Origin of the sequence: Amycolatopsis sp. ATCC 39116, assembly GCF_000231075.2 — a bacterium.
Classification (GTDB): Bacteria; Actinomycetota; Actinomycetes; order Mycobacteriales; family Pseudonocardiaceae; genus Amycolatopsis_E; species Amycolatopsis_E tucumanensis.
Window position 1 is genome coordinate 1 of the sequence record NZ_AFWY03000052.1, and the last position, 55,746, is coordinate 55,746.

Consider the following 55,746-nt stretch of genomic DNA (forward strand, 5'->3'; position numbering starts at 1 on the left):
CGGCGGCGGCGGTGGCGGCGGCGGTTTCCGCCCCGGTGGCGGCGGTGGCGCCCCCGCCGGTGGTGGCTTCCGCGGTGGCGGCGGCGGTCGTGGCGGCGGCGGTGGCCGCGGCGGCACGGCCGGTGCCTTCGGCCGTCCGGGTGGACCCTCGCGCAAGGGCCGCAAGTCGAAGCGGCAGAAGCGCCAGGAGTACATGGAGAACATGCAGGCGCCGTCGGTCGGTGGCATCCGGCTGCCCAAGGGCAGCGGCGAGACCATCCGGCTGCCGCGCGGCGCCTCGCTGACCGACTTCGCGGAGAAGATCGACGCGAACCCGGCCTCGCTGGTGCAGGTGCTGTTCCACCTGGGTGAGATGGTCACCGCGACGCAGTCCGTCTCGGACGAGGTGCTGGAGCTCCTCGGCTCGGAGATGAACTACAACGTCCAGGTCGTCTCCCCCGAGGAGGAGGACCGCGAGCTGCTGGAGACCTTCGACATCACCTACGGTGAGGACGAGGGCGGCGAGGAGGACCTGCAGGTCCGCCCGCCGGTGGTGACCGTCATGGGTCACGTCGACCACGGTAAGACCCGCCTGCTCGACACCATCCGCAAGACGCGGGTGCACGAGCGGGAGGCCGGCGGCATCACCCAGCACATCGGCGCCTACCAGGTCGAGACCGAGCTCGAGGGCAACCCGCGCCTGATCACCTTCATCGACACCCCGGGTCACGAGGCGTTCACCGCCATGCGTGCCCGTGGTGCGAACTCCACCGACATCGCGGTGATCGTGGTCGCCGCGGACGACGGCGTCATGCCGCAGACGGTGGAGGCGATCAACCACGCCCAGGCGGCCAAGGCGCCGATCGTGGTCGCGGTCAACAAGATCGACAAGGAAGGCGCGAACCCGGACAAGATCCGGCAGCAGCTCACCGAGTACAACCTCGTGGCCGAGGAGTACGGCGGCGACACCATGTTCGTCGACATCTCCGCCCGCGAGAACATCAACATCGACGGGCTGCTCGAGGCGATCCTGCTGACCGCGGACGCCACCCTGGACCTCCGGGCCAACCCGGACATGCCGGCCCAGGGTGTCGCGATCGAGGCGCACCTCGACCGCGGCCGCGGCCCGGTGGCCACCGTGCTGGTCCAGCGCGGCACCCTGCGGGTCGGCGACTCGGTCGTCGCCGGCGACGCGTACGGCCGCGTGCGGCGGATGGTCGACGAGTACAACGAGGACGTCACCGAGGCGCTGCCCTCGCGTCCGGTCCAGGTCATCGGCTTCACGTCGGTGCCTGGCGCGGGCGACACGTTCCTCGTCGTCGAGGAGGACCGGGTGGCCCGGCAGATCGCCGAGCGCCGCCAGGCGCGCATCCGCAACGCGCAGAACGCCGCGAAGCGCAAGCGCGTCAGCCTGGAGGACCTGGACTCCGCGCTGAAGGAGACCAACAGCCTCAACCTGATCATCAAGGGTGACAACTCCGGTACGGTCGAGGCCCTGGAAGCGTCGCTCATGCAGCTGGACGTCGGCGACGAGGTCGAGCTGAACGTGGTCCACCGCGGCGTCGGTGGTGTCACCGAGAGCGACATCGACCTGGCGACGGCCTCCGACGCGATCGTCCTGGGCTTCAACGTGCGGGCCGAGGGCAAGGCGACCGAGCGGGCCAACCGCGAGGGCGTCGACGTCCGGTACTACACGGTGATCTACCAGGCGATCGACGAGATCGAGCAGGCCCTCAAGGGCATGCTCAAGCCGGAGTACGAAGAGGTCGAGCTGGGCCGCGCCGAGGTCCGGGAGGTCTTCAAGTCCTCCAAGTTCGGCACCATCGCCGGTTGCCTCGTGCAGTCCGGGGAGATCCGCCGCAACGCGAAGGCGCGTCTCCTGCGGGACAACGTGGTCGTCGCCGAGAACCTGCCGGTCAGCTCGCTGCGGCGGTTCAAGGACGACGTGGTCGAGGTCCGCGAGGGCTACGAGTGCGGTCTGACGCTCGGGTCCTACAGCGACATCAAGGTCGACGACGTCATCGAGACCTACGAGCAGCGCGAGAAGCCGCGCGTCTGAGTCGGGTAGTGGTGCGCGGGGCCGGTCTGGTGACCGGCCCCGCGTCCTCACCTGGGACAGGGAACCGATGTACGTAGGTGCGCTCGAGCTCGACGTCCTGTTCGGCGACGTCCATTCGCTGAAGCAGAAGCGGTCGCTGGTGCGGCCGCTGATCGCCGAGGTGCGCCGCAGGTTCGAGGTGTCGGTCGCCGAGGCCGGTCACCTCGACCTGCACCGCAGGGCCCTGATCGGGGTGGCGGTGGTGGCGGCCGACGGTGAACATGTTCGTGACGTGCTCGACGGCTGTGAACGGCTGGTGGCGCAGCGCCCCGAGTTGGAGCTGCTCTCCACCCACCGCCGCCTGCTCGGGCCAGAAGACTAAGGGGAGTGCGTGATGGCCGATCCGGCTCGCGCCCGCAGGCTGTCCAAGCGGATCTCGCAGATCGTGGCGTCGGCGATCGAGCACGAGATCAAGGACCCGCGGTTGAAGAACGTGACGATCACCGACGCGAAGATCACCGCGGACCTGCACGACGCGACCGTGTACTACACGGTGCTGGGGGAGAACCTCGACTCGAAGCCGGACTTCCCGGGCGCGGCCGCCGCGCTGGAGTCGGCGCGGGGCGTGCTGCGCAGCCGCGTCGGCCAGGGCACGGGGGTTCGGTTCACGCCGACGCTGACCTTTGTCGCGGACACCATCCCGGACGAGGCCCGGCACATCGAGGACCTGCTGGCGAAGGCGCGCGAGGCCGACGCCGAACTGGCCCGGCGCGCGGCCGCCGCGCAGCACGCCGGCGACCCGGACCCGTACAAGCAGCCCCGCGAAGCCGACGAGGACGACTCCGACGAGGAGTAATCCCGCCGGGCCTTGGCCTGCGGTGTCTGGGTTGCCGCTACGCCGCGATGGCGACGAGCAGTAGTCCTGCCTGGCTTGGCCTGCGGTGTCTGGGTTGCCGCTACGCCGCGGTGGCGACTGGGAGTGAGTCCCGCCCCCTCTTGACCCGCGGTGCTTGGATTGCCGCAGCACTGCCGCTGCGACGCGATCTGAGGGGGTCCGCGTGAGGTCGATGGGATGGCTGTACCCGTTCCGCTCCCGGCCCTGGTCCGAGATCGCCGCGGAGTTCCACCGGCTCGCCGACGCGCGGCCGGTCTACCGCCCCATGTCCGAGGTCGTGGACAGCGTGCTCGCCGCGAACACCGTCCTGCTCGGCACGACCTCGCTGGGTGACCTGATCGTGGTCGACCGGCCGGTGCCGCGGGCGCCGTGGGGCGCGGTCGTGGTGTCCGGGCCGTGGTCGCGGCGTTCCGCCGTTTCGCCCGGCCGCGTGCGCGTCGAGCACGTGGGCGCCGACGGTGAGGCGGACGAGCGCCCCGTCGACGAGGCCGTGCCGCTGTTCTGGTGCTTCGTGACCCGCAAGTTCGGCGTGGTGCCCGCCGCTCAGGTGTCCTGAGGCCGGATCCCGTCCAGCAGGAACGTCAGATGGCGGCGCCAGTCGCCGAGCGGCGCCGCCTGCGTGGTGGCGGCGATGGCGAACGCCAGGTCCGCCAGGCCGAAGTCCGGGCGCAGCACCCCGGCCCCGTGCGCGCGTTCCAGCACCTTCTCGAACACCTCGCCGACCCGCTCCCGGGCAGCCCGCAGCCCCGGCGCCCCGGGCAGGTCGCTGGTGCAGATCTCGGTCATCCCGCGATCCACCGACTGCAGTTCGCAGGTGCGCACGATCAGTTGGACCAGGCCGTCCCACGGGTCCTCGGCCGCCAGCGCCTGCTCGGCTTCGCCCGCCCAGCGGTCGAGCATGCCGCTGAACGCGGCCTCGACCAGGTCCGTGCGCGTGGGGAACCGGTTGTAGAGCGTCCCGATCGACACCCCCGCCCGGCGTGCGATCTCCTCCAGCGGCGCGTCCAGGCCCTTCTCGCCGAACACCTCGCGCGCGGCCGCGACCAGCAGTTCGCGGTTGCGCTGGGCGTCACGGCGGAGGGGACGGCTCACGCTTCCCAGTATAAGAAACTTGAGGGTTGCCTCAATTTGAGATACAACTTGAGGGGAACCTCAACTTATCTGGGAGGCAATCGACATGAGGACACTCGCGATCTTCGGCGCCGGGCCCGGCATGGGACTGACGACGGCCCGCCGGTTCGGCAAGGAGGGCTACCAGGTCTCGCTCGTGGCGCGCAGCGCGGACCGGCTGTCGTCCTTCGTGGACGAACTGTCCGCGGAAGGTGTTGCGGCACGGGCGTTTCCGGCCGACATGACCGACCTCGCCGCGCACGAGCGGCTGCTGGCCGACATCGGCCGGGTGGACGTGGCGGTGATCAACGGGTCGCTGGACCTGGCGCTGCTGAAGCCGGTGCGCGACCTCGACATCGAGACCCTGCGGTCGGGGTTCGAGAGCGTGGTGCTGGCGCCGCTGTCGCTGACCCGGCGGCTGCTGCCGGGCATGCTGGAGCGCGGCTCGGGCGCGTTGCTCTACGGGTTCGGCTCGTCGGCGAAGACCCCGGAGCCGATGCTCGCCGGCGCGGGCACGCCTCAGGCGGCGCTGCGCAACTACGTGTTCGCGCTGCGGGCCGACCTCGCCGGCACGGGCGTCACCGCCGCCGCGATCACCATCGGATCGCTCATCCGCGGCAGCGACGCCGAGAAGCTGTTCGACGCCTCGGTGGAGGCGCGCCGCGGGTTCGACCCGGACCGCATCGACCCGGCCGACCTCGCCGAAACGCTGTGGGGCATGGCCGCGACGGGCGAACCGGCCGAGCAGGTGGTGCCCGGCTAGACGAGTTATGCGTAACTCGGTCAGTGGTCGTAGGCGGTCAGGGATCGGGTGGTGGGTTGGCCGGCGGCGCGGTCGTGCGAGGGATCAGATCGCTCGCCGCGCCGCCAGAGGTTCGCGCGGCGGGCGCCCACCCGCCTTCGACTTTGAGGCCTACAAGCGGCGCAACGTGGTCGAACGCTGTTTCACCCGGCTCAAACAGTTCCGCGACCTGGCTACCCGCTACGCCAAACGCGCCGCCTACTTCCAAGCCGAACTCACCATTGCCGCCATCATCCTCCGGCTCCGATGACTTACCGGACACTTCCTAGACGGTCGCCGGCGCCCGGGTGGCGGCGAGGCGGAACAGCGCGAGCGCGGCCAGGCCGGCGGCCGCCGCCGACCAGGGCAGCGCCCCGGTCCCGCCGAGGCCGATCACGCCGCCACCGACGGCACCGCCGACCGCCACCCCGAGGTAGGTGCCGGAGGTGTTCATCGCCAGCGCCGGCGCCGAGGCCTCGCCGGCCAGCCGGTGCAGCCGCGCCTGGACCGCGGGCGAGTTCCAGAACGCCGCACCGCCCCACAGCGCCACCAAGGGCCACAGCACCCACACCGGCACCGGGCGGAGCGACCACAGCACCCCGAAGACGACCATCACCGCGATGAACACCCCGACGCCGATCGCCAGCGTGCGGTCGGGGCCCCACCGGTCGGTGGCGCGTCCGCCCGCCCAGATGCCGGCCATTCCGGCGGCACCGGACACCGCGAACAATGCGCCGCGGGACGCTATGTCCACATTGGACAGGCCGGCGGTGAACGGCGCCAGGTAGGTGAGCAGCATCATCGACCCGAACATCAGCACGACGTTCGCGGCCAGTCCCAGGGAAACCGGTGGCGCGCCGAGACCGCGGATCCGGTCCCGCCAGGCCATCGCCGGGCCTGCCGTGGTGTCCGAAGGCAGGGTGGCGGTGAAGGCGGCCACCGTGGCGAGCCCGGCCACGGCCAGCGCGGTGAAGGTCGCGCGCCACCCGCCGAGCGCGCTGAGCCAGGTGCCCAGCGGGACGCCGATCGCCACCGCTCCGGTGACACCCAGCGCCACGGCCGCCACGTACCGGCCGAGCTTCTCCGGCGGCGACAACCGGGCCGCGAGCGAGAACAACGACGGGGTCGCCGCACCGGCCGCCGCCGCGGCGACGACGCGGGCCAGCAGCAGCACCGCGAAGGAGGGCGTGAGCGCGGCGAGCAGGTTGGCCGCGGTGAACACCGCGGCCGCGCCGGTGAGCACCACCTTGGGCCGGGTGCGGGCGGTGAGGAGCGCCATGACCGGCGCCGCCACCGCGACGGTCACCGAGAACACCGTCACCAGCTGCCCGGCCGCGCCGACTGTGACGCCCAGATCGGTGGCGATCTCGGGGAGGACCCCCGCGATGACGTAGTCGTCGGTGTAGTACACCAGCGCCGCGCCGGCCAGCGCGATCAGCCAGAGCGGCATGTGTCCGATTCCTCCCATGTCCCCCGTTGTGCGTGACTTCTACACGGGACGGGAGCGGGGCGCCACCGCTTTTCCGCGCCGGGGTCAGGCGGGTTTCCTCGCGACGATCAGGTCCCGCAGGATCGCCTGGTCCACCCGGTGCTCGAACCCCTCCCACGGCCCGCCGGAGCGAACTTCCAGGCCGGCCCGGCCGAGGATCCCGGCGATCTCGTCGCGCTTGGCGACGTGCGTGTTCCAGCTCAGGCCCAGCGCGCCGCCCGGCTTGAGCACCCGCGCCCACACCGGCACGGCGGCGGCCAGCAGGTCCCGCGGGCTGCGCGCGAGCTCGTCGGGCTGGTGGCTGCCGTGCTGGACCCCGTAGGGCGCGTCGGCCACCACGACGTCCGCCGAACCTGCCTTGAGCAGCTCGTCCGTGGTGAGGGTGTCGGCGTTGAAGAACGTGACATGGCGCGCGTCGCCGGCCTTCCAGCGATCCTTGTCCAGCGCGTAGGAGATCTCCAGGCGCTGCCCGAGGCGGTGCTTGTGCCGCCGCAGCGGGCCGGAGTCGGCGTTGTGCTTGACGCGCTTCTGCCGCAGCCAGGTCTTGATGAACCGTTCGTAGGCCTCGAAATCCCGCTTGTCGACGTCCAGCCCGGTCGCGTCCAGGCCGTACATCATGGCCTGGTTGAGCGTGGTTCCGCGGCCGCACAACGGGTCGACCACGTGCAGCGGCCGGTCCAGGAACTCGGTGGGCCGGGACCGGGACAGCAGCGTGACGTTGAGCAGCAGCTTGGTGAACAGCTCGTTGGTCTTGCCCGGGTACTTCTGGATGGTCAGCAGGTCGGAGTCGAGCTTGTCCAGCGGCGCGATCTCCAGCGGGCGCAGCAGGTCGCCGCTGAACTCGAACAGCGCGTACAGCGACGAGAGGTTCGACAGCAGCCGCAGGTCCTCTTCGGACAGCGGCTCCGCGGTGGTGAACGTGACGTAGGTGACGCCACCGATCCGGCGCTCGCCAATCTCGGCCGGCGGCGTGCGCAGTGCCTCGCCGAACACGGTCAGTTCGGCGCGCAGCAGACCGGCGGAGGCGTCGGCGTAGACGCGGTTGGCGCCGGGGTAGAGGAGGATCCCGTAGTCGAACATCGGGAAAAAGCGTAGCTTGCCCGCATGAGCACCTCCGCCCAGCTCGACTTCCCGCGCGCCGCAGGGCTGCTGCGCGAAGCGACCGACGTCACCCTGCTGGCCCACGTCCGCCCGGACGCCGACGCGCTCGGCAGCGCGCTGGCCCTCGGCCGCGCGCTCTACCAGCGGGGCGCGACCGTGCGCGTGTCCTTCGCCGAGCCCGCCGAGGTGCCGGAAAGCCTGCGCGGCCTGGACGCCGACAACCTGTTCGTGCCCGCCGAGGAGGTGCCGCCGTCGGCGGGGTTGCTGATCTGCCTGGACACGCCGAGCCCCGCGCGGCTGGGGTCGCTGGCCGACCGGGTGGACGCGACGCGTGCGGCCGGGGGCGAGGTGCTCGTGGTCGACCACCACGCGTCGAACCTGCGGTACGGCTCGGTGCACCTGGTCGACGACACCGCCGAGGCGACCGCGGTGCTGGTGCTGGCGTTGCTGGACGAGCTGGGGGTGGCGCTGGACGAGCCGATCGCGCGCTGCCTGTACGCGGGGCTGGTCACCGACACGGGTGGCTTCCGGCGGGCGCGGCCGTCGACCCACCGCGCGGCGGCCCGGCTGCTGGAGGCGGGGGTCGACCCGGACCGGCTCGCGCGGGAGATCATCGACGACCACCCGTTCGCGTGGCTGCCGATGCTGTCGACCGTGCTGGCGTCGGCGCGGCTGGAGCCGGAGTCGGCGCAGGGCTTCGGGCTCGTGCACGCCGTGGTGACCGCCGACGTGGCCGCCACGGTGCGGCTGGAGGAGGTCGAGGGCGTGGTGGACGTGATCCGCTCGACGCGCGAGGCCGAGGTCGCGGTGGTGCTGAAGGAGCAGGCGCCGGGGGAGTGGTCGGTGTCGTTCCGGGCGATCGGCAAGATCGACGTCTCTCAGGCGGCGCGCAGCCTGGGCGGCGGAGGCCACCGGCTGGCGGCCGGCTGCACGATCCACGGCACGGCGGAGGAGGGCCTGGCCATGGTGAGGCGCGCGCTGGAGGAGGCGCCGCTGCTGGGCTGACGCGGGTCTGCCGGGGAGCCGGACGGTTCGCTGTGGGAGCCTCGGCCAGGCTTGCCATCCCTGCCGCTTCGCGGCGCCGCGAAGCGGCAGGCAGCCTCGTCAGTCTGACGTGACCGGGCGGTCCCGCGCCGCGGAGCGGCGGGCAGTTGGCTCAGCTGGTGGCCCGGCAGTCTGGCGTGATGGGGCGGTCCCGCGCCGTGGAGCGGCGGGCGGTTGGCTCAGCTGGTGGCCCGGCAGTCTGGAGTGATGGGGTGGTCCCGCGCCGCGGAGCGGCCCTTCACCGCGAGTGGTGGGCCTTCCGGGGAGCTGCCGCCCACTCCCTTCCGGAGGGGAGGTGCTGCGAAGCCGGCCGGCGGGAGCCCCGGCCATGCCGCCACGGCCCTGCGACCCCAACGCCGCTCGCGGGGACCGCCGCGAGCGGCGGTCCCCGGGCACTGCCGCCTCTGCCGAACGCTGCCGCCTCCGGAGGGAGCTACCGCCCCGGGAGTTACCGCCCCGCCCGGAAGCCATCGCCCCCTCCGGGAGCTGCCGCCCCGGGAGCTGCCGCCCCGGGAGCTGCCGCCCCGCCCGGAAGCCATCGCCGCCCCCGGAAGCCACCGCCCCTCCGGGAGCTGCAGCCCCTCCGGGAGCTGCCGCCCCTCCGGGAGCTGCCGCCCCTCCGGGAGCTGCCGCCCCTCCGGGAGCTGCCGCCCCTCCGGGAGCTGCCGCCCCTCCAGCAGCGCAGCACCCACCCCCCGGCCTGGCCACGGCCGCGCGGCCGATCTTGTCGGTGCCCCCGGTTAACCTGCCCTCGTGTCCGAAACCGTGGAAACCGCCGGGGAGAAGGTGCCCGCCAGGCGCGTGCTGGGCCTGGCGGTCCCGGCGCTGGGGGTCCTCGCGGCCGAGCCGTTGTACGTCCTGGTCGACACGGCCGTCGTCGGGCACCTGGGGGCCCTTCCGCTGGCCGGGCTCGCCGTGGGCGGGGTCGTGCTGGCCCAGGTCTCGACCCAGCTGACGTTCCTGTCTTACGGCACCACTTCCCGCACCGCCCGCCTGCACGGCGCCGGCCGTCGCGCGGAGGCGGTCAGCGAAGGCGTCCAGGCGACCTGGCTGGCGATCCTCGTCGGCCTGGTCGTGCTCGGCGCCGGGCAGCTGCTCGCGGGCCCGGTCGCCCGTGTCCTGTCCGGCAGTGACGAGGTCGCCGCGGCGGCCGTGTCCTGGCTGCGCATCGCGTTGTTCGGGGCGCCGCTGATCCTGATCACCATGGCGGGCAACGGCTGGATGCGCGGCGTGCAGGACGCGGTCCGCCCGCTGCGGTACGTCCTGGCGGGCAACGGGATCTCCGCGGTCCTCTGCCCGCTGCTGGTCTACGTCGCGGACTGGGGGCTCGAAGGGTCTGCCGTCGCGAACGTCGTCGCCCAGGTGATCAGCGCCGGGCTGTTCCTGCGGGCCCTCGTGGCCGAGAAGGTGTCGCTCAAGCCGCACCCGAAGGTGATGCGCGCGCAGCTCGGCCTCGGCCGGGACCTGGTGCTGCGCAGTCTCGCCTTCCAGGCGTGCTTCGTCTCCGCCGCCGCGGTGGCGGCCCGCACCTCGACCGCGGCCGTCGGCGCGCACCAGATCGTGCTGCAGCTGTGGACGTTCCTCTCCCTCGTGCTGGACTCCGTCGCGATCGCGGCCCAGTCGCTGGTCGGGGCGGCACTGGGGGCGGGCTCGGCGCGGCAGGCGCGGGGCGTGGCCGGGCAGATCACGCGCTACGGGCTGATCATGGGCTGCGTGCTCGGCGTGGTGTTCGCGGCGGTGTCGCAGGTGCTGCCGCACGCGTTCACCTCCGACCCGGGGGTGCTCGGCGAGGTGCCGCACGCCTGGTGGTTCTTCGTGGCGCTGCAACCGATCGCGGGCGTGGTGTTCGCGCTGGACGGGGTGCTGCTCGGCGCGGGCGACGCGGCCTTCCTCCGCACCGCGACGCTCGTCAGCGCCGCGCTCGGGTTCCTGCCGCTGATCTGGGCCTCGCTCGGCTTCGGCTGGGGCCTGACCGGCATCTGGACCGGCCTGTCGCTGTTCATGGTGCTGCGCCTGGCCGCGGTGGTGGCCCGCTGGCGCTCGGACGGCTGGACCGTGGTCGGCGTGGTCCGCTGACGCCGCTGCTCCGGCTCCGGGTCGGGGCCGTGCGTGCGGTTCGCGCGGTCGGCCGGCCCGGCACGCGCGGCCGCGGGCCGGCTGCCGGTGCTGGACGGGTGCACCGCCTCCGCGCGGCAGTGCGCGACGGTGGCGTGAACGATCGCCCCTGCCGCCCGCTGGCCCCCGCCGAACGCCGCGCTGCGGGCGTGTCGTGGGGGTGGCTCCGGGGCCGCGAATCGCTGCGCCGTGTGGCTGAAAACACCCCGGTAACAGGTAAGTTTCAGCCTTGCATAGGCGATACAACTATCGGGACGGCGATGCGGGCGTCCCCGTGTCGTTGTCGCCTACTCCGCTTCGGGAGGAATCCTTCGTGCCGCCGCAGCAGGCACCCGTGATCGGCAAGGCCAGCCGCCGGTCGTGGTTCATCTGGTTCACCGCCGCCATCGTCTACCTCCTCTCCGTCTTCCATCGCACCTCGTTCGGGGTCGCCGGGCTGGAAGCCGCCGACCGGTTCGGGGTCGGCGCCGCCGCGCTTTCCACGTTCACCGTCCTGCAGGTCGGCGTCTACGCCGCGATGCAGATCCCCACCGGCGTCCTCGTCGACCGCTTCGGGCCGCGCAAGGTCCTCACCGCCGCGCTGATCTTCCTCGGCCTCGGCCAGGTCCTCGTCGCCATCGCGGACACCTACGCGCTGGGCCTGCTCGCGCGCGGCGTGCTCGGCTTCGGTGACGCGCTCACCTTCGTCAGCGTGCTGCGCCTGATCGCCGCGCACTTCCCGGGCCGCCAGTACGCCGTGGTCACCAGCTTCACCACGGCGATCGGCTTCCTCGGCAACCTCGCCGCGACCGTCCCGCTCACCCTGCTGCTCGCCGGCCCCGGCTGGACCCCGACGTTCCTCGCCGCCGGCCTGATCACCGCGATCTACTCGGCCGTCGTCGCGGGCCGCGTCCGCGACACCCCGGCCGGCGCCACCCCGAAGGCCGGCCCGGTCGACGCGCGCCAGCTGGCCCGCCAGGTCCGCACGGCGTGGCGCGTCCCCGGCACCCGCCTCGGCTTCTGGGTGCACTTCTCGACGATGTTCGCCCCGAACGTGCTGACCCTGCTGTGGGGCGTGCCGTTCCTGGTGCAGGGCCAGGGCCACCCGGCCGCGACCGCCAGCGCGCTGCTGACCGTGTTCGTGTTCGGCTCGATGATCGGCGGCCCGCTGGTCGGCAGCCTCATCTCCGCCCGCCCCGGCACCCGGATGCCGCTGGTGCTCGGCTACCTCGCCGGCGCCGCAGCGGTCTGGGCCCTGCTGCTGAGCTGGCCGGGCCAGATCCCGGTCGGCGTGCTGGTGCCCGCGTTCGCGTTCCTGTCACTGGGCGGCCCGGCGTCGATGATCGGGTTCGCACTGGCCCGCGACTACAACCCGCTGTCCCGCGTGGGCACAGCGACCGGCGTGGTCAACGTCGGCGGCTTCGTCGCCACCACGCTCACCGCTCTGGCGGTCGGCGTGCTGCTGCAGCTCACCGGCGGCCAGTTCCGGCTCGCGCTGCTGGCCGTCGTCGCGGTGCTCGTGCTGGGCACGTTCCGCATGCTGGTGTGGTGGCTGCGCGCCCGCGCGGAGCTGTTCGCCGCGCAGGAGCGGGGCGAGCACGTGCCGGTGCAGGTCCGCCGCCACGTGTGGGACGCGCCCACCCGGAAGGTCCCGGCGGCCGCGTGACGGCTCGCCCGTAAGGTTTCCAGCCGTGTCCCAGCCGAAGACTCGACGCCCCGCGCCCCCGCCCGGCCTGCTCGTGGTGGACAAACCACCGGGCATGACCTCCCACGACGTGGTGGCGCGGGTGCGCCGGATCATGGGCACCCGCAAGGTCGGGCACGCCGGCACGCTCGACCCGATGGCCACCGGCGTGCTGGTGCTGGGCGTCGAGCGGGCGACCAAGCTGCTGGGCCACCTCGCGCTGGACCGCAAGACCTACCTCGCCACGCTGGCCCTCGGCGTCTCGACCACCACCGACGACGCCGAGGGCGAGCACACCTCCACCGCGGACCCGGACGCGCTGGCCGCCGTCACCGACGAGGCGATCGCGTCCGGGATCGCCGCGCTCACCGGGGAGATCCAGCAGGTCCCGAGCGCGGTGAGCGCGGTGAAGATCGCCGGCAAGCGGGCGTACGCGCGCGTGCGTGCGGGTGAAGAAGTCGCGCTCAAGCCGCGGCCGGTCACCGTGTACCGGTTCGACCTGCTCGCCACCCGCCGCGTCGCCGACCGCATCGAGCTGGACGCGGTCGTCGAGTGCTCGTCGGGCACCTACGTGCGGGCGCTGGCCCGCGACCTCGGCGCGGCACTCGGCGTGGGCGGTCACCTCGCCGCGTTGCGCCGCACCACCGTCGGCCCGTTCGGCATCGCCGCGGCGCGCACGCTGGAGCAGCTGGAGGAGAAGCCGGAGCTGTCGTTCGACCTCAACGAGGCCGTCGGCGCCGCCTTCCCGCGTTATGACGTCGATGCGGCGACCGCCCGGGCTGTCCGGTATGGACAGCAGGTCCGCGCTTCGGGCATCGAAGGCACCTACGGCGTGTTCGACCCGGACGGCCAAGTGCTCGCTCTCGCGGTGGACGCGGGCGGCGTGGCCCGCTCAGTAGTCGTCCTGGCTCCGGCCTAGAGGCCGGCCGCTTCCCCACCACCACCCTCGACGGACGCGCTTCGCGCGGCAGTACGCTGCATGCGTGCAGAGGTGGCGAGGGCTTGCTGATCTCCCCGGCGGCTGGGGACGGTGCGTGGTCACGATCGGCGTGTTCGACGGGGTGCACCGCGGGCACCAGGCGCTGATCGCCAGGACGGTCGAGGTGGCCAAGAACCGCAACCTGCCCAGCGTGATGCTGACGTTCGACCCGCACCCGTCCGAGGTCATCCGGCCGGGGAGCCACCCGGCGCAGCTGACCACGCTGCGCCGCAAGGCGGAGCTGGTCGAGCAGCTCGGCATCGACGTGCTGTGCGTGCTGCCGTTCACCGCCGAGCTGTCCCGGCTGACCGCGCACGAGTTCGTGCACGAGGTGCTGGTCGACCGGCTGCACGCGGCCGCCGTGGTGGTGGGGGAGAACTTCACCTTCGGGCACAAGGCCGCCGGCGACGTGGCCCTGCTCAAGGACCTGGGCCGCCGCTTCGGATTCGCCACCTACGGCGCCGAGCTGCAGGGCGGATCCACCGCCGACGGCGAGACCGCGGACGTCGGCGAGATCACCTTCTCGTCGACCTACGTCCGCTCGTGCATCGACGCGGGCGACGTGGTCGCCGCGGCCGACGCGCTGGGCCGCCCGCACCGGCTGGAGGGCATCGTGGTCCGCGGCGACGGCCGCGGGCACGACCTGGGCTACCCGACCGCGAACCTGTCCACGCCGCGGTTCGCCGCGGTGCCCGCCGACGGCGTCTACGCCTGCTGGTTCGTCCGCGACAACCAGCCCGGCCGCCTGCTGCCCGCGGCGGTCTCGGTCGGCACCAACCCGACGTTCTCCGGCCGCGAGCGCACCGTCGAGGCGTTCGTGCTCGACGTGGACGAGGACTTCTACGGCCAGCACGTGGCGCTGGACTTCGTCGGCCGCCTGCGCGACATGGTGAAGTTCACCAGCGTCGACGACCTGGTCGAGCAGATCGCCGACGACGTCAGCCGCACCCGCGCCATCCTCGGCACCGGCAGCTGACCGCGCCGGTGCGATTGCGAATCGTCGGGTGATTCCGCCTCGCCCGCCCGATCCCACCTGGCAAGATTGGGTCCGGCGCGGCCAGGTCTGTCCGGGGAGAGCAGGGAGCACAGCACGTGGATGACCACAAGATCGTCCAGCGGAACATCGCCCTCCAGCGGGAGTGGTACGGCGAGCCGCTGGGCGACCGGGTGCGCCGTCTCGTCGTCGCGTTCGACGTCTCGCAGGCCTACCTGGCCGAGGTGCTGGGCATCAGCGCCCCGATGCTGAGCCAGGTGATGAGCGGCCGCCGCGCCAAGATCGGCAACCCGGTCGTGCTCGCGCGGATGATCATGCTCGAGCGCAAGTGCCTGATCCCCGAGGTCGCCGCGGGCCACAAGGAAGCCCTGATGGCCGCGCTGGAGGACGTGCGGGACGCGCGGCCGACGGTCGGCCGCGACACCTTCCCGGTCAACGCGCTGTCCGAGGAGCGCGCGGTGCTGTCCGCGCTGCGGGACATCGCCGAGGACGAGGACCTGATCGAGGCGGCCAAGCGGCTCGACGACGACTTCCCGGCGCTGGCCGACCTGCTCCGCCGCGCCGGGCAACAGGGCTGACCCGTGGTGCTGTTCTCCGCGGTCCTGCCGCCCGCCGCCGTGGTCGAGACCCTGACCGCCGAGGTCGCCGGGCTGCCGCGGCTGGACGGCGTGCGGTGGAGTTCGCCGGACAACTGGCACGTCACGCTGGGTTTCTACGGCGAGGACGACGCCGGGGCCAGGGCGGACTGGCTGCGGCCGCGGCTGGCGGGAATGCCGGCGCCCCGGATCTGGTTGGAAGGTGCGGGCACGTTCACCCGGGTCCTCTACCTCGGGGTGTACGGCGAAGGGATCACCGAACTCGGTCTCGCCGCCGGAGCCGGCGACGAGGGCCGTGCCTACCTGCCGCACCTGACGCTGGCGCGCACGCGCGAGCGGGTGCCGGTGGAACTGGAGCGGCGGCTGTCCGGCTACCGCAGCGAGATGTGGACGGCCGCGGAGGCGGTGCTGATGCGGTCGCAGCGGAGCGCCGACGGCGTGCGATACGTGGTGGTCGAGCGGTTCCCGCTGTCCCAGCAGGCCAGGTAGTGCGCTCCCTGATACCCTGAACCACCGGGTCCGGCTGCAGTCCGTGGCGGCCGCGACCGACTACCCGCGTCCAGCGGGCCTCACGGCACAGAACAACACAGAGGAGAGAACTCAGTGGCGCTGTCCACCGACGAGAAGAAGTCGATTCTGACCGAGTACGGTCTGCACGAGTCCGACACCGGGTCCCCGGAGGCCCAGGTCGCGCTGCTCACCAAGCGGATCATCGGTCTCACCGAGCATCTCAAGGTGCACAAGCACGACCACCACTCCCGTCGCGGCCTGTTGCTGCTGGTCGGCCGTCGTCGCCGGCTGCTCAACTACGTGATGAAGGTGGACATCGAACGCTACCGGTCGCTGATCCAGCGACTCGGCTTGCGCCGATGACGTGATCCGAGGGGGAGTGACCACGGTCGCTCCCCCTCGGTCCATACGAAGTACGAAAGAGGAAGGGCAGGCGCTCGAGGGCAAGGACGCCGGTCCTCGGTAGTGGCTTACGGGAGAGTCCCGTTGGCTTCGATCGAAGACCGGCTCGTTCCTCGGACGCCGCCCCGCACGGGCGGGGCGCACTGCTGCCCGAACGAACGAGGAGTCAACTACACATGACCGAAGCAAGCGGACCCGTCGTGCACGAGGCCGAGGCCGTCATCGACAACGGCAAGTACGGCACGCGCACGATCCGCTTCGAGACGGGCAGGCTCGCCCGGCAGGCCGCCGGCGCTGTCGTGGCCTACCTGGACGAAGAGACGATGCTGCTGTCGGCGACCACCGCCTCCAAGCAGCCGAAGGAGCACTTCGACTTCTTCCCGCTGACGGTGGACGTCGAGGAGCGGATGTACGCCGCGGGCCGGATCCCGGGCGCGTTCTTCCGCCGCGAGGGCCGTCCCTCCACCGACGCGATCCTGACCTGCCGCCTGATCGACCGGCCGCTGCGCCCGTCGTTCGCGGACGGCCTGCGCAACGAGATCCAGATCGTCGTCACGGTGCAGAGCCTGCACCCCGAGGACCCCTACGACGTGCTGGCGATCAACGCCGCGTCGGCCTCGACCCAGATCGGCGGCCTGCCGTTCTCCGGCCCGATCGGCGGCGTCCGCGTCGCGCTGATCGAGGGCCAGTGGGTCGCGTTCCCGACCTGGTCGCAGCTGGAGCAGGCGACCTTCAACATGGTCGTCGCAGGCCGTGTCGTCGGTGACGACGTCGCGATCATGATGGTCGAGGCCGAGGGCACCGAGAACACGCTCGACCTGATCGCGGGCGGCGCCCCGGCGCCGACCGAGCAGGCCGTGGCCGAGGGCCTGGCCGCCGCCAAGCCGTTCATCCGCGTGCTGTGCGAGGCGCAGCAGAAGCTCGCCGACGCGGCCGCCAAGCCGACCGGCGACTTCCCGGTGTTCCCCGCTTACCAGCAGGACGCCTACGACGCGGTCGCCGCGATCGCGAGCGAGGACCTGGCCAAGGCGCTGACCATCGCGGGCAAGCAGGAGCGCGAGAACGCCACCGACGAGGTCAAGGCCGCCGTGCTGGCCAAGGTCGGCCTCGGCGAGGGCGAGGCCTTCGAGGGCCGCGACAAGGAGATCGGCGCCGCGTTCCGGGCGCTGACCAAGAAGCTGATCCGCCAGCGCATCCTGCGCGACAAGGTCCGCATCGACGGCCGCGGCCTCACCGACATCCGCCAGCTGGCGGCCGAGGTCGCGATCATCCCGCGGGCCCACGGTTCGGCGCTGTTCGAGCGCGGCGAGACCCAGATCCTGGGTGTCACCACGCTGAACATGCTGCGCATGGAGCAGCAGATCGACTCGCTGTCGCCGGAGACGACGAAGCGGTACCTGCACCACTACAACTTCCCGCCGTTCTCCACCGGCGAGACCGGCCGCGTCGGCTCGCCCAAGCGGCGCGAGATCGGCCACGGCATGCTGGCCGAGCGCGCGCTGGTGCCGGTGCTGCCGAAGCGGGACGAGTTCCCCTACGCCATCCGGCAGGTGTCGGAGGCGCTGGGCTCGAACGGGTCCACCTCGATGGGCTCGGTGTGCGCCTCGACGATGTCGCTGCTCAACGCCGGTGTGCCGCTGAAGGCGCCGGTCGCGGGCATCGCGATGGGCCTGGTGTCCGATGAAGTGGATGGGGAGACGCGCTACGTCGCGCTGACCGACATCCTCGGCGCCGAGGACGCCTTCGGTGACATGGACTTCAAGGTCGCCGGCACCAAGGACTTCATCACCGCGCTGCAGCTGGACACCAAGCTCGACGGCATCCCGTCGGACGTCCTGGCTGGCGCGCTGAACCAGGCCAAGGACGCCCGGCTGACCATCCTCGACGTGCTGGCCGAGGCCATCGACTCCCCGGACGAGATGAGCCCGTACGCCCCGCGCGTCACGAGCGTGAAGATCCCGGTCGACAAGATCGGCGAGGTCATCGGGCCGAAGGGCAAGATGATCAACTCGATCACCGAGGAGACCGGCGCCGACATCTCGATCGAGGACGACGGCACGATCTACGTGGGTGCGGCCGACGGCCCGTCCGCGGAGGCCGCGATCAGCAAGATCAACGCCATCGCGAACCCGCAGCTGCCGAAGGTGGGCGAGCGCTTCCTGGGCACCGTGGTGAAGACGGCCGCGTTCGGCGCGTTCGTCTCGCTGCTGCCGGGCAAGGACGGCCTGATCCACATCTCGAAGCTGGGCAACGGCAAGCGCATCGGCAAGGTCGAGGACGTGGTCAACGTGGGCGACAAGCTCCGCGTCGAGATCGCCGACATCGACAACCGCGGCAAGATCAGCCTGGTCCTCGTCAAGGACGAGGAAGAGGGCGAGAAGAAGGCCGAGGAGGCTCCCGCCGAGGGCGCCGAGGCCGACGCCAAGTAGGACGAAGCGGTAGCCGGGAAACGGCCCGTCCCCGGGCGGGGCGGGCCGTTTTCCGTGTTCCCGCACGAGTGTTGGGATTCGATGGCGCGACAGATTGCCGGGCACGAGCAGGCCGCGGGCACCACGCGGACGCTCGAGACCGGGGCGAACGGCCAGGTTGTGAAGCGCACCGTGCTGCCGGGCGGGCTGCGGGTGGTCACCGAGCACGTGCCGGGAGTGCGGTCGGCGACCGTCGGCCTGTGGGTCGGGGTCGGCTCGCGCGACGAGCCGCCGAAGGTGGCCGGTGCGGCGCACTACCTGGAGCACCTGCTGTTCAAGGGCACCACCAACCGGTCCGCGGTGCAGATCGCCGAGGAGATCGACGCGGTCGGCGGTGAGCTGAACGCGTTCACCGCGAAGGAGCACACCTGCTACTACGCGCAGGTGCTCGACGAGGACCTGCCGCTGGCGATGGACCTGGTCACCGACGTGGTCTTCGAGGCGCTCTGCGCAGAGTCCGATGTGGACACGGAACGCAGCGTGGTGCTCGAGGAGATCGCCATGCGCGACGACGATCCCGAGGACCTGCTGCACGACACGTTCGTCACCACGGTCCTGGGTTCGCACCCGCTGGCGCGCCCGGTGCTGGGCACCACCGAGTCGATCACCGGCATGTCGGCGAGCGGCCTGCGTGGGTTCTACCGGCGGCGCTACACGCTGCCGAAGATGGTGCTCGCGGTGGCGGGCAACGTCGAGCACGCGCAGGTGCTCCGCCTGGCGCGCAAGGCGTTGCGCGGTCGTCTGTCCGGTTCGGACACCCCGGTGCCGCCGCGCGCGGGCAAGGCGCGGGTGGCCGCGGAGCGGCGGCTGGTGCTGCACAGCGACGACACCGAGCAGGCGCACGTCATGCTCGGCATGAAGGCGCTGTCGCGGCACGATGAGCGCCGGTACGCGCTGTCGGTGCTCAACGCCGCGCTCGGCGGCGGGATGAGCTCGCGGCTGTTCCAGGAGGTGCGCGAACAGCGCGGCCTGGCCTACCAGGTGTACTCGTCGGTGGCGACCTACGCCGACACCGGCCACTTCTCCGTCTACGCGGGCTGCCAGCCGGAGCGGCTGGGCGAGGTGTCGGCGGTGCTGCGGGACGTGCTCGGGCAGGTCGGCAAGGACGGCTTCACCGACGCCGAGGTCGCGCGCGCCAAGGGGCAGCTGCGCGGCGGGATCGTGCTGGGCCTGGAGGACACCGCGTCGCGGATGTCGCGCATCGGCAAGCAGGAGCTCAACTACGGCGTGCACCTCACCGTCGACGAGTCGGTGGAGCGGATCGCCGCGGTGACCACCGAGGAGGTGTGTGAGCTGGCCCGCACCCTGTTCGGGACGCCGGGAGGGGTCACCGCCGCCGCGGTGGTCGGGCCGTACGCTTCCGAGCAGGACCTACCGGAAGATCTGCACGAGGTGATCGCGAAATGAACCCCCGCGGCGAGGACAACCCGATCCGGGTCGGCGTGCTGGGCGCCCAGGGACGGATGGGTGCGCAGGTGGTCAAGGCCGCCGGGGGCGCGCCCGACATGACGGTCGTGGCGAAGCTGGACGCGGGCGACGACCTGACCGCGCTGACCGAGGCCGGCGCGGAGGTGGTCGTCGACTTCACCCACCCGGACGCGGTGATGGGCAACCTGGAGTTCCTGGTGGGCAACGGGTTGCACGCGGTCGTCGGCACCACCGGGTTCAGCGAGGAGCGGCTGGAGACGGTGCGCTCGTGGCTGGCGGGCAAGCCGGAGGTCGGGGTGCTGATCGCGCCGAACTTTGCGCTCGGCGCGGTGCTCGCGATGCGGTTCGCGCAGCAGGCGGCCCGGTTCTACGAGTCGGTCGAGGTCATCGAGCTGCACCACAACCGCAAGGCGGACGCCCCGTCCGGCACGGCGGCCCACACGGCGCGGCTGATCTCGGAGGCGCGCCGCGAGGCCGGGCTGAAGCCGGGCGCGGACGCGACGACGAGCGAACTGGACGGCGCCCGCGGCGCGCGGGTCGAGGACGTGCACGTGCACTCGGTGCGGCTGCCCGGGCTGGTGGCGCACGAGGAGATCCTGTTCGGCCAGGAGGGCGAGACGCTCACCATCCGGCACGACTCGATGGACCGGACCTCGTTCATGCCCGGTGTGCTGCTCGGGGTGCGGGAGGTGCTGGGCCGTCCCGGCCTGACCGTCGGCCTCGAGAACGTGCTCGACCTGTGAAGGCCCGCAACGTCGCACTGGTGATGACCGCCGCGCTGGTGGTCTACCTGGTGCTGCTCGGGGCGCGCGGGGTGGAGCTGATCGCGACCGGCACCGGCGTGGGCATCGCGCTCGGTGTCGGCGTGCTCGTGCTGCCGCTGCTGGGGCTGTGGATGGTCGTCGCCACCTGGCGGTCCGGCACGCGGATCCAGCACCTGGCGCGACGGCTGGACGCCGAGGGCGGGCTGCCGGACGTCGACGACCTGCCGCGCCGCCCGTCCGGCCGGGTGGACCGCGCCGCGGCGGACGCGTGGTTCGAGGAGCGCCGCGCGGAGCTGGAGCAGCACCCCGAGGACTGGCGGTACTGGTACCGGTTGGCGCACGCGTACGACCTGGCGGGCGACCGGCGCCGCGCCCGCGCCACGATGCGCAAGGCGCTGGACCTGGAAGCGGCGGAGGCCGCGCGTTAGGTGGTGCCGCGCCCGCGGTGCGTGCACTCGGAGGACTGGCGGCGGTGCCGGTTGGCGCACGCGCAACGCGAACCCACGCCCGAGGCGGTTCGCGCAGCGCGGCACGCTCGCCGACCGGTGGATGGCAACCGCCCAGAGAACCGGGACCCCCGGGCGCTGATCCTTAATCCGTCGCGAACCCGGTGCGGGCGCTGCGACACTGTGCGGGTGGACGACGAACTCCTGCTCGCGGGCTACCTGGCCGTCCCGCGTCCCGCGCGGGAAGGGTGGCAATCGCGGTGGTTGCCGGAGTCGTTCATCAGCCTGAGCAGGTGCCTCACCGGTGTCGACCACGGCCCGGAGTTCTGGGCCTGGCACGCCGACCCGGCCGCGGCGGCGCGGTTCGACGGGCACCTGCTGGCGATCGGCTTCACCCGCCGCGACGCCGCGGCGCTCGTCGAGGCGGTCCGCGGCGAGCTGGACCCGGCCAAGGCGGAACCGCTGGCCCAACTCCTACAGCAAGCGCCGATGCCGGAGCGCGCCGTCCTGCGTGGCTTCGAGATCATCGGCGCGGACTTCGACCTGATGGACGTGCACTCGTGGCTGTGCCACGGCTACGAGGCGGACGCCGGTGTCCGCCTCAACCAGTGGGGACTGCTCGGCACCCACGCCAAGGCATCGGCCGTGCTGACCTGGATCCTGGGCCTGCCGCCCGGCGAGGCGCCGAAACCGGCGCACTGGACCGTCGCCGCCGTCGCCGAGCTGCCTCACTCCCGCAGCTGACGCGCCACCACCTCGCCGTGGCCGAACACCCCGGCGCTGGCCGCCGACTGGTTCACGAAGTCGGCGAACGGGCCCGGCTCGAACGGCGCCGCCGCCTCCAGCTTCGCCACCGCTTCCGGGGGCAGCGTCACGTCCAGGGCGGCGACGCTCTCCGCGACCCGGTCCGCCGTCCGGAACCCGATCAGCGGGTGCACGACCGCCGACCGCGCCCGCGACCACGCGATCGCCACCTGTGCCGGCGTGACACCCAGCTCGTCCGCCACCGCGCGCACCGCCGCCGCCACCCGCTGCTGCTCCGGCGACGGCGAACCGACCCGGCTGGACCCGGTCAGCGCGCCGTGCTCCAGGACGCCCCACGCCGCGACGGTCAGCCCCAGCTGCTCGGCCATCGGCAGCACGTCGCGCTCGATGTCGCGGTTCAGCAGGCTGTAGGGCACCTGCACCCCGGCGAACGGCGTCCACCCGCGCCACTCCGCCAGCACGTCGGCCCGGCTCACCACCCACGCGGGCGTGTCGGACACCCCGAGGTACCTGACCTTCCCGGCCCGCACCAGGTCGTCCAGCGCACGCAGCGTCTCGGCGACCGGCGTGTGCGGGTCCCACGTGTGCACCCACAGGATGTCGACGTAGTCGGTGCGCAGCCGCCGCAGGCTGCGCTCCAGGGACGCGACCAGGTTCTTGCGGTGGCTGCCCCCGGCGTTCGGGTCGTGCGGATCCCGCGTCAGCGTGTACTTGGTGGCCAGCACGAACCGGTCGCGGTCGGTCAGCACCTCGCCCAGCACGTTCTCGCTCTCCGCGTACGCCGAGGCCGTGTCGATCACGTTGCCCCCGGCGTCGGCGTAGGCCTTGACCACCCGCCGCGCCTCGTCCGGTTCCTGCAGCGCCATCGCCCCGAGGAACATCTCCGCCACGCGCAGCCCGGTGCGCCCGAAAAGCCGGTATCTCATGCGGTCCACTTTGTCGGAACGCAGCCGCCTCCGGCACGTGTGGCGCCAAACTCACTCGCGGCCGGTCGACACCCGCCTCCGCCGGGAACTTCGACGAGGTCGTGCCGTAGGGCCGGTGCCCGGGGTAAGCGGCGGCCGGCCCGCGACCGCGCTGGTCGTCTGCGCCCGCCGTGCGAGACCGGCGGGCAGACCGACACGAGGTGACCCACCGCGGGCCCAGCCACCGGGTCCCGACGGCCGGCGAATCCCTCGCCGTCGTGGTGGACCCCTCCGACGGGCTGTTCCGGCTCCTCCGGTAGCCCGAGCTCAGTGGTGGAACCAGCCCGCGAACACCGCCGGGCACGCGGCCAGCGCGCTGTACCTGATGAACCGCCCGGTCAGGCCCGCCGTGAGGAACGTCGACATCCGCATGTCGGCCAGGCCCGCCAGCACGGTCGTCGCCATGAACGGGGGGAGCCCGATCAGCGAGCTGACCCCGTAGGTGCCCGTCATCCAGTGCGGGTGCCGGTGGCAGCGCTCGCGCAGGGCCTCCACCTTGCCGCGCAGCCACTTGGTCCGCTGGTGCCACCGGTCGCGGCGGCGGCTGGGCGGGCGCTCCCGGTGCAGGCGGTCGTGCAGGAACCGCGGCAGCCTGATCGATCCGCGCGCGGCCAGGTAGTACAGCAGTTTGCCGGCGATCTGGCCGATCGAGACGGCCGCGCCGATCAGCAGCCAGTGCAGCCCCGGCTCGCTGGCCACGAGCCCCAGCACGAACACCTCGACGCTGATCACGGGCACGATCGCCGAGCCGAAGGCGACGCCGAGCGTCACCCAGAACCAGGCGAACATCCGCGCCTCCTGACGGGGGGCTTCGGGGCGGCGCGCGCCTCCGCGGGGGACGGAGGATCACACGGACGGGGTCACAAGAAGATATCAGCCCGAAGTGTGATCTCCGTGGGGTCGGTGACACTTTCCGCCGCCTGTTGACTACCGGCTGCTCACCTTCCCGTCACCCGGTTCTGCCACCGTGGCGCCGTGCAACAGGACATCCGGGTGACGCGGTCGCTCGTGGAGAGGTTCGCGTCGTTCTGCGCGACGGTCGTCCGGTACCTGCCCTTCGGGCTGAACACGCTGGTCCCGCCCAGCTTCGTGGGCTTCGCGCTGATCAACGGGTTCACCTTCGGCGTCGACCTGCTGCTGCTGACCCTGGGCCACGGCGTGGCCGGGCTGCCGCTGCCGGTCGCCATCACCGTGGCCTACGTCTGCGCCTTCGCGCTGAGCTTCGTGCTCAACCGCGTCTTCAACTTCCGCTCGCACGCTCCGGTCGGGCGGCAGGCCGTGCTCTACGCGATCGCGGTGGCGGTCAACTACTTCGCGTTCATCCTCGGCGCCGGGGCCGGCCTGGCCGCGCTGGGCGTGCAGTACCACCTGGCGCGCATCATCGCCGGCGCGTTGGAGGCGGTGTTCCTCTACAGCGTGCTTCGCTGGATCGTGTTCACCGACCGCAGCCGCGCGTAGCGCAAGGGGGACCCGCTCGTAACATCGATCACGCGGGCAACGAAGATAGGCGTTGCGGCGTCTGTTCCGTGAGATCACGCCTGGCCGGGACTGGGAGAACGAGTGAAAGCTGTCATCGAGACGATGAGGTACGGCAGTACCGCCGAGCGGGTACGCCTGGGCTTGGAACTCCTGCTGGCCGTCGGCCTGTTCGCCGCGCTCGCGTACTACGCGCACGGCATCCGGAAGTGGCCGACCGACGTCGACATCTACCGGCTGGGCGCGGACACGTTCCTCAAGGGCCACTCGATCTACTCGGAGCTGCCCGTCTCGACCATCGGCGGCGCGCTGCCCTACACCTACCCGCCGTTCTCCGCGGTGCTGTTCACGCCGCTGGCGATCATCCCGCCGCCGATCGGCTACCCGCTGCTGACCGGCGCGACCTGCCTGGCGCTGTTCCCGATCATCCTGGCCTACCGCAACGGATCGCCGGAGCTGCGCGGGCTGCTGAACAAGACCTGGATGGTCGTGGCGGCCGCGATCGTGATGGTGGTCGCCCACCCGGTGGCGAACACGATCTTCTGGGGCCAGATCAACGTCCTGCTGATGATGCTCGTCGCGGTCGACATCCTGTGGCCGAACCCGCGCTGGCCTCGGGGCGCGCTGATCGGCATCGCGGCGGCGGTCAAGCTCACCCCGGCCGGGTTCTGCCTGATCTTCCTGCTGCGCAAGGACTTCCGCGCGGTGGTCACCGCGTTCGTCAGCTTCCTGGTGATGACGGCGATCGCGTTCGTGCTGATGCCCGGCGACTCGTGGACGTACTGGACGGACCGCGTCTTCCACGCCACCGGCATGAACATCGGGCCCATCCACGCCAACGAGTCGATCACCGCGACGTTCGAGAAGCTGCACCTGACCGGCACCACGCTGACGGTCGTCGGCGGTCTCGGCGTGCTCGCGGTCGTCGCCATGACGTTCCTCGGCACCGCACGAGCGTTGCGGGACAACAACCTCGCGCTCGCGCTCGGCGTAAACGCCGCCGGTGTCCTGCTGATCTCGCCGATCTCCTGGTCGCACCACTGGATCCTGGCGCTGCCGACGGCCGTGCTGGTGCTCGTGATGGGCGTGCAGAGGAACAACAAGTGGCTGATCGTCTCCGGCTGGGCCGCGGTGGTGATCCTGTGGCTCGCGCCGCACTACTGGGTGCCGCTGGAGTGGGAGAACTGGAGCTTCGCGCAGCAGGTCGCGGGCAGCAGCTACCAGATCGTGGCCGTGGCCTTCCTGGTCGTGATGTCCGTGCTGTGGTTCCGCGGGCGGGGCAAGCCCGCGCCCGCCGACGACCTGGACTTCGAGCTGAGCCAGGAGCTGACGAAGCCGGCCTTCACGCCGGTCCGCGCCGGCGACGAGGCCTGATCCGTGGCGCCCGGGTTTTCCCCGGGCTCTACTTGTTCCGCTCGTCGAAGGCGCGCTGGCTGCGTTCGATGTCGGGGTCGTGCTCGACCGCCCATTCCGCCAGGCGCACGGCGGGCTCGATCAGGGTGCGGCCGACGTCGGTGAGCGCGTACTCGACGCGGGGCGGCACCTCCGCGTAGGCGGTGCGCGACACCAGACCGTCGCGTTCGAGGTTCCGCAGCGTCAGCGACAGCATCCGCTGGGACACGCCGGGGATGCGCTGCTGCAGCTCGGTGAAGCGCATCCGCTGGTCGTCCAGGGTGGCGACCACCAGCAGGGTCCACTTGTTGCCGATCCGGTCCAGGATGCGCCGGATCGCGCGCCCGCCGTCGCCCCTGATCAGGCAGGTCCGTTCGTACCGCGACACGCACGCTCCTGTCCGCTACGCACACTCGTGTGCCTTTTGTAGACCCTCCGATGGTGACCCATGATGTGGTTGCTTACAAGTCGTAACCATCGGAGGTCGTCGTGGAAATCGCCTACTGGATCGTGGCCGCGCTGCTGGGGGTCCTGTACCTGTTCGCGGGCGGGAAGAAGATCGCGCAGAGCCGGGAGCAGCTGGCGCCGATGATGGGCTGGGTCGACACCGTGCCCATGTGGGCGGTGCGCGGCATCGGCGCGGTGGAGGTCCTCGGCGTGCTCGGGCTGGTTCTGCCGCCGCTGACCGGGGTCGCGCCCGCGCTGGCGCTGGTGGCGGCGCTCGGGTTCGCGGTGCTCCAGGTGCTGGCGGCGGGCCTGCACCTGTCGCGGGGCGAGGTGAAGGAGACCGGGCTGAACGTGCCGCTGATCGCGCTGGCCGGCGTCGCCGCGTGGCTGGCGACCGCCTGGTGACCTACTCGACGAGCCGGATGTCCAGCGCGCCGGTGAGGCGGAGTTCGCGCAGGCGGCGGTCGCCGGTGTCGAGGGTGCGGACGGTGCCGTCGGGGTGCCAGCCGGCGCGGCGGTAGAAGCCGAGGGTGGCGGCGTCGGACTCCACCGCCCAGGTGACGCCGCGGCCGGCGCCCAGCTCGCGCAGTCCGGCGGCGGCCGCGGCCAGCAGCCGGGAGCCGTGGCCGCGCCGGGACCAGCGCGGCTCCACCAGCAGCGTCCCGATCAGGCCGGTGCGGTCGGCGTCGCCGGGCACGTTGGCCGCCGCGTCGGCCACGTCGTCGCGGGGCGCGGGACCGGCGACGCAGAACCCGACCGTGTATTCGCCTTCGACGGCGAGGTGGATCCGGGAGCCGGGGTGGCCGATCGCCTCCGCCCACCTGGCCTCGGTGACCGCGGAGTCGAGCTCGGCGAGCGCGCGGTCGCTGAGGACGCCCTGGTAGGCCGTTCGCCAGGTGACGCGCTGGATCCGGGCGATCTCCGCGGCGTCGGCGTCGACGGCTTCGCGGACGGACACGGTGCTCATGCCGGGAACCTACCGGTTTTGTCGGTGGGTGCTGGCACCATGAGCACCACCATGGAGACGATGAGTGTGGCGGCCGCCCGGCGGGCGGCGCTGGCGGCCCAGGGTTTCGCCGACCCGCGGCCCGGCACCGAACCCACCCGGCGGCACTTCAAGCGCGCCCTGGCGCGGCTGCAGCTGATCCAGCTGGACTCGGTGAACGTCGTGGTGCGGGCGCACTACGCGCCGCTGTTCGCCCGGCTGGGCGGCTACGACCCGGCGCTGATCGACGAGGCCGCGTGGGCGCACAGCAGCCGCAAGCCGCGGATGCTGGTGGAGACCTGGGCGCACGAGGCGAGCCTGATCCCGGTCGAGGACTGGCCGCTGTTGCAGTCCGGCGCGAAGCGGCCCGGGTGGTGGCGCAACTACCAGCACCTCGCCGACCGCTCACCGTCGCTGGTCGACGACGTGCTGGCGGTGGTGAAGGAGCTCGGCCCGATCGGGGCGGGCGGCATCGAGCGCGAGCTGGAGGGCGAGTCGACGCGCCGTCCGGGGTCGTGGTGGGAGCGGTCCGAGGTCAAGAAGATCTGCGAGCTGCTGTTCGGGCTGGGCCAGCTGACCACCGGCACGCGGCGCGGGTTCGAGCGGCTGTACGACCTGACCGAGCGGGTCGTGCCGGCGGAGATCCTGGCGCGGCGCGTGTCGCCGGAGCAGGGGGCGCGCGAGCTGATCTCCCGCGCGGCGACGGCGCTGGGCGTGGCGACGGAGCCGGACCTGCGGGACTACTACCGGCTCGGCCCGGAGACGAGCCGCCGGGCGGTGGCCGAGCTGGTCGAGGACGGGGTGCTGGAAGAGGTCGAGGTGCGCGGCTGGCGCGGCCCGGCGTACCGCTTGGTCGGCGCGCGGATGCCGCGGAAGGTCGCGGGGCGGGCGCTGCTGTGCCCGTTCGACCCGCTGATCTGGGAGCGGGCCCGCACCGAGCGGCTGTTCGGGTTCCGGTACCGCATCGAGATCTACGTGCCCGAGCCCAAGCGCGTGTACGGCTACTACGTGTTCCCGTTCCTGCTCGACGGCGAACTGGTGGCGCGGGTCGACCTGAAGGCCGACCGGGAGGCCGGGGTGCTGCGGGTGCAGGGCGCGTTCGCCGAGCCGGGCGCCGAGGTGCCGCGGGTGGCCGCCGAGCTGGCCGGGGAGCTGCGGTTGATGGCCACGTGGCTGGGACTGGACGGTTTCGTGGTGGGGGAGCGGGGTGATCTGGCGCCGGCGCTGAGCCGGGCGTGAGAGGGGGAGTGGTGGCGCGGTCGCGGGTCCGGTGTCTTGCCCAAGGCCCGGCGCCGATGGATCTGGGCGGCGTCACGCGGGTATATCGCGCGCGGCTGCCGCGACCGGCCTACCGGCCGTTGGGGAGCTTCGCGGGCGACTGTTTCCGCCACCGGCGTGCGGCTTCCCCGGCGGTGTGATCGGCGGCCGCCGGCGGCGTGATACGGAATCGGGGTGGTGTGACACGCCCCCATGCCACACCACCCCTCCACCCCCATGGCGGCTCGCGGCCGCCCTCCGGTGGTCTACTGCGCCGCGCGGGTCACCACGGCCGTGCCGGATCCGGTGCGCGCCCGCACGTTCAGCGGGATCTCGCCATCGGGCCGGTCCAGCGCCACGTCCAGCTCGCTCGACACCTTGCCCGCGCTCGCGGTCAGGTCGACCTCCGCGGCGACCCCCGGCCGGATCCCGACCCGGATGTCGCCGGAGCCGGTGACCAGCTCCAGGTTCCCGCTCGCCGCCTCGGCGACCGACAGGTCGCCGCTGCCGCTGCGGACCAGCGCCGACCCGGACACCGTGCCCAGCCACAGATCCCCGGTGCCGGTGGCCAGCGTCGCCGACCCGGCCAGCGACGCCACCTCCACGTCACCACTGCCGGTGCGCAGGTGCAGCCCCGCCAGCGTCGGCCCGAGCCGGATCGCGCCGGAGCCGCTGCGCACCGTCGCCGCGCCCTCCGACCGGTCCAGCCTGATCTCGCCGGTCCCGGTGGAGACGTCCACCCGCCCGGCCGGCCCGCTCACCGTCACGTTCGCCGACCCGGCCCGCACCTCCACGGTGGTGCCGGCGGGCGCGATCACCGTGACCGCGAGCGGGATGTTCCGCAGCGGCAACGCCTTCGGCGCGTGCACTGTCAGCCGGTTGCCGGTCTGCTCCAGCCGCGTCTGCTGCACCGCGTCCGCGGGCGTGCCGCTCAGGTCGGTGCCCAGCTGGTCGCCGAAGCGCTCGCTCACCCAGCTCAGCAGGCTGGAGATGCCCTGTGTCCACGGCTGCTGGGCGTCCGGGTCGTGCCGGATCTCCACCGTCGCCTCGGGCTCCTCGGCGTCCAGCTTCACCTCGACCTTCCCCATCGACACCGCGATGTCCAGCTCCAGCGGCCCCGGCAGGGCGAACGTCTGCGTGCGCACGAGCTCCGGATCGGTCATGACTATCCCTTCACCCAGCCGTGCAGGTGCGACTCGGACTGCGAGCCGCTCTGCTTCTCGGCGTGCCAGGACTGCGAACCGTGCAGCGCGCCCTGCACGGCCTGCGAGATGAACGTGTTGAGCGAGACGCCCTGCGACGACGCGGCGTGCTCGGCCTGCTCCTTGAGCTTCTCCACCAGGCGCAACGTCATGCGCGAGATGTCCCCGCCCTCCACCAGCGGTGGCGGCGGTGGTGGAGGCGGCGGCCCGGGACGCTCGGCCCGTGGCCGCTCACCGGCCGAACCGGTGACCACCACCCGCACGTCCCGGCCGTCCAGGCGCACCTCGACGACGTGGTCGGGAAGCTGCGCGGTCGCCTCGGCGGCGAGGTCGGCCAGCGCGTTCATCAGCACCAGCCGGGCCGCCGGCTCCAGCGCGCCGGACAGCAGCGCCGCCGCCCGGCGGATCTGCTCGTCCCCGGCCGAGGCCGTCGCGGTGAGGTCCTCGCGGAGGCTGGTGATGTACGGGGTCAAGTCCATGACACCACTATGGCGTCACGCTTGGTGTCAGTCAAGGAGAAGATGACACCACGTGGTGTCGCGGCCGGGCTGTCGGACCCGGCGGTTACGCTGCCGGGGAGTCGTTGAGGGGAAGGAGCGCGACCGTGGCCGAGACCGTGTCGCCGAAGGTTCAGCTGATCGCGAAGACGGAGTTCTTCCCGCCGGAGGACGTGCCGTGGTCGACCGACGCCGACGGGGGTGAGGCGCTCGCCGAGTTCGCGGGCCGCGCCTGCTACCAGTCGTGGAAGAAGCCGAACCCGAAGACGGCCACCAACGCCGGCTACATCGACCACATCATCGAGGTCGGTCACCTGTCGGTGCTGGAGCACGGCTCGGTGAGCTTCTACATCAGCGGCGTGTCGCGCTCGCTGACCCACGAGCTGATCCGCCACCGCCACTTCTCCTACTCGCAGCTGTCGCAGCGGTACGTGCCCGAGCGCGACGCGGCGTTCGTCGAGCCGGACGTGATCGCGAACGACCCGGAGCTGCACGAGAAGTTCCTCAAGGCCGCGCAGGCGAGTGTCGACGCCTACAACGAGCTGCTCGCCGGGCTGGAGGACAAGTTCGCCGACGCGCCGAGCGCCACGCTGCGCCGCAAGCAGGCGCGCCAGGCCGCCCGGTCGGTGCTGCCCAACGCCACCGAGACCCGCATCGTGGTCACCGGCAACTACCGCGCCTGGCGGCACTTCATCGCCATGCGCGCCACCGAGCACGCCGACGTGGAGATCCGCGGCCTGGCCGTGGAATGCCTGCGGCAGCTGCAGAAGGCCGCGCCGAACGTGTTCGCCGACTTCACCATCTCCACCCTGCCCGACGGCACCGAGGTCGCCTCCAGCCCGAAGGTCCTCGAAGGGTGAAACGGCTCGCCATCGACGTCCAGCCGGGCGAGTACGCGGTCGCGCGCCTGGATCCGGGCGTTCCGGTGCCCGCTCCGGACTCGCCGGACGGCCTGGTCTCGGTCACCCGCACGCCCGCGGAGACCTCGGTGATCTGCCCGGTCGGCCTGGCCCCGGAGGGCGCCCGGGTCGAGGCCGGCTGGCGGCTGCTGACCGTGCGCGGCCCGCTGGCGTTCACCCTCACCGGGATCATCGCCGCGCTGGCCAGTGAGCTGGCGTCGGCCGGGGTCGCGTTGTTCACGCTGTCCACGTTCGACACCGACCACGTGCTGGTGAAGGAAGGCGACCTGGCGCGCGCGGTGCAGGCGCTGCGCGCGGCAGGGCACGAGGTCGGGAGCGAAGCCGACTGATCCGGCTGGTGGGGGTTGCGCGCAGCGTGCGGCCCGCGGTTCTGGGCGTGGCCGGAGGATTGCGGCCGGCGCTGTCGGTGGCCCCTAGTCCAGCCGCTCGGTGACCGCGCGCATCGCGCGGCCGATCGCTTTCAGGTCGTCCTCGGAGATCACGTCCACGAAGTGCGTCCGGACTGTCCGCAGGTTGTCCGGGGCTGCCTGGCGGAGCTTGTCGTACCCGGCGTCGGTCAGGCGTGCGACCACGCCGCGCCGGTCGTCGGTCGTCGGGTCGCGGCGGACCAGGCCGCGTGCCTCCAAACCCTTGATGCGATGGGAAAGCCGGCTCCGCGAGTAGTACGCCGAGGCCGCGAGCTCGGCCATCCGCATCGCCCTTGCCTCCGCTTCGGACAGCCGCACGAGGAGTTCGAACTCGGCCAGCGTGAGGCCGTGCTGGTCCTGCAGGTTCCGGTCGAGCAGGTCGATGAACCGGATCGACCCCTCGATGAACGCTCGCCAGTCGCGCTGCTGGTCCGCGTCGAGCCACTCGGTCACCCGTTCACCCTAGCAGTTGACGCTTTCAACTACTCCGCGCTAGCTTGGTTGAAGACTTCAACTACACGGAGGCGACGATGAACACGGCATGGGTGGTTCAGGCGGGCGAGGTGGAGACCGTGGAGCGGCCGGCGTTGTGGCTCCTGGCCGACGCTAGTCACACCGGCGGGGTGCTGGGCGCGAACCGGCTCCACCTCGAAGCCGGCGAGCCCGGGACGAAGCCGCACTACCACGCCCGCTCTGCGGAGGCGTTCTACGTGCTCGACGGGGCGCTGCGGATGTTGATCGACACCGAGGTGGTGACCGTGGGCCGGGGCGGTTACGTCGTGGTGCCCGCGGGTGTCCGGCACGCGTTCGCCGCCGCGCCGGATCGCCCGGCGGACGTTCTCGTGACGCTGGTGCCGGGTGTGGAGCGATTCGGCTACTTCCGCCGGCTGCCGGAGATCCTGCGCGGCGAACTCAGCGAGGACGAGGTCGCGCGGATCCACGAACAGTACGACGTGCACTTCGTCGACGGCCCGGACTGGGACGCCGACTAGCCCGGGAAGCGGGACCCCGCGCCGGCCCGCGTGACACCGTCCGGCGGCGGTGCCCGCGCAGGTGATCGCGTCCCCCGGGAAAGTCCGGGAGCACCGCACAGCGCGCCGTCGACACGCGTGGGGGACTAACTTCCACCCCTCCGGGTAGTCAAGCGGCGACGCAGGCCACATTTCGCTGCTCTGTACATCAAAGTTCGGCGCACCTAAACTCAGGCTTCGGCTTCGTGGATGGAGGACGGATGGCGCTGACGGACCAGCTCGGACCACGGCTCAAGCGGGTGCGCTCCGGCTCCCTGCTGCTCGGGCCCGCGTTCGTCGCCGCGATCGCCTACGTCGACCCGGGCAACGTCGCCTCCAACATCAGCGCCGGGGCCCAGTTCGGCTACCTGCTGGTGTGGGTGATCGTGGCCGCCAACCTGATGGCCGGGCTGGTCCAGTACCTGTCAGCGAAGCTGGGGCTGGTCACCGGCTTGTCCCTGCCGGAGAACCTGCGCGAGCGGATGCCCCGTGCCGCCCGCCTCGGCTACTGGGTGCAGGCCGAGACGGTCGCGATCGCGACGGACCTGGCCGAGGTCGTCGGCGGCGCGATCGCCCTCTACCTGCTGTTCGACCTCCCGCTGCTGGCCGGCGGCGTGATCACCGGCGTGGTGTCGATGGTCCTGCTGCTGGTCCAGGACAAGCGTGGCCAGCGGCCGTTCGAGCGGGTCATCACCGGCCTGCTCGGCGTCATCGCGGTCGGGTTCCTGGCCAGCGTGTTCGTGGAACCGCCCTCCGCGGCGGACGCGGCGGCCGGGCTGGTCCCGCACTTCGCCGGCACCGAAAGCGTCCTGATCGCCGCCGCGATGCTCGGCGCCACCGTCATGCCGCACGCCGTCTACCTGCACTCCGGGCTCGCCCGCGACCGGCACGGCAAGGTCGAGGGCGCGCGCCAGTCGCGCCTGCTGCGGATCACCCGCTTCGACGTCGGCCTGGCGATGCTGCTGGCGGGCGCGGTGAACCTGTCGATGGTGCTGCTGGCCGCCACGAACATGCAGGGCCAGGAGGGCGTCGACTCGATCGAAGGCGCGCACGCCGCCGTCGGGGACACGCTCGGGCCGGCCGTCGCGCTGCTGTTCGCGATCGGGCTGCTGGCCTCCGGCCTGGCTTCGACGTCGGTGGGCGCCTACGCCGGCGCGATGATCATGCAGGGCCTGCTGCGCAAGAAGATCCCGCTGCTGCTGCGGCGCCTGATCACGCTGCTGCCCGCGATCGTGGTGCTCGCGATCGGGGTGGACCCCAGCCGCGCGCTGGTGGTGTCCCAGGTGGTGCTGTCCTTCGGCATCCCGTTCGCCCTGGTGCCGCTGGTGCGGCTGACCAGCGACCGCGGGCTGATGGGCACGGCCGCGAACCACCGCGTCACCACGACGCTGGCGTGGGTGATCGCCGCCGTCATCATCACCCTCAACGTGGCCCTGATCTACCTCACCTTCGCGGGCTGACACCGGAACCGTTCGGCTCCCGCGACGGTCGGACTAGCATCCCGCTGTCCCGAATAGCCGCGATGACCGGAGCCACGTTGACCGAAGAGCAGACCCAGCAGACGACGCCGCGCCCGTCCGGACCACGGGTGGTGGCCGGCCGCTACGCGCTCCTCGGCGAGCTGGGCCGGGGCGGGCACGGCGTCGTGTGGCGCGCGCAGGACCAGGTGATCGGCCGCCAGGTCGCGATCAAGGAGCTGCGCCTGCCCGACGGCGCCGAGGACACCGTCTTCACCGAGCGGGTGCTGCGCGAGGTGCGCACCGCGGGCAGGCTGAACGACCCGGCCATCGTCACGGTCTTCGACGTGGTCTCCGAAGACGGGGCCACCTACATCGTGATGGAGCTGGTCGAGGCGCCCACGCTGGGCGACCTGGTGCGCCACCACGGCGCGCTGCCGCCGCAGCAGGTGGCCTCGATCGGGCAGCAGGTGCTCTCCGCGCTGCAGGCCGCGCACGAGGCCGGCATCGTGCACCGCGACGTCAAACCCGGCAACATCATGGTCGGCGCGAACGGGCGGGTGAAGCTCACCGACTTCGGCATCGCCACCGCGATCGACGACCCGCGGCTGACCTCGAGCGGCACGATTGTGGGCTCACCGGCGTTCATGGCGCCGGAGCGGCTCGACGGGCGGGAGGCGCTGCCCGACTCCGACCTGTGGTCCCTGGGCGCGACGCTGTTCCTGGCCGTCGAGGGCAAGTCCGCGTTCGACCGCCCGACCACCGCGGCGACCATGAACGCGATCCTCACCGAGGTGCCCTACCTGACCCGGGTCCAGGGCCCGCTGGCCTCGGCGATCATGGGCCTGCTGGTGGCCAAGCCGGAGGGCCGGATCTCCGCCGCCCAGGCCGCGCACCTGCTCGGCATCGCAGCCCAGAACACCCCGCCCGGCGGCATCGCCACCGCGGTCCACAACGGACCGCCGCCGACGCAGTTCGCCCCGGCGCCGCGCCGCACCGGCCGCCGTGGCCTGTGGGTCACCGCGGGCGCCGTCCTCGGCGTCGTGCTGCTGGCCGGCGGTTTCCTGGCCGGCCAGTGGTGGGCGACCGAGGCGGGGGACCCGGCGATGCTGCCGACCATGACCTACGGGACCGGCGGCGACCTGGACTTCGACGCCGGCAGCGCCTACCGCTGCTACAACGGGCGCCTGGACCCCGGCTACGCCATCGGCAGCGACAACCAGGTCGACTGCGACAAGGCGCACGAGCTGGAGCTCTACGACGAGAACGACAGCCTCGGCAACACGAACTCCGGCGACAGCGACGCGAGCTACGTCGCCTACCCGGGCGCCGACGCCCTGCGCCGCTACGCCGAGTCGTTCTGCGCTCTGAGCTTCCACTCCACGACCATCGACGCCGACGCCCGCGCCGGCCTCAGCTACCGCGCGCTCGTGCCGGCACAGGCCGAGTGGGAGGCCACGCCGGAGCAGTCCTACAACGACCCGTCCCGCAGCATCTACTGCCTGGTGTCGAAGAAGGGCGGCGGCCAGCTCACCGAGGCGGTCACGCTGAAGGTGCGCTGACGCGAAAGGTTACGGCGGAAGATCACCTGGTCCAGCGATTCTCCGGCCGGTGGTGGCCCTTTCCTGCGGATCATGCCGTTTTGGCAGGTCGGCACGAATATTCACAGCGTGAGGAGGTACCGTCAGAGCATGTCCAACCCACCTTCGGCAGCGCCCGGGAGGCCCTTCGGGCGCGTGCTCACCGCGATGGTCACCCCCTTCGACGCGGACGGCGCAGTCGACCTGAAGCGGGCGCAGGAGCTCGCCGAGCACCTCGTGGAGCTGGGCAACGACGGCCTGGTCGTGAACGGCACCACCGGTGAGAGCCCGACCACGACCGACGCCGAGAAGGCCGACCTGGTGCGCGCCGTGGCCGAGGCGGTCGGCGACCGCGCGACCGTGATCGCCGGCGCCGGGACCTACAACACCGCGCACAGCGTCGAACTGGTGCAGCAGGCCGAGAAGGCCGGCGCCCACGGCGTCCTGCTGGTCACGCCCTACTACTCGCGCCCGTCGCAGGCCGGCCTGTACGCGCACTTCACCACGGTCGCCGACGCGACCGGCCTGCCGGTGATGCTCTACGACATCCCGCCGCGCTCGATCGTGCCGATCGAGGTCGACACGCTGCGCCGCCTGGCCGAGCACCCGCGCATCCTGGCCGTCAAGGACGCCAAGGGCGACCTGCTGGCGGGCAGCGAGGTCATCGCCAACACCCACCTGGCCTACTACTCCGGCGACGACGCGCTGAACCTGCCGTGGCTGTCGGTGGGCGCGGCCGGCGTGGTGAGCGTGATCGGGCACGTGGTAGCCGGCCGCATCCGGGCCATGATCGAGGCCTACGAGGACGGCGACACCTCCACCGCACGCACCAACCACCGCGGCATGCTGCCCGTCTTCCGCGCCATGTCGCGCGTCGGCGGGGTCGTGTTCTCCAAGACCGCGCTCGCGCTGCGCGGCCACCCGGTCGGCGGCCCGCGGCTGCCGATCGTGCCCGCCACCCCGGAGCAGGTCGAGGCGATCGCCACCGACCTCGCCCAGGCGGGGGTCCCCCTCGCGGAGTCCCCGTCGCCGGACTGGCACTCTTCCCGGGTGGCGCAGGCCGACTCCGCGGCGGCCTACGTCGCGCCGACCACTCACACCAGCGTTGGGACCATTCACAGGTGAACCTGGCAGGACCCGGACCGACCAACAACCCACCCGCACTGCCCGACGGCGGCCTGCGCGCGGTCGCCCTCGGCGGCATCGGCGAAGTCGGCCGGAACATGACCGTCTTCGAGTACGACGGCCGTCTCGTGATCGTCGACTGCGGGGTGCTCTTCCCCGAGGACGAGCAGCCCGGCGTCGACCTGATCCTGCCCGACTTCCGGGCGATCGAGGACCGGCTGTCCGACATCGAGGCCCTCGTGCTCACCCACGGCCACGAGGACCACATCGGCGCCGTGCCGTTCCTGCTGCGCCTGCGGCCGGACCTGCCGGTCTACGGCTCGCGGTTCACGCTCGCGCTGCTGGAGGCCAAGTGCAAGGAGCACCGGCAGCGGCCGAAGCTGATCGAGGTGACCGAGTCCGAGCGGCGCACGGTGGGCCCGTTCGAGCTGGAGTTCTTCGCGGTCAACCACTCGATCCCGGACGCGCTCGCGGTCGCGCTGCGCACCCCGGCCGGCGTGGTGCTGCACACCGGTGACATCAAGCTCGACCAGCTGCCGCTGGACAACCGCCTGACCGACCTGGCCGGGTTCTCCCGCCTCGGCGACGAGGGCGTCGACCTGCTGTGCATCGACTCGACCAACGCCGAGGTGCCCGGGTTCGTCACGCCGGAGCGGGACATCGGGCCGGTGCTCGACGACGTCATCGGGCACGTCACCCAGCGGGTGATCGTGGCCTGCTTCGCCAGCCACGTGCACCGCGTGCAGCAGGTGCTCGACGCGGCGGTCAAGCACGGCCGCCGGGTCGCGTTCGTGGGCCGCTCGATGGTCCGCAACATGGGGATCGCCGCCGACCTCGGCCTGCTGAACATCCCCGAGGGCCTGCTGATCAACCTGGACGAGGCCGTCAACCTGCCCGAGAGCCGGGTGCTGTTCGTGTCCACCGGCTCCCAGGGCGAGCCGCTGTCGGCGCTGTCCCGGATGGCGCGCGGCGAGCACCGGCAGATCTCGATCCGGGCCGGCGACACGGTCGTGCTGGCCAGCTCGCTGATCCCGGGCAACGAGACGGCGGTGTTCGGCGTGGTCAACGGCCTGGTCCGGCTCGGCGCGAACGTGGTGCACCAGGGCAACGCGAAGGTGCACGTGTCCGGCCACGCGTCGGCGGGGGAGCTGCTGTTCCTCTACAACGCGATCCGGCCGAGCAACGTCATGCCGGTGCACGGCGAGTGGCGGCACCTGCGGGCCAACGGCGCGCTGGCGATCCGCACCGGCGTGGCGCCGGAGAACGTCGTGCTGGCCGAGAACGGCGTGGTGGTCGACCTGGTGGACGGCCGGGCGCGCGCGACCGGCCGGGTCGAGGTCGGCCACGTCTACGTGGACGGCCTGTCGGTCGGCGACGTCGGCGAGTCGACCCTGTCCGACCGGCTGGTGCTCGGCGAGGGCGGGTTCATCGCGATCAACGTCGCGGTCGACTCGACCACCGGCCGCGCGGTGAGCACCCCGACGGTCTCCGGACGCGGGTTCTCCGATGACCCGAAAGCACTCGATGCGGTGGTTCCGCTCGTGGAGATGGAGCTGTCCCGCACCGAGATCGAGGGCATCACCGACAGCCACCGGATCGCCCAGGCCGTGCGCCGTGTGGTGGGCCGATGGGTCGCCGAGACCTACCGGCGCCGCCCGATGATCGTGCCGACCGTCATCCCGGTGACGTACGGACAGGCCGATCCGACAGCGTAGGTAATCTCCGTCACTGCCCTTAACCTGGATCTCGTCCTGGCGAGCGATCCAGCGGAGGCGGTGCGAGGTGGGCCGACATTCGTCCCCTGCCCGGCGGCGGCCGCGGCGGGTGTGGGTGATGGCCGGTGTCCTCGTGCTGCTGGGCGGAGCCGGCTGGATCGCCGCGGACGTGGCGCGTGACCAGGGCGGCTGCGACCGGCCCGCGGTGGTGCGGGTCGCCGCCGCGCCCGGGGTCGCCCCGGCGGTCGCGCAGGTCGCCCGCCGGGTGGCGCAGACCGAGTGCGCGGCCTTCGAGGTCAACGCCGTCGACTCGGCGGCGGTCGCGCAGTCGCTGGCCCTGCCCGGCGGCGAGATCCGCCTGGACGTGTGGATCCCGGAATCGACGCTGCAGCTGCGGCGGGCGAAGGGGGTGGGCGCGGGCGGGATCGCGGGCGGCACCAGCATCGCCAGCTCGCCGGTGGTGTTCGCGCTGACCGAGGAGGCCGCGGCCGGCCTCGGCTGGCCGGGCCGCGCGCCGGCCTGGTCGGACGTGCTCGGCGCGCCCGGCCTGGCGCTCGGCGTGCCCGACCCGGGGCGGGACCCGGCCGGCCTGTCCGCGCTGATCGGCATCCGGGCCGCGGTGCCCGCCGCGGACGCCTACGCCGCCACGCTGCGCCGGCTGTCGCCGAACGCCGTGCCCACCACCGACGACCTGTTCGCGCGGCTGGCCGACCGGACCCTCGCCGGGTTCCCGGTGTCGGAGAACGCGTTGCTGCGCTACAACGTGCGCAACGGCGTCGCGGGCACCCAGAGCGGGCTGGTCGCGACCTACCAGCCGCAGGCGCCCGCGCTGGACTACCCGTTCGCCGTGCTCGGCGGCGCCGGGGAGGCGCAGCGCACGGCCGCCGGGGCGCTGCTGTCCGCGCTGCTGGGCCTGGAGGGTTCGAACGCACTGGCCAACGCCGGGTTCCGCACGCCCGACGGCCGGTACCTGCGCGACGGCGCGGCGCAGAACGTCAGCGACCGGACCCTGCCCTCGCCCGCGGTGCCGACCGACGCCGACGTCGACGCGCTGCTCGGGCAGTGGGCGCGGATCAACTCCAGCTCGCGGGCGCGGGTGCTGATCGACGTGTCGGGGTCGATGGACGTCGAGGTGCCGGGCACCGGGCAGACCCGCATGCAGCTGACCACCGACACGGCCGCGCGGGCGTTGTCGCTGTTCAAGCCGACGTCGGAGAGCAGCGTGTGGGAGTTCGCCACGCACCTGGACGGCGACCGCGACTACCGCGAGGTGCTGCCGATGCGGCCGGTGAGCGACCACCTGGCGTCCGGGGCGGCGGACCGGTTGCGCGCCATCCAGGCCACGCCGGACGGGGACACCGGGCTGTACGACACGGTGCTGGCCGCGTACCGGCTGGCGTCGGCGGAGTGGCAGGCGGGGCGGCTCAACCTGGTGATCGTGCTGACCGACGGGCGCAACGACGACGCGGACGGCATCAGCCGGGACGCGCTGGTCGCGGAGCTGGCGAAGCTCGCCGACACGGCGCGGCCGGTGGCGATCATCGGCATCGGGATCGGCCCGGACGTGGACGTGGACGAGCTGGCGGCGATCACCACGCCCACCGGCGGTCAGACGTTCGCCGCGCCCGATCCGGCGCGGATCACCGACGTGTTCTACGGCGCGCTGGCCCGGCTCACCGGCGCCTGAACCACGCGGACGGCGAGCGAGACAGATTCGCCGCCGGTGCTCTCACTTCGGCCCGGCCGTCGGGTGCGTTCGTTAGCGTCGGCGGACGTGGAAGCAGTGGTGATCGAGGAGTTCGGCGGGCCGGAGGGCCTGGCCGTGGTGGACCTTCCCGTGCCCGAGCCCGCGGCCGGGCAGGTGCTGATCGAGACCGAGGCGATCGGGGTCGGTGGCGTGGACGCGGTGATCCGCCGCGGCGCGCTCGCCGCCCACGGGTTCGCGGCCGGGCACATCCCGGGCGGTGAGGTGGCCGGCACCGTGATCGCGGTCGGCGACGGGGTCGACGGGGCCCTGCTGGGCCGGCGCGTGTGGGGGTTCACCGGCACCGGCGGCGGGTATGTCGAACGAGCTGTGGTGCCGGCCGGGGAGGTGCTGCCGCTGCCCGCCGGTCTGTCCATCGTGGACGCCGTGGCGCTCGGGAGTTCCGGTGTGGTGGCGCATTTCGCCCTCGCGCGCGCCGGGTTCGCGCCGGGCGAGTCGGTGCTGGTGCGAGGTGCGGCCGGCAGCATCGGGCTCACCGCGGTCCAGCTCGCGATGCGCGGCGGCGCCGCGGCGGTCGCGGTCACGACGTCGTCGGCCGCGCGGGGCGAGCGGCTGCGCGAGCTGGGCGCGACACACGTGCTGGACCGCTCCGGCGCGGGCGGCGCGGGGTTCGACGTGATCGTCGACGTCGTCGCCGGCCCGGACTTCCCGGACTTCGTCGGCAAGCTCGGCCCCAACGGGCGGGCGGTGCTGGTCGGCGTGGTCGGCGGCCCGCCCGCCGACTTCGGCGCGGCGCTGATGGCCGGATTCCGGAAGTCGTTGTCGGTGGCCACCTTCAGCGCCGACACGGTGCCCGCGGCCGAGCGTCGAACCGTCCGCGCCGCGCAGTTCGCCGCCGCGGCACGCGGGGAGCTGCGCACGGTCGTGCACGAGGTGCTGCCGCTGGCCGAGGCCGGGCTCGCGCACCGGAAGATGGACAGCGGCGAGGTGTTCGGCCGGATCGTGCTGACGCCGTCCCGCTAGCCCTCCGGGTAGAACAGGAACAGCGTGCAGCCCGTGGCGGTCGAGGGTACGTGCCAGGTTCCGGCGGGGGCGTGCAGGAACGTCCCCGCCGGGTACTCGCGGGCGCCGTCGTGGAACGTGCCTGCCACGACGTAGACCTCCTCGGGACCGGGCTCGTGCACGTCGCGGTGCGGCCAGGACGCGCCGGGGTCCATTTCCAGCAGGTCGGCGTGCGCCCCGTCCGGCCCGGTCCACAACGGACGGTGCCGCACGCCGGGGAACAGTTCGCGGACCGGGGCTTCGTCGACGGAGACCGAGGTGTAGCCCTCCTGGGCGAGGATTTCGTGCATGGCCCCAGGATGCGGGTGCGGACCGGGCCGGGACAGTGCCCGCGAGGACACCGTGGGGTACTTTTCTGCCATGCATCGTGTGGTCGCCTTGGTGCAGCCGGTGCAGTCGACGTTCGAGCTCGGCTGCGCCATGGAGGTCTTCGGCACGGTGCGGGACGGCGTGCCGCGGTACTACGAGTTCGACGTGTGCACCGAGGAGCCGGGAACCGTGCCCACGACCGCGGGGTACGCCCTGTCGGTGCCGCGTGGCCTGTCCGCGCTCGACGACGCGGACACGGTGATCATCCCGGGCTGGGCGCCGGTGGAGGCGCCCCTGTCCCCGCGCGTGCGCGACGCGTTGCTGCGTGCCCACGCCCGTGGAGCGCGGCTCGTCACGATCTGCTCCGGCGTGTTCGCCCTGGCGCGCACCGGGTTGCTCGACGGCCGCTCGGCCACCACGCACTGGGAGCGCGCCGAGCAGCTGCGGCGCGAGTTCCCGGCGGTGCGCGTGGAGCCGGACCAGCTCTACGTGGACCACGGCGACGTCGCGACGAGCGCCGGTGCGGGCGCGGGGATCGAGCTGTGCCTGCACCTGGTCCGGCGGGACCACGGCGCCGCGCACGCCGCCCTCCTCGCGCGGCACATGGTGATGCCACCGCACCGGGACGGCGGTCAGGTCCGAATCACACCGCAGGCCCCGGCCAGGGACGAGCTGGACGACCTGCTCGAGTGGGCAGGCGAGCGGCTCGGGACACCGTTGTCGGTCGCCGGCCTGGCCGCGCGGCTGAACGTCTCACCCCGCACGCTGGCGAGGCGCTTCCACGACCGGTTCGGCACGAGCCCGGGCAAGTGGCTGCTGTCCCGCCGCGTGGCGGAGGCGCGCAGGCTGCTGGAGGACACCGATCTGCCGGTGGACGCGATCGCGGCGCGGGTGGGGCTCGCGTCGGCGGTCAACCTGCGCCGCCGGTTCCGGGACCAGGTGGGAACGACGCCGGGCGCGTACCGGCGGGCGCTGCGGGCTCCGGAACCTGCGCGCGCGGCGAGTTGAGCTGCACGATCAGCGCGCCGCCGAGCAGGACGACCGCGCCGGCCAGCTGGGGCCACGCCAGCGTTTCGTGCAGCAGCGCCCACGCGGTGGCGGTGGCGATCACCGGTTCGAGCAGGCCGATGACGCTCGCGACGGCGGCCGGGAGGTGGCGCAGCGCGGTGAGGCCGATGGCGTAGGCCAGGACGGTCGAGAACAACGCCACGGCGACCAGCAGCAGCCACACCGGCGGGTGCCACGGGCCGAACTCGGCCGGGGCGGTGAGGACCGCGGCGGGCATCGTCCACGGCGGGGCGACCGCGCACACCGCGACCGCGCCGATGATCATGCCCCAGGTGACCATGCCCATCGGGTGGCGGGTGGTGACGCCGTGCTCGCCGAGCAGGAAGTACGCCGCCGAGCACACCGCCGCGCCGAGCCCGGCGAGCAGGCCGACCGCGTCGAGGCTGAGCCCCTGCCACACCTGCGCCACGCCCGCCAGCCCGGCCATCGCCAGCGCGATCCCGGCCCACATCCGCCCGGGCAGCCGCACGCCGCGGACGAACCGCGTCCACAACGCGATCAGCACCGGCGAGGTGAACTCGAGCAGGATCGCGATGCCGACGGGCAGCCGTCCGGCGGCGACGAAGTAGCACAGCTGCACGCCCGCGACGCCGAGCAGGCCGTAGCCGAGCAGCAGCGGCCACTCGGCGCGGCGGACGCGCAGCAGCGACGGCTTCACCACGGCCACCACGGCGGCCAGCACCAGCGCCGCGAGCCCGATCCGCGCCGCGGCGACCTGCTCGGCGGACAGGCCGGCGAGCATCGCGGGTTTCGCGATCGTGCCGGAGCTGCCGAAACAGACCGAGGAGACGAGGATCAGCGTCGTGCCGCGCCCGCGGTGCGGGACGAACGCACGCGGCGGTGCGGGAGCTTCGGTGACCACTCCGCCCACCCTAAGCGGCCGACCGGTACGGCGGTACCGGAATTCCGTCACTCCTCGCATAACCGGTCAAACTCGCGTGCCGGTTACTCCGGGGACTGGCTGGGATGCGGCTGCCCCGCGCCGCTCAGGCGCCGCCGCGGCCGACGCGCACGTAACCCGCGACGGTCGCGAGCCGGTGGCCCTGGATGCGCAGCGCTTCGAGCGACTCCTTGTCCGGCTCGGCCGACTTGCGCGACACGAACGAACCGCCATAGGGGTTCCCGGACTCCAGCAGGTGCGGCTGCCCGTAGCCGAGCGGCAGCACGATCGCGCCCCAGTGGTAGAAGATGTTGTTCATCGCCAGCACGGTCGCCTCCAGCCCGCCGTGCGCGGTGGACGCCGTGGTGAACGACGTCGCGACCTTGTCCACCAGCTTCCCCTTGGCCCACAGGCCACCCGTGGTGTCCAGATAGGACTTGAGCTGGCTGGCGGGCCCGCCGAACCGGGTCGGGCTGCCGATCGCGAGCCCGTCGGCCCACTCCAGGTCGGCGAGCGTGGCCAGTTCGTCGTGCGGCCCCGCGTCGACCCACGCCTGCCAGCGCGGATTGGTCGCGATCGCCTCGGGCGGGGCGGTCTCGGCGACCGTGCGGACGCGCACCTCCGCCCCGGCGTCGGCGGCCCCGCCGGCCAGTGCGGCGGCCAGCTTCGCGGTGTTGCCGGTGGCGCTGTAGTACACGACGAGGATCCGAGTGGTCACGATGATCACCCTACCGGTATCGAATCGCACGTTCCATCATGTGAGACCTCGTGCGGGCCGGCGCCCGGGAACCCTAGCGTGCCAGGACATGACGACGACGGTCCCCGCCGCGCCGCGCACCACGCCACGGAGCGCGGCGGTCGGCAGCATGATCGGCACGACCATCGAGTGGTACGACTTCTACCTCTACGCCACCGCGACCGCGCTGGTGTTCAAGCCGCTGTTCTTCCCCAACGTCTCCTCGACCGCGGGCACGCTCGCGGCCTTCGGCACCTACGCGGTCGGCTTCGGCGCGCGGCCGCTGGGGGCGGTGATCTCGGGTCACCTCGGTGACCGGGTCGGCCGCAAGGCGGTGCTGGTCGGCGCGCTGCTGCTGATGGGGATCGCCACCACGGCGATCGGCGTGCTGCCCACGTACGCGCAGGCCGGGATCCTCGCCCCGGCGCTGCTGGTGGTGCTGAGGCTGTTGCAGGGGCTGGCCGTCGGCGCCGAGTGGGGCGGCGCGGCACTGCTGTCGATCGAGCACGCCACACCCGGGCGGCGCGGGTTGTTCGGCAGCTTCACGCAACTCGGGTCGTCGGCGGGGATGCTGCTGGCCACCGGCGTCTTCTACCTCGTGCGCACGATCGCCGGCGACGCGTTCCTGGCCTGGGCGTGGCGGGTGCCGTTCCTGCTCAGCTTCGTGCTCGTCGTCGTCGGTCTGGTGATCCGGCTCCGGCTGACCGACGCGCCGGTGTTCGAGCGGCTCAAGGCGAGCGGGGAGACCGCCCGGCTGCCGGTCGTCGAGGTGCTGCGGACGCAGCCGCGCAACGTCGTGCTGACCACCGGGCTGCGGTTGTCGCAGATCGCGTTGTTCGTGCTGCTGACCACGTACTCGCTGACGTACCTGCAGACCACGTTCGGCGGGGACAGCGCCGTCGGGCTGATCGCGGTGATGGTCGCCTCCGCGATCGGCCTGGTGAGCACGCCGCTGTGGGGTTACCTGTCCGACCGGTTCGGGCGGCGCCCGCCGTACCTGTTCGGCTCGCTCGCCGGGATCGTGGCGCTGGTGCTGTTCTTCCTCGCCGCCGACTCCGGCTCCGCGGTGGCGGTGGTGCTGGCGATCGTGTTCGGCGTCAACGTGGTGCACGACGCGATGTACGGGCCGCAGGCGGCGTGGTTCGGCGAGCTGTTCGACACGCGCGTGCGCTACAGCGGCGCGTCGCTGGGGTACCAGATCGGCGCGGTGCTCTCCGGCGGGTTCGCGCCGCTGATCGCCGCCGCGCTGCTGGTGGCCGGGGACGGGCGGCCGTGGCTGATCGTCGCCTACTTCGCCGGGCTGGCGGTGCTGACGTTCGCGTCCGCGTGGTTCGCGCGGGAGACCAACTCCGGGGGCCTGGCATGAGCCGCATCTACCTGAACGCCTTCGACATGAACTGCGCCGGGCACCAGTCGGCCGGGCTGTGGAAGCACCCCGCCGACGAGGGGCACCGCTACACCGACCTGTCCTTCTGGCTGGACCTGGCGCGCACGCTCGAAGAAGGCGGGTTCGACGCGCTGTTCCTCGCCGACGTGCTGGGCGTGTACGACGTCTACGGCGGGTCGAAGGACGCGGCGGTCGCCGACGCCGCGCAGATCCCGGTGAACGAGCCGACGGTGCTGCTGCCCGCGCTGGCCGCGGTGACCTCGCACCTCGGGTTCGGGGTCACCGTGTCGACGACGTACGAGCAGCCGTACTCGCTGGCCCGTCGTCTGTCCACACTGGACCACCTGTCGCGGGGCCGGGTCGCGTGGAACATCGTGACGTCCTATCTGGACAGTGCGGCGCGCAACCTCGGCCTGGACGCCCAGGTGCCGCACGACGAGCGGTACGAGATCGCGGAGGAGTACCTCGAGGTCTGCTACAAGCTGTGGGAGGGCTCGTGGGAGGACGGCGCGGTCGTGCGGTCCGGCGGGGTGTACGCCGATCCGGCGAAGGTGCACGACATCGGGCACAAGGGCAAGTACTTCGCGGTGCCGGGGCCGCACCTGTCGGAGCCGTCGCCGCAGCGCACTCCGGTGTTGTTCCAGGCCGGCGCGTCGCCGCGGGGCGTGCGGTTCGCGGCGCGGCACGCGGAGGCGGTGTTCGTGTCCGGGCCGTCGCCGCGGGTGGTGCGCCGCTCGGTGGACGCGATCCGCGCCGGGGTGGCCGAGCAGGGCCGGGACCCGCGGGCGGTGAAGATCTTCACGATGCTGACGCCGGTGGTCGGTGAGACGTCGGCGGAGGCGGAGCAGAAGCTCCGCGAGTACCAGTCGCTGGTGTCGGTGCCGGGGGCGTTCGCGTTGTTCGGCGGCTGGACGGGCGTCGACCTGGCCGAACTGCCGGTGGACGAGCCCCTGACCTACCGCGACGGCGACGCGAACCGGTCGGCGCTGGCCGCGTTCACGACGGCGGAGCGGGCGTGGACGCCACGCGAGCTGGCCGGCTTCATCGGACTCGGCGGGCGGGGCCCGGTCGTGACAGGATCCGGCCCGGAGGTCGCGGACGAGCTGGAGAGGTGGGCCGAGGAGGCCGACGTGGACGGCTTCAACCTGGCGTACGTGACGACGCCGGGCACGTTCGTGGACTTCGCGCGCTGGGTGGTGCCGGAGCTGCGCCGCCGGGGCCGGGTGCCGTCCCAGCCGGAGGGCGGCACGCTGCGGGAGCGGCTCGGCGGTGCGGGGCCGCGCCTGGCGGCCGACCACCCGGGCGCGGCTCACCGGCGCTGAGGCCGCTTCTCGCTCCAGGCGGCGATGGAGCCACCACCCAGGTCGGGCTGTTCACCGCTGAGGTCGGCTGCTCACCTCGGCAGCGATCCCTCACCGGAGTGGACTACCCGGTGCAGCCGACCCGGCGTGGGGAAGCGGCTCGGTGGCGGGGCCGAGCCCGGCCACCCGGGCTCGGCTCATGGCCGCTGGGGCTGGCGTGCGGAGGCTGCTTCGGGCTGCGGCTTGGCAGCCGGCCATTCGGGTGGGGCTTGCCGCCGCTGAGGTCGCTGCTCGCCTCGGCAGCGATCCTCACCGGGGTGCCACCACTCAGATCGGCCGGTTTCCTACCGGCAGCGGCCCGGGTGGCGCCTTGCGCCCCCCGGGGCGCTGCTCGGCGCCGGCCACGCGGACCCGGCCATGCGGGCGCAGCCACCCAGGCCCGGTCACCCCGCTGCCGCTGCAGCCGGCAGCCGGCGCGGCTTGCCGTTCGCGGCGGCCGCCGTGTGGAGGGTGCGTGCGCTCCGGGAGCCGCTCGGCGGCGGGCTGACCGCCCGCCCACCCGGGCGTGGCGAACCGCCACCGAACCCCTTCACGCCGAAGCGCCTCCCGCCATCCGGGCGTGCTCGCCCAGCTCCAGCTCGATGAACGCGCCGATCATGGCGCGCCACACCGCCTCGGCGACCTCGGGGGCCAGCCCCGCGGCGGCCGCGCGTTCCCGCGCCGCCGCGACCACCTGCTCCACCCGGCCGGGCGCGCGAACAGCCTGCGAGTCGGCCTTGAACGCGGCCGCCGCGCGCACCAGGGACTGGCGGGTGGCCAGCAGGCCGGTCAGCTCGGCGTCGAGTGCGTCGATGCGGGCGCGGACCTCCGCCAGCGACTTCGGGGCGTCCGTCACCGGGGCCGCCACGGGCTGACGGTGTCCGTCGGGCGCGTCGGGTCGTGGAACTTCGGCTTGTCGGGCTCGTCGCGGCGCAACGGGACCAGGCCGGCCGTGATGGCGCGCATGATCTTCGCGTGCGCGCGCACCCCGGCGCCCGGCCGCTCCGGCTCGATGTCGCTCAGGTCCACCGGCTCGCCGAAGTGCACGCGGTACGTCGGCCGCCGCAGCGGCGCGGTCAGGCCGGACCGGGCCAGCGGCAGCAGGTCCGCGGGACCGGTCACCTTCTCCGTGCCCCAGTACACGGCCTCGTGCGCGCCCCACTGGCTGACCGGCACCACCGGCACCCCCGCGGCGATCGCGAGCCGCGCGGCGCCCGTCTTGCCGCGCTCCGGCCACAGGCCCGGGTCGTGGCTGATCCGGCCCTCCGGGTAGACGATGATCGGGCTCGGCGTCGTCCGCATCTCCTCCACGGCCTGCTTGAACTGCTCCAGCGCGCTCGCCTTGCCGCGGTCGATCCGCATGTGCCCGCTGACCTTCAGCGCGGGCCCGATCACCGGCGCGTCCAGGATCCCGCCGGCCAGCATGAACCGCGGCGCGATGCCGATCCGGCGGCACGCGGCGATCAGCACGAACGGGTCGAAGACGCCGATGTGGTTGGACGCCATCAGGAACGGCCGTCCCCGCAGCTCCGGCGCGATCCGGCCGGTGATCCGCAGCCTGCCGGTCAGCGCGACGAGCCCCTGGTCCACCCGGGTCATGGTCCGCCAGACCGCCGGTGGCCTGCGGCGTGTCTGCCCGGTGTCGTCGGAGTGCAGCGCGAACATGGTCGTCAGCATGGCAGATCACCGGAATGGCGGATCAAGGTCCGCCGGTGAAGGCGAAGTTCCCGCTGTGCCGAGTGTGGCACCTGGGGTTGGTGGGGCCAGGCGGTTACCGTAGAGGCATGGCTAGCGGGGCGGCGACGAGGAGCAGCGGCACGAAGCGGACCGGCGGCAAGGGCAGCACCGCGCGCAGGAGCACGCGCGGCGCGGCCAAGTCGCGGCCCGCGGCCTCGCGCGCCCGCAAACCCGCCCCGAAGAAGAAGGCCGGGACGTTCAGCAAGGCCGTCCGCGGCGGCTGGAACCTGCTGGCCAAGGGCCTCGGCAGCCTGGTGCGCACCGTCGGCCGCGGCCGGGAGCTGGAGCCCGAGCACCGCCGCGACGGGCTCGCCCTCGGCTTGATCGCCCTGGCCCTGATCGTCGCCGCCGGCGTGTGGTGGCGCGCGGCCGGACCGGTCGGTGGCTACGTCGAGCTGGCCACCCGCACGATCTTCGGCGCCGGCGCGGTCACCCTGCCGCTGGCGCTGGTGGTCTCCGCCGTGGTGCTGATGCGCACCGAGCCGCAACCGGAAGTCCGCCCGCGCATGGTCATCGGCACCATGCTGGGCGTCCTCGCGTTGCTGGGGCTGCTGCACCTGTTCAACGGCCGCCCGCACGACGCCGAGAACCAGCGCTACGCGGGCGGGATCCTCGGCTTCCTGTCCGGCGACCTGCTCGCCCAGGGCGTGACGGCCTGGGTCGCGGTGCCGCTGCTGTTCCTCGCGCTCGCGTTCGGCCTGCTCGTGTTCACCGCCACCCGCATCCGCGACATCCCGCACCTGGTGCGCACCTGGGGACTGGACCCGGACGAGCTGGCCGAGGAGGAGGCGCAGCGCGAGGCCCGCGCCGAACGCCGCGACGAGGTCACCGAGGCCGACCCGAAGGCCGTGCGGCTGCGCAAGCCGTCCCGCCGCCGCCAGGCCAGCGGCGCCGACCCCGAGCAGCTGGACATCGAGTCCGCGCTGGCCGAGCCGCCCTCGCCGGCCCGCCCGCCGAAGCCGGTGCCCGCCGCGGTGCCGGAGAAGAAGCCGAAGAAGCCGGAACCGGTCATGGCGGTCACCCGGACCGTCGAGGGCGACTACGAGCTGCCGCCTGCCGACCTGCTGCAGCTGGGCGACGCGCCGAAGACCCGCAGCAAGGCCAACGACGCCATGATCGAGGCGATCACCGGCGTGCTGGAGCAGTTCAACGTCGACGCGCAGGTCACCGGCTTCACCCGTGGCCCGACGGTCACGCGCTACGAGGTCGAGCTCGGCCCGGGCGTGAAGGTCGAGAAGATCACCGCGCTGACCAAGAACATCGCGTACGCGGTGGCCACCGACAACGTCCGCCTGCTCGCGCCGATCCCCGGCAAGTCGGCGGTCGGCATCGAGGTGCCCAACTCCGACCGCGAGATGGTGCGCCTCGGCGACGTGCTGCGCTCGTCCACCGCGGGCAAGGACACCCACCCGATGGTCATCGGGCTCGGCAAGGACATCGAGGGCCACTTCGTCACCGCGAACCTGACGAAGATGCCGCACCTGCTGGTCGCAGGCTCCACCGGTTCCGGTAAGTCGAGCTTCGTCAACTCGATGCTGGTGTCGCTGCTGGCGCGGGCGACGCCCGAAGAGGTGCGGATGATCCTGATCGACCCGAAGATGGTCGAGCTGACGCCGTACGAGGGCATCCCGCACCTGATCACGCCCATCATCACCCAGCCGAAGAAGGCGGCCGCCGCGCTGGCCTGGCTGGTGGAGGAGATGGAGCAGCGCTACCAGGACATGCAGGCCAACCGGGTCCGGCACATCGACGACTTCAACCGCAAGGTCAAGTCGGGGGAGATCACCGCGCCGCCGGGCAGCGAGCGCGTGTACCGGCCGTACCCGTACATCATGGCGATCGTCGACGAGCTGGCCGACCTGATGATGACCGCGCCGCGCGACGTCGAGGACGCGATCGTCCGGATCACGCAGAAGGCCCGCGCCGCCGGGATCCACCTGGTGCTGGCGACGCAGCGCCCGTCGGTCGACGTCGTCACCGGCCTGATCAAGACCAACGTGCCGTCGCGGCTGGCGTTCGCCACGTCGTCGCTGACCGACTCGCGCGTCATCCTGGACCAGCCGGGCGCGGAGAAGCTGATCGGCATGGGCGACGGCCTGTACCTGCCGATGGGGGCCGGCAAGCCGGTCCGCATCCAGGGCGCCTACGTCGGCGACGACGAGATCGCCTCGATCGTGAACTTCACGAAGGAGCAGGCGCAGCCGGAGTACCAGGAGGGTGTCACCGCCGCGAAGGCCGGGGAGAAGAAGGAGATCGACCCGGACATCGGCGACGACCTCGATGTCCTGCTGCAGGCGGCCGAGCTGATCATCACCTCGCAGTTCGGGTCGACGTCGATGCTGCAGCGCAAGCTGCGGGTCGGCTTCGCCAAGGCCGGGCGGCTGATGGACCTGCTGGAAACGCGCGGCGTGGTGGGCCCGTCGGAGGGCTCGAAGGCCCGCGACGTGCTCGTCAAGCCGGAGGACCTGGAGGGCACGCTGATGCTCATCCGCGGCGGCTCGATGCCGGACGACGACGGCGAGGCGGACTAGGAGCCGCCGAACTGGCGGACCGCCTGGTAGTACGTCCAGGCCGTGCCGTTGCAGCGCCAGTCGCCGTGACAGATGGTCTTCAGGTCGGCGTAGAAGTTGTCGTCGATCTTCTTCCGGTTGGCGCTGGTGAACCGGTCCTGCCGCTTGTAGTTGCGGTAGCCGAAGTCGTGCCGGTGGCAGGCGGGGGAGAAGTCGAACCCGAGCGGCTTGTCCGGCGACCACGAGCAGGTGTCCGACGACCAGTCCAGCTTCGCCGCGTACGGCCGGTCCGTGCGGATCTGCTCGAACCGGCTCAGCGACGTGCCGAAGAGGTAGGTGTCGGTCACCGACCGGACGTCGACCGCCTGCGCGGTGCCCGCGCCGGCGACGAGTGCGGTGGCCAGAGCGGCCGTGGACAGCAGACGACGGGCGGCGGCGCGCATCCGGGACTCCTCGCTGATCAAGGGGACGACCATGATCAGCTTCCGGCCGAGGGATCACGGCCACCAGCCCCGAAAGGTGGATACCGGGCGAACTTCACCCGGCGGGCGCAACCGCTACAGCTCCAGGAGCATCCGCGTGTTGCCGAGCGTGTTCGGCTTCGCGTAGGGGAGTTCGAGGAACTCGGCCACGCCCGGGTCCACCGAGCGGCGCATCTCCTCGTACACCGAGCTCGGCACCGGTGTGCCGTCGATCTCGGTGAACCCGTGCCGCGCGAAGAAGCTCGTCTCGAAGGTCAGCACGAAGATCCGGCGCAGCCCCAGTTCCCGCGCCAGCGAGATCAGCTGCGCGACCAGCCGGTGCCCGATGCCCTGCCCGCGCATCCGCTTGTCGACCGCGACCGTGCGGATCTCCGCCAGGTCCTCCCACAGGACGTGCAGCGCGCCGCAGCCCACGATGTCACCGTTCTCGCCGCCGATATCCGCGACCCAGAACTCCTGCATGTCCTCGTACAGGGTGACGAGCTCCTTCTCGAGCAACACCCGCCCCGCGTCCGCGTCCACCAACGCCTTGATCTTGCGGACATCCGAGATCCGGGCCCGCCGGATCTCGACGGTAGGGGAAGGATCACCGTGCACCGATCGACCGTATCGGGGCGGGGGCGGGCCTGTCGCGGTGGGTTCGGCCACGCCCGCGCCCGCCAGCTACCCTGAGTGTCGTGTCTTCTGCCGCCACCGAGCCCTCCGGCCGTCGTGTCTCCCTGTTGACCCTGGGCTGCGCCCGCAACGAGGTGGACTCCGAGGAGCTGGCCGGCCGGCTCGCCGAAGGGGGCTGGGAGCTCGCCGACGAACCCGAGGGCAGCGACGTGATCGTCGTGAACACCTGCGGTTTCGTGGAGTCGGCGAAGAAGGACTCGGTCGACACGCTGCTGGCCGCCGCCGACACCGGCGCGAAGGTCGTCGCCGTCGGCTGCATGGCCGAGCGCTACGGCGCCGAGCTGGCCGAGAGCCTGCCGGAGGCCCACGCCGTCCTCGGGTTCGACCACTACAACGACCTCGCGGCCCGCCTGGACGACGTCGCGGCCGGCCGCACCATCGCCTCGCACACCCCGGGCGACCGCCGCAAGCTGCTGCCGATCACCCCGGTCGAGCGCGCCGCGGCCACCGAGGACGTGTCGATCCCCGGCCACGGCTGGGGTCCGCGCGTGCTGCGCAACCGGCTGTCCGACTCGCCGGTGGCGGCGCTGAAGATCGCCTCGGGCTGCGACCGCCGCTGCTCGTTCTGCGCGATCCCGTCGTTCCGCGGCTCGTTCGTCTCGCGCCACCCGGACGAGATCCTCGCCGAGGCCGCCTGGCTGGCCGGCCAGGGCGTCAAGGAGCTGTTCCTGGTCAGCGAGAACTCCACGTCCTACGGCAAGGACCTGAGCCGCGACCTGGGCGGCACCCGCGCGCTGGAGCGGCTGCTGCCCCAGCTGGCCGGGATCGAGGGCATCCAGCGGGTCCGCGTGTCCTACCTGCAGCCCGCCGAGACCCGCCCGGACCTGGTCCGCGCCATCGCGACCACGCCGGGTGTGGCGCCCTACTTCGACATGTCCTTCCAGCACTCCAGCGAGACCGTGCTGCGCCGGATGCGCCGCTTCGGCTCCACGAAGTCCTTCCTCGCGCTGATCCAGCAGATCCGCGAGTACGCACCGGAGGCGGGCATCCGCAGCAACGTGATCGTCGGCTTCCCGGGCGAGACCGAGGACGACGTCGCCGAGCTGGAGCACTTCCTCACCGAGGCCGGGCTGGACGCGGTCGGCGTGTTCGGCTACTCCGACGAGGACGGCACCGAGGCCGAGACCTACGACGGCAAGATCGACCCCGAGGTGGTCGCCGAGCGCGTCGCGCGGGTCTCCGCGCTGGTCGAGGAGCTGACCGCGCAGCGCGCCGAGGACCGCGTCGGCGAGATCGTCGACGTGCTGGTGGAGGAGGCCGACGACGAGGAGGTGTCCGGCCGCGCCGCGCACCAGGCGCCCGAGGTCGACGGCGCCTGCATCGTGCTCGACGGCGACGGGCTCGAGGCCGGGCAGATGGTCCGCTGCCGGGTCGTCGGCTCCGAGGGCGTCGACCTGCTCGTCGAGCCGGACACGGGCAGATGAGCGCCGCGGCGGAGGAGTCGGCGCAGGCGGGCGGGGAGGCCGGCCCGCCCCACCGCGAGCCCGAGCCGACCCCGGTCCCCACGCTGAACGTCGCGAACCTGCTGACCCTGTCCCGGATCATCCTGGTCCCGCTGTTCGTGCTGGCGCTGTTCGCAGGCGGCGGCGAGGACACCGGCTGGCGGATCGGCGCGACGGTGCTGTTCGCGATCGCGTCGCTGACCGACCAGGTGGACGGCTGGGTCGCCCGCCGCTACGGCCTGATCACCGACTTCGGCAAGATCGCCGACCCGATCGCGGACAAGGCGCTGATCGGCGCGGCGCTGGTGGGCCTGAGCCTGCTCGGCGAGCTGCCCTGGTGGGTGACCGTGGTGATCGCGGTCCGCGAGATCGGCGTCACCCTGCTGCGGTTCTGGGTGATCCGGCACGGCGTGATCCCGGCCAGCCGCGGCGGCAAGGCCAAGACGATGACCCAGATCCTGGCGATCGTGACCTACCTGCTGCCGCTGCCGGACGGCGCGTTGCCGGTCCAGTGGGCGCTGATGGGCCTCGCGGTGGCGCTCACCGTCCTCACCGGCGCCGACTACGTCGTGCGCGCCGTGCGGCTGCGCGCGGCGGCCCGGGCATGACGTCGGCGCGCCCCGTGGTGGCCGCGCTGGTGCGGCTCGGGCAGACGGTGGCCGCCGCGGAGTCGCTGACCGCCGGCCTGGTCACCGCGACGCTGACCGAGGTGCCCGGCTCCAGCGCGGTCGTGCGCGGCGGGCTGGTGGTCTACGCCACCGACCTCAAGGCGAAGCTCGCCGGGGTGGACCCGGCGCTGCTGGCCGCGCACGGCGCGGTGCACCCGGAGGTGGCGGCGCAGCTCGCGGAGGGCGCGCGGGAGCGCTGCGGCGCGGACTGGGGACTGGGGCTGACCGGCGTGGCCGGGCCGGACCCGCAGGACGGCGTCGCCCCCGGCACCGTGCACATCGGCCTCGCCGGGCCGGCCGGCCGGGACGTGCGCACCCACTGGTTCGAGGGCGACCGCGCGGCCGTCCGGCGTGCGTCGGTGACGGCCGCGCTCGACCTGCTGGGGGAACATCTCACTTGATCGGGGCGTTCGCCCTGGGCGTATCCCCGTGTCAATCGCTGCGAGGAGGCGCTCGAACTGGGTAACGTGGTCGGTATCAGGAAGGGAGGCGCGCGATGACCGTGCTCCTGCGCGAGGCGATCGGCGACCGGCTCCGGCATGCCCGCACCAACAAGCGTCGCACACTGCGCGACATCTCCCGCGCCGCCAAGGTCAGCCTCGGCTACCTGTCCGAGGTGGAGCGCGGGCAGAAGGAGGCGTCCAGTGAACTGCTGGCGTCCATCTGCGAGGCGCTCGAGCTGCCGCTGGCCGAGCTGCTGAGCAACGTCGCCGCCGACATCTCGGCTCTGGAGAGCGTGGACGTGCCGACGATGCCCGAGACCGCCGAGGGCGAGGGCCGCGTGCGCAAGACGGGCGCGCCGTCCGCCGCGACGGGCCGGCTCGAAAGCGGCCGCCTCATCGACGGTGTGATCGGCAACGACCTGTCGGACCTGCGGGTTTCCGGTCAGCGGGTCGGGCCGTCGCTGCGCACCACCATCCGCGCGCCGAAGATGGTCGCGGCCTGATCACCCGCTGAGAACATCCGACGAGAAGGCCACCGTCCGGGCGCCGCGCGCCCCGGCGGTGGCCTTCGCGCGTCCGGTCCGGGGAGGCCGGTCAGGGTCGTCCCTGAAATCCCCCGGGGTCGCCTGGAACACACGGGCGCGACCTGACACGATGGAACCCACCCCGGGGTCGCGGCGTTGCTCAGACAGGGGAGAGCGACGGCGGGCGACCATCGGCGACACCCAGGCAGGGATCTAGAAGGCAGGCGGAGGAGATGGCCAACCCTTTCGTGAAGTTCTGGAAGTACCTCATGGCGTCGTTCTCGTCGAAGATCGACGAGCACGCCGACCCGAAGGTGCAGATCCAGCAGGCCATCGAGGAGGCGCAGCGCAACCACCAGGCGCTCTCCCAGCAGGCCGCCGCGGTTATCGGTAACCAGCGGCAGCTGGAGATGAAGCTCAACCGCCAGCTCGCCGAGGTCGAGAAGCTGCAGGCGTCGGCGCGGCAGGCGCTGGTGCTGGCCGACGAGGCCCGCGCCAAGGGGGACGAGCAGAAGGCCCAGCAGTACGAGGTGGCCGCGGAGTCGTTCGCCACCCAGCTGGTCACGGCCGAGCAGAGCATCGAGGACCTCAAGACGCTGCACGACCAGGCCCTGCAGGCCGCCGCGCAGGCGAAGCAGGCCGTCGAGCGCAACTCGGCGATGCTGCAGCAGAAGCTGGCCGAGCGCACCAAGCTGCTCTCGCAGCTGGAGCAGGCCAAGATGCAGGAGCAGGTGTCGGCCTCGCTCAACCAGATGTCGCAGCTCACTGCGCCGGGC

General features: G+C 72.5%; 58 protein-coding genes (1 of these 58 only partly in view). 41 read left to right on the forward strand and 17 right to left on the reverse strand.

Translation table 11 applies throughout. The features are described from left to right. The 4 genes from infB to AMY39116_RS0333990 all read left to right on the forward strand — a co-directional run. A partial coding sequence (infB, locus tag AMY39116_RS0333975) for a translation initiation factor IF-2 (RefSeq protein WP_020422053.1) occupies positions 1-2,038 on the forward strand: 2,038 nt, incomplete at its 5' end. Positions 2,039-2,105: 67 nt separating this feature from the next. Next, positions 2,106-2,399 (forward strand): DUF503 domain-containing protein, encoded by a 294-nt coding sequence (locus AMY39116_RS0333980; RefSeq protein ID WP_020422054.1) that lies wholly within the window; start codon positions 2,106-2,108, stop codon positions 2,397-2,399. Between the two features lie 12 nt (positions 2,400-2,411). Then, positions 2,412-2,873 carry a 30S ribosome-binding factor RbfA gene (gene rbfA / locus AMY39116_RS0333985; RefSeq protein WP_020422055.1) on the forward strand — a complete coding sequence of 154 codons (462 nt, stop codon included), beginning with the start codon at positions 2,412-2,414 and terminating at the stop codon, positions 2,871-2,873. A gap of 211 nt (positions 2,874-3,084) precedes the next feature. Next, entirely contained in the window at positions 3,085-3,468 is a 384-nt protein-coding gene (locus AMY39116_RS0333990) for a hypothetical protein (protein WP_020422056.1), read from the forward strand. On the opposite strand, the gene AMY39116_RS0333995 is transcribed toward AMY39116_RS0333990, so the two are convergent. After that, a complete protein-coding gene (locus tag AMY39116_RS0333995) occupies positions 3,456-4,004 on the reverse strand; it encodes a TetR/AcrR family transcriptional regulator (RefSeq protein WP_020422057.1) in 549 nt (182 codons plus the stop codon). The genes AMY39116_RS0333990 and AMY39116_RS0333995 overlap by 13 nt on opposite strands. Positions 4,005-4,089: 85 nt before the next feature. Between AMY39116_RS0333995 and AMY39116_RS0334000 the strand changes: the two genes are divergently transcribed. Both AMY39116_RS0334000 and AMY39116_RS45770 read left to right on the forward strand, forming a co-directional pair. Beyond that, the gene (locus tag AMY39116_RS0334000; protein ID WP_020422058.1) at positions 4,090-4,785 is read left to right on the forward strand and encodes an SDR family oxidoreductase; all 696 of its coding nucleotides are present in this window, start codon (positions 4,090-4,092) and stop codon (positions 4,783-4,785) included. Between the two features lie 7 nt (positions 4,786-4,792). Further along, a complete protein-coding gene (locus AMY39116_RS45770; protein WP_202961478.1) occupies positions 4,793-5,074 on the forward strand; it encodes a transposase in 282 nt (93 codons plus the stop codon). Positions 5,075-5,089: 15 nt separating this feature from the next. Here AMY39116_RS45770 and AMY39116_RS0334005 read toward each other — a convergent pair whose 3' ends face one another. Together AMY39116_RS0334005 and AMY39116_RS0334010 are read right to left on the reverse strand one after the other, a co-directional pair. Beyond that, the gene (locus AMY39116_RS0334005; RefSeq protein WP_020422059.1) at positions 5,090-6,253 is read right to left on the reverse strand and encodes an MFS transporter; all 1,164 of its coding nucleotides are present in this window, start codon (positions 6,251-6,253) and stop codon (positions 5,090-5,092) included. 84 nt (positions 6,254-6,337) lie between these two features. Beyond that, positions 6,338-7,372: a TRM11 family methyltransferase gene (locus AMY39116_RS0334010; protein ID WP_020422060.1), complete on the reverse strand. Its 1,035-nt coding sequence runs from the start codon at positions 7,370-7,372 to the stop codon at positions 6,338-6,340. Positions 7,373-7,396: 24 nt separating this feature from the next. Between AMY39116_RS0334010 and AMY39116_RS0334015 the strand changes: the two genes are divergently transcribed. The 13 genes from AMY39116_RS0334015 (at position 7,397) to AMY39116_RS0334080 (ending at position 21,546) form a co-directional block, all read left to right on the forward strand. Then, positions 7,397-8,398, forward strand: coding sequence for a bifunctional oligoribonuclease/PAP phosphatase NrnA (locus AMY39116_RS0334015; RefSeq protein ID WP_020422061.1), 1,002 nt, complete (start codon positions 7,397-7,399; stop codon positions 8,396-8,398). 792 nt (positions 8,399-9,190) lie between these two features. After that, positions 9,191-10,513 carry an MATE family efflux transporter gene (locus AMY39116_RS0334020; protein WP_020422062.1) on the forward strand — a complete coding sequence of 441 codons (1,323 nt, stop codon included), beginning with the start codon at positions 9,191-9,193 and terminating at the stop codon, positions 10,511-10,513. A 373-nt stretch (positions 10,514-10,886) separates the two neighbouring features. Then, entirely contained in the window at positions 10,887-12,197 is a 1,311-nt protein-coding gene (locus tag AMY39116_RS0334030) for a nitrate/nitrite transporter (protein ID WP_027936466.1), read from the forward strand. Positions 12,198-12,222: 25 nt separating this feature from the next. After that, complete coding sequence (gene truB, locus AMY39116_RS0334035) at positions 12,223-13,134, forward strand: tRNA pseudouridine(55) synthase TruB (protein ID WP_084506204.1); 912 nt, start codon at positions 12,223-12,225, stop codon at positions 13,132-13,134. Positions 13,135-13,198: 64 nt separating this feature from the next. After that, on the forward strand, positions 13,199-14,170 hold the full coding sequence (locus AMY39116_RS0334040) for a bifunctional riboflavin kinase/FAD synthetase (RefSeq protein ID WP_084506205.1): 972 nt from the start codon (positions 13,199-13,201) through the stop codon (positions 14,168-14,170). A 116-nt stretch (positions 14,171-14,286) separates the two neighbouring features. Next, a complete protein-coding gene (locus AMY39116_RS0334045) occupies positions 14,287-14,766 on the forward strand; it encodes a helix-turn-helix transcriptional regulator (protein WP_020422067.1) in 480 nt (159 codons plus the stop codon). A gap of 3 nt (positions 14,767-14,769) precedes the next feature. Then, entirely contained in the window at positions 14,770-15,273 is a 504-nt protein-coding gene (gene thpR, locus AMY39116_RS0334050; protein WP_020422068.1) for an RNA 2',3'-cyclic phosphodiesterase, read from the forward strand. Between the two features lie 114 nt (positions 15,274-15,387). Further along, positions 15,388-15,657 carry a 30S ribosomal protein S15 gene (rpsO, locus tag AMY39116_RS0334055; protein ID WP_017981770.1) on the forward strand — a complete coding sequence of 90 codons (270 nt, stop codon included), beginning with the start codon at positions 15,388-15,390 and terminating at the stop codon, positions 15,655-15,657. Between the two features lie 215 nt (positions 15,658-15,872). After that, positions 15,873-18,125 (forward strand): polyribonucleotide nucleotidyltransferase, encoded by a 2,253-nt coding sequence (locus tag AMY39116_RS0334060; RefSeq protein ID WP_020422069.1) that lies wholly within the window; start codon positions 15,873-15,875, stop codon positions 18,123-18,125. Between the two features lie 81 nt (positions 18,126-18,206). Then, positions 18,207-19,571 carry a pitrilysin family protein gene (locus AMY39116_RS0334065; RefSeq protein ID WP_020422070.1) on the forward strand — a complete coding sequence of 455 codons (1,365 nt, stop codon included), beginning with the start codon at positions 18,207-18,209 and terminating at the stop codon, positions 19,569-19,571. Continuing rightward, entirely contained in the window at positions 19,568-20,335 is a 768-nt protein-coding gene (gene dapB, locus AMY39116_RS0334070; protein WP_020422071.1) for a 4-hydroxy-tetrahydrodipicolinate reductase, read from the forward strand. Before AMY39116_RS0334065 ends, dapB begins: the two co-directional genes overlap by 4 nt. Then, entirely contained in the window at positions 20,332-20,784 is a 453-nt protein-coding gene (locus AMY39116_RS0334075; RefSeq protein ID WP_020422072.1) for a membrane protein, read from the forward strand. The genes dapB and AMY39116_RS0334075 overlap by 4 nt, the downstream gene beginning before the upstream one ends. 207 nt (positions 20,785-20,991) lie before the next feature. Next, positions 20,992-21,546 carry a hypothetical protein gene (locus AMY39116_RS0334080; protein WP_020422073.1) on the forward strand — a complete coding sequence of 185 codons (555 nt, stop codon included), beginning with the start codon at positions 20,992-20,994 and terminating at the stop codon, positions 21,544-21,546. On the opposite strand, the gene AMY39116_RS0334085 is transcribed toward AMY39116_RS0334080, so the two are convergent. Next, positions 21,531-22,493, reverse strand: a complete 963-nt coding sequence (locus AMY39116_RS0334085; protein WP_235716267.1) for an aldo/keto reductase — start codon at positions 22,491-22,493, stop codon at positions 21,531-21,533. The two genes, AMY39116_RS0334080 and AMY39116_RS0334085, sit on opposite strands and share 16 nt — an antisense overlap. Before the next feature lie 306 nt (positions 22,494-22,799). Continuing rightward, on the reverse strand, positions 22,800-23,321 hold the full coding sequence (locus AMY39116_RS0334095; protein ID WP_020422076.1) for a membrane protein: 522 nt from the start codon (positions 23,319-23,321) through the stop codon (positions 22,800-22,802). 186 nt (positions 23,322-23,507) lie between these two features. On the opposite strand from AMY39116_RS0334095, the gene AMY39116_RS0334100 reads away from it, so the two are divergent. Both AMY39116_RS0334100 and AMY39116_RS0334105 read left to right on the forward strand, forming a co-directional pair. Next, positions 23,508-23,990 carry a GtrA family protein gene (locus AMY39116_RS0334100; RefSeq protein ID WP_235716268.1) on the forward strand — a complete coding sequence of 161 codons (483 nt, stop codon included), beginning with the start codon at positions 23,508-23,510 and terminating at the stop codon, positions 23,988-23,990. A gap of 123 nt (positions 23,991-24,113) precedes the next feature. Beyond that, the gene (locus tag AMY39116_RS0334105) at positions 24,114-25,382 is read left to right on the forward strand and encodes a glycosyltransferase family 87 protein (protein WP_235716269.1); all 1,269 of its coding nucleotides are present in this window, start codon (positions 24,114-24,116) and stop codon (positions 25,380-25,382) included. Between the two features lie 28 nt (positions 25,383-25,410). On the opposite strand, the gene AMY39116_RS0334110 is transcribed toward AMY39116_RS0334105, so the two are convergent. Next, positions 25,411-25,788 carry a helix-turn-helix domain-containing protein gene (locus AMY39116_RS0334110; protein WP_020422079.1) on the reverse strand — a complete coding sequence of 126 codons (378 nt, stop codon included), beginning with the start codon at positions 25,786-25,788 and terminating at the stop codon, positions 25,411-25,413. Positions 25,789-25,889: 101 nt separating this feature from the next. On the opposite strand from AMY39116_RS0334110, the gene AMY39116_RS0334115 reads away from it, so the two are divergent. Further along, on the forward strand, positions 25,890-26,252 hold the full coding sequence (locus AMY39116_RS0334115) for a DoxX family protein (protein ID WP_020422080.1): 363 nt from the start codon (positions 25,890-25,892) through the stop codon (positions 26,250-26,252). Position 26,253: 1 nt separating this feature from the next. Here AMY39116_RS0334115 and AMY39116_RS0334120 read toward each other — a convergent pair whose 3' ends face one another. Next, entirely contained in the window at positions 26,254-26,814 is a 561-nt protein-coding gene (locus AMY39116_RS0334120) for a GNAT family N-acetyltransferase (protein ID WP_020422081.1), read from the reverse strand. Between the two features lie 39 nt (positions 26,815-26,853). Here AMY39116_RS0334120 and AMY39116_RS0334125 point away from each other — a divergent pair, with 39 nt between their 5' ends. Then, on the forward strand, positions 26,854-28,071 hold the full coding sequence (locus AMY39116_RS0334125) for a winged helix-turn-helix domain-containing protein (protein ID WP_020422082.1): 1,218 nt from the start codon (positions 26,854-26,856) through the stop codon (positions 28,069-28,071). A 284-nt stretch (positions 28,072-28,355) separates the two neighbouring features. On the opposite strand, the gene AMY39116_RS0334130 is transcribed toward AMY39116_RS0334125, so the two are convergent. After that, entirely contained in the window at positions 28,356-29,252 is an 897-nt protein-coding gene (locus AMY39116_RS0334130) for a DUF4097 family beta strand repeat-containing protein (RefSeq protein WP_020422083.1), read from the reverse strand. Between the two features lie 2 nt (positions 29,253-29,254). Continuing rightward, positions 29,255-29,770: a toxin-antitoxin system HicB family antitoxin gene (locus AMY39116_RS0334135; RefSeq protein WP_020422084.1), complete on the reverse strand. Its 516-nt coding sequence runs from the start codon at positions 29,768-29,770 to the stop codon at positions 29,255-29,257. A 125-nt stretch (positions 29,771-29,895) separates the two neighbouring features. On the opposite strand from AMY39116_RS0334135, the gene thyX reads away from it, so the two are divergent. Further along, positions 29,896-30,648, forward strand: a complete 753-nt coding sequence (gene thyX / locus AMY39116_RS0334140) for an FAD-dependent thymidylate synthase (RefSeq protein ID WP_017981786.1) — start codon at positions 29,896-29,898, stop codon at positions 30,646-30,648. After that, a complete protein-coding gene (locus AMY39116_RS0334145) occupies positions 30,645-31,037 on the forward strand; it encodes an ACT domain-containing protein (protein ID WP_020422085.1) in 393 nt (130 codons plus the stop codon). The genes thyX and AMY39116_RS0334145 overlap by 4 nt, the downstream gene beginning before the upstream one ends. Before the next feature lie 84 nt (positions 31,038-31,121). On the opposite strand, the gene AMY39116_RS0334150 is transcribed toward AMY39116_RS0334145, so the two are convergent. Next, complete coding sequence (locus AMY39116_RS0334150; protein ID WP_020422086.1) at positions 31,122-31,568, reverse strand: MarR family winged helix-turn-helix transcriptional regulator; 447 nt, start codon at positions 31,566-31,568, stop codon at positions 31,122-31,124. 77 nt (positions 31,569-31,645) lie between these two features. On the opposite strand from AMY39116_RS0334150, the gene AMY39116_RS0334155 reads away from it, so the two are divergent. The 7 genes from AMY39116_RS0334155 (at position 31,646) to AMY39116_RS0334185 (ending at position 40,730) form a co-directional block, all read left to right on the forward strand. Continuing rightward, the gene (locus tag AMY39116_RS0334155; RefSeq protein ID WP_020422087.1) at positions 31,646-32,107 is read left to right on the forward strand and encodes a cupin domain-containing protein; all 462 of its coding nucleotides are present in this window, start codon (positions 31,646-31,648) and stop codon (positions 32,105-32,107) included. Between the two features lie 239 nt (positions 32,108-32,346). Continuing rightward, complete coding sequence (locus AMY39116_RS0334160) at positions 32,347-33,585, forward strand: Nramp family divalent metal transporter (protein ID WP_020422088.1); 1,239 nt, start codon at positions 32,347-32,349, stop codon at positions 33,583-33,585. Between the two features lie 62 nt (positions 33,586-33,647). Further along, on the forward strand, positions 33,648-35,144 hold the full coding sequence (locus tag AMY39116_RS0334165; RefSeq protein WP_020422089.1) for a protein kinase: 1,497 nt from the start codon (positions 33,648-33,650) through the stop codon (positions 35,142-35,144). Positions 35,145-35,273: 129 nt separating this feature from the next. Next, positions 35,274-36,287, forward strand: a complete 1,014-nt coding sequence (gene dapA / locus AMY39116_RS0334170; protein ID WP_037322538.1) for a 4-hydroxy-tetrahydrodipicolinate synthase — start codon at positions 35,274-35,276, stop codon at positions 36,285-36,287. Then, the gene (locus tag AMY39116_RS0334175; RefSeq protein ID WP_020422091.1) at positions 36,284-38,002 is read left to right on the forward strand and encodes a ribonuclease J; all 1,719 of its coding nucleotides are present in this window, start codon (positions 36,284-36,286) and stop codon (positions 38,000-38,002) included. The genes dapA and AMY39116_RS0334175 overlap by 4 nt, the downstream gene beginning before the upstream one ends. 118 nt (positions 38,003-38,120) lie before the next feature. Next, positions 38,121-39,689 (forward strand): substrate-binding domain-containing protein, encoded by a 1,569-nt coding sequence (locus AMY39116_RS0334180; RefSeq protein WP_020422092.1) that lies wholly within the window; start codon positions 38,121-38,123, stop codon positions 39,687-39,689. A gap of 87 nt (positions 39,690-39,776) precedes the next feature. Next, positions 39,777-40,730, forward strand: coding sequence for a zinc-dependent alcohol dehydrogenase family protein (locus AMY39116_RS0334185; protein ID WP_027936470.1), 954 nt, complete (start codon positions 39,777-39,779; stop codon positions 40,728-40,730). On the opposite strand, the gene AMY39116_RS0334190 is transcribed toward AMY39116_RS0334185, so the two are convergent. Next, positions 40,727-41,059 (reverse strand): cupin domain-containing protein, encoded by a 333-nt coding sequence (locus AMY39116_RS0334190; RefSeq protein WP_020422094.1) that lies wholly within the window; start codon positions 41,057-41,059, stop codon positions 40,727-40,729. The genes AMY39116_RS0334185 and AMY39116_RS0334190 overlap by 4 nt on opposite strands. A 70-nt stretch (positions 41,060-41,129) precedes the next feature. Here AMY39116_RS0334190 and AMY39116_RS0334195 point away from each other — a divergent pair, with 70 nt between their 5' ends. Further along, positions 41,130-42,086 carry a GlxA family transcriptional regulator gene (locus AMY39116_RS0334195; RefSeq protein WP_039791915.1) on the forward strand — a complete coding sequence of 319 codons (957 nt, stop codon included), beginning with the start codon at positions 41,130-41,132 and terminating at the stop codon, positions 42,084-42,086. Here AMY39116_RS0334195 and AMY39116_RS0334200 read toward each other — a convergent pair. After that, positions 41,989-43,008 (reverse strand): DMT family transporter, encoded by a 1,020-nt coding sequence (locus AMY39116_RS0334200; protein WP_039791916.1) that lies wholly within the window; start codon positions 43,006-43,008, stop codon positions 41,989-41,991. The genes AMY39116_RS0334195 and AMY39116_RS0334200 overlap by 98 nt on opposite strands. A 124-nt stretch (positions 43,009-43,132) precedes the next feature. Beyond that, on the reverse strand, positions 43,133-43,744 hold the full coding sequence (gene wrbA, locus AMY39116_RS0334205; RefSeq protein WP_027936472.1) for an NAD(P)H:quinone oxidoreductase: 612 nt from the start codon (positions 43,742-43,744) through the stop codon (positions 43,133-43,135). An 88-nt stretch (positions 43,745-43,832) separates the two neighbouring features. On the opposite strand from wrbA, the gene AMY39116_RS0334210 reads away from it, so the two are divergent. Beyond that, complete coding sequence (locus AMY39116_RS0334210) at positions 43,833-45,128, forward strand: MFS transporter (RefSeq protein ID WP_020422098.1); 1,296 nt, start codon at positions 43,833-43,835, stop codon at positions 45,126-45,128. Further along, positions 45,125-46,471: an LLM class flavin-dependent oxidoreductase gene (locus AMY39116_RS0334215; RefSeq protein WP_020422099.1), complete on the forward strand. Its 1,347-nt coding sequence runs from the start codon at positions 45,125-45,127 to the stop codon at positions 46,469-46,471. Before AMY39116_RS0334210 ends, AMY39116_RS0334215 begins: the two co-directional genes overlap by 4 nt. Positions 46,472-47,039: 568 nt before the next feature. On the opposite strand, the gene AMY39116_RS0334220 is transcribed toward AMY39116_RS0334215, so the two are convergent. Together AMY39116_RS0334220 and AMY39116_RS0334225 are read right to left on the reverse strand one after the other, a co-directional pair. Beyond that, entirely contained in the window at positions 47,040-47,357 is a 318-nt protein-coding gene (locus AMY39116_RS0334220; protein ID WP_020422100.1) for a chorismate mutase, read from the reverse strand. After that, positions 47,342-48,166, reverse strand: a complete 825-nt coding sequence (locus tag AMY39116_RS0334225) for a 1-acyl-sn-glycerol-3-phosphate acyltransferase (RefSeq protein WP_020422101.1) — start codon at positions 48,164-48,166, stop codon at positions 47,342-47,344. The genes AMY39116_RS0334220 and AMY39116_RS0334225 overlap by 16 nt, the downstream gene beginning before the upstream one ends. A 107-nt stretch (positions 48,167-48,273) precedes the next feature. Here AMY39116_RS0334225 and AMY39116_RS0334230 point away from each other — a divergent pair, with 107 nt between their 5' ends. Further along, entirely contained in the window at positions 48,274-50,757 is a 2,484-nt protein-coding gene (locus AMY39116_RS0334230; RefSeq protein WP_020422102.1) for a DNA translocase FtsK, read from the forward strand. On the opposite strand, the gene AMY39116_RS0334235 is transcribed toward AMY39116_RS0334230, so the two are convergent. Together AMY39116_RS0334235 and AMY39116_RS0334240 are read right to left on the reverse strand one after the other, a co-directional pair. Next, complete coding sequence (locus tag AMY39116_RS0334235; protein ID WP_027936475.1) at positions 50,754-51,179, reverse strand: phospholipase; 426 nt, start codon at positions 51,177-51,179, stop codon at positions 50,754-50,756. The two genes, AMY39116_RS0334230 and AMY39116_RS0334235, sit on opposite strands and share 4 nt — an antisense overlap. A gap of 114 nt (positions 51,180-51,293) precedes the next feature. Further along, positions 51,294-51,815, reverse strand: a complete 522-nt coding sequence (locus AMY39116_RS0334240; RefSeq protein ID WP_020422104.1) for an amino-acid N-acetyltransferase — start codon at positions 51,813-51,815, stop codon at positions 51,294-51,296. 80 nt (positions 51,816-51,895) lie between these two features. Between AMY39116_RS0334240 and rimO the strand changes: the two genes are divergently transcribed. The 5 genes from rimO to AMY39116_RS0334265 all read left to right on the forward strand — a co-directional run. After that, the gene (gene rimO / locus AMY39116_RS0334245; RefSeq protein ID WP_027936476.1) at positions 51,896-53,317 is read left to right on the forward strand and encodes a 30S ribosomal protein S12 methylthiotransferase RimO; all 1,422 of its coding nucleotides are present in this window, start codon (positions 51,896-51,898) and stop codon (positions 53,315-53,317) included. Next, positions 53,314-53,943: a CDP-diacylglycerol--glycerol-3-phosphate 3-phosphatidyltransferase gene (pgsA, locus tag AMY39116_RS0334250; RefSeq protein ID WP_020422106.1), complete on the forward strand. Its 630-nt coding sequence runs from the start codon at positions 53,314-53,316 to the stop codon at positions 53,941-53,943. The genes rimO and pgsA overlap by 4 nt, the downstream gene beginning before the upstream one ends. Continuing rightward, positions 53,940-54,404, forward strand: coding sequence for a CinA family protein (locus AMY39116_RS0334255; RefSeq protein ID WP_027936477.1), 465 nt, complete (start codon positions 53,940-53,942; stop codon positions 54,402-54,404). Before pgsA ends, AMY39116_RS0334255 begins: the two co-directional genes overlap by 4 nt. 95 nt (positions 54,405-54,499) lie before the next feature. Then, positions 54,500-54,949, forward strand: coding sequence for a helix-turn-helix domain-containing protein (locus AMY39116_RS0334260; protein WP_020422108.1), 450 nt, complete (start codon positions 54,500-54,502; stop codon positions 54,947-54,949). A gap of 254 nt (positions 54,950-55,203) precedes the next feature. Next, positions 55,204-55,746, forward strand: the 5' portion of a protein-coding gene (locus AMY39116_RS0334265; RefSeq protein ID WP_020422109.1) for a PspA/IM30 family protein. 294 nt of this gene lie beyond the right edge of the window; the window shows 543 of its 837 coding nt (coding positions 1-543); it begins with the start codon at positions 55,204-55,206; the stop codon falls past the right edge of the window.

Coding starts and splice junctions, on each gene's coding strand:
- AMY39116_RS0333980 (WP_020422054.1), top strand. CDS start 2,106: ATGTACGTAGGTGCGCTCGAGCTCGACGTCCTGTTCGGCGACGTCCAT.
- rbfA (WP_020422055.1), top strand. CDS start 2,412: ATGGCCGATCCGGCTCGCGCCCGCAGGCTGTCCAAGCGGATCTCGCAG.
- AMY39116_RS0333990 (WP_020422056.1), top strand. CDS start 3,085: ATGGGATGGCTGTACCCGTTCCGCTCCCGGCCCTGGTCCGAGATCGCC.
- AMY39116_RS0334000 (WP_020422058.1), top strand. CDS start 4,090: ATGAGGACACTCGCGATCTTCGGCGCCGGGCCCGGCATGGGACTGACG.
- AMY39116_RS45770 (WP_202961478.1), top strand. CDS start 4,793: ATGCGTAACTCGGTCAGTGGTCGTAGGCGGTCAGGGATCGGGTGGTGG.
- AMY39116_RS0334005 (WP_020422059.1), bottom strand. CDS start 6,253: ATGCCGCTCTGGCTGATCGCGCTGGCCGGCGCGGCGCTGGTGTACTAC.
- AMY39116_RS0334010 (WP_020422060.1), bottom strand. CDS start 7,372: ATGTTCGACTACGGGATCCTCCTCTACCCCGGCGCCAACCGCGTCTAC.
- AMY39116_RS0334015 (WP_020422061.1), top strand. CDS start 7,397: ATGAGCACCTCCGCCCAGCTCGACTTCCCGCGCGCCGCAGGGCTGCTG.
- AMY39116_RS0334060 (WP_020422069.1), top strand. CDS start 15,873: ATGACCGAAGCAAGCGGACCCGTCGTGCACGAGGCCGAGGCCGTCATC.
- AMY39116_RS0334065 (WP_020422070.1), top strand. CDS start 18,207: ATGGCGCGACAGATTGCCGGGCACGAGCAGGCCGCGGGCACCACGCGG.
- dapB (WP_020422071.1), top strand. CDS start 19,568: ATGAACCCCCGCGGCGAGGACAACCCGATCCGGGTCGGCGTGCTGGGC.
- AMY39116_RS0334085 (WP_235716267.1), bottom strand. CDS start 22,493: ATGAGATACCGGCTTTTCGGGCGCACCGGGCTGCGCGTGGCGGAGATG.
- AMY39116_RS0334095 (WP_020422076.1), bottom strand. CDS start 23,321: ATGTTCGCCTGGTTCTGGGTGACGCTCGGCGTCGCCTTCGGCTCGGCG.
- AMY39116_RS0334105 (WP_235716269.1), top strand. CDS start 24,114: ATGAGGTACGGCAGTACCGCCGAGCGGGTACGCCTGGGCTTGGAACTC.
- AMY39116_RS0334120 (WP_020422081.1), bottom strand. CDS start 26,814: ATGAGCACCGTGTCCGTCCGCGAAGCCGTCGACGCCGACGCCGCGGAG.
- AMY39116_RS0334125 (WP_020422082.1), top strand. CDS start 26,854: ATGAGCACCACCATGGAGACGATGAGTGTGGCGGCCGCCCGGCGGGCG.
- AMY39116_RS0334130 (WP_020422083.1), bottom strand. CDS start 29,252: ATGACCGATCCGGAGCTCGTGCGCACGCAGACGTTCGCCCTGCCGGGG.
- AMY39116_RS0334135 (WP_020422084.1), bottom strand. CDS start 29,770: ATGGACTTGACCCCGTACATCACCAGCCTCCGCGAGGACCTCACCGCG.
- AMY39116_RS0334155 (WP_020422087.1), top strand. CDS start 31,646: ATGAACACGGCATGGGTGGTTCAGGCGGGCGAGGTGGAGACCGTGGAG.
- AMY39116_RS0334160 (WP_020422088.1), top strand. CDS start 32,347: ATGGCGCTGACGGACCAGCTCGGACCACGGCTCAAGCGGGTGCGCTCC.
- AMY39116_RS0334165 (WP_020422089.1), top strand. CDS start 33,648: ATGACCGGAGCCACGTTGACCGAAGAGCAGACCCAGCAGACGACGCCG.
- dapA (WP_037322538.1), top strand. CDS start 35,274: ATGTCCAACCCACCTTCGGCAGCGCCCGGGAGGCCCTTCGGGCGCGTG.
- AMY39116_RS0334180 (WP_020422092.1), top strand. CDS start 38,121: ATGGCCGGTGTCCTCGTGCTGCTGGGCGGAGCCGGCTGGATCGCCGCG.
- AMY39116_RS0334190 (WP_020422094.1), bottom strand. CDS start 41,059: ATGCACGAAATCCTCGCCCAGGAGGGCTACACCTCGGTCTCCGTCGAC.
- AMY39116_RS0334195 (WP_039791915.1), top strand. CDS start 41,130: ATGCATCGTGTGGTCGCCTTGGTGCAGCCGGTGCAGTCGACGTTCGAG.
- AMY39116_RS0334210 (WP_020422098.1), top strand. CDS start 43,833: ATGACGACGACGGTCCCCGCCGCGCCGCGCACCACGCCACGGAGCGCG.
- AMY39116_RS0334215 (WP_020422099.1), top strand. CDS start 45,125: ATGAGCCGCATCTACCTGAACGCCTTCGACATGAACTGCGCCGGGCAC.
- AMY39116_RS0334225 (WP_020422101.1), bottom strand. CDS start 48,166: ATGCTGACGACCATGTTCGCGCTGCACTCCGACGACACCGGGCAGACA.
- AMY39116_RS0334230 (WP_020422102.1), top strand. CDS start 48,274: ATGGCTAGCGGGGCGGCGACGAGGAGCAGCGGCACGAAGCGGACCGGC.
- AMY39116_RS0334235 (WP_027936475.1), bottom strand. CDS start 51,179: ATGCGCGCCGCCGCCCGTCGTCTGCTGTCCACGGCCGCTCTGGCCACC.
- pgsA (WP_020422106.1), top strand. CDS start 53,314: ATGAGCGCCGCGGCGGAGGAGTCGGCGCAGGCGGGCGGGGAGGCCGGC.
- AMY39116_RS0334255 (WP_027936477.1), top strand. CDS start 53,940: ATGACGTCGGCGCGCCCCGTGGTGGCCGCGCTGGTGCGGCTCGGGCAG.
- AMY39116_RS0334260 (WP_020422108.1), top strand. CDS start 54,500: ATGACCGTGCTCCTGCGCGAGGCGATCGGCGACCGGCTCCGGCATGCC.